This window comes from Rhizobium sp. CG4, assembly GCF_023701965.1.
In the GTDB taxonomy this organism is placed as follows: Bacteria; Pseudomonadota; Alphaproteobacteria; order Rhizobiales; family Rhizobiaceae; genus Agrobacterium.
This window is the reverse complement of sequence record NZ_JABAEG010000007.1, coordinates 199637-255151: the sequence shown is the minus strand read 5'-3', so window position 1 is coordinate 255151 and position 55515 is coordinate 199637. Positions and strand designations below refer to the sequence as shown.

The following is a 55515-nucleotide window of genomic DNA, read 5'->3' as shown; positions in this document are numbered from 1 at the left end:
GGAACTGGTCCGGGCGGCACAGATCGATGGTGCCAGTTTTTTCCAGATATTTTACCGCATCCTGCTGCCCTCATCGGGTCCGATCATCGTTGTTTCCGTCATTTGGCAGTTCACCAATATCTGGAACGACTTCCTGTTTGGTGCCACGTTCTCGGGTGCATCCACGACACCGATGACTGTTGCTCTTAACAATCTCGTTCAGTCTTCGACGGGCGTGAAGGAATACAACGTCCATTTTGCAGGCGCGATTCTCGCCGCTCTGCCCACCCTCATCGTCTACGTCGTCTCAGGACGATATTTCGTGCGCGGCCTGATGTCCGGCGCAGTGAAAGGATAATGCCACATGTCGTTCCTCAAGATCAGCAATCTGCGCAAGTCCTATGGCGCACTCGAAATCCTCAAGGACATCAATATAGAGATCGAGCAGGGAGGTTTCCTGGTTCTCGTCGGCCCGTCCGGTTGCGGTAAATCCACGTTGTTGAACACCATCGCCGGTCTTGAGCCGATCACCTCAGGTGATATCGCCATCGACGGCCGTTCGGTGTCGGACTTGCACCCATCCAAGCGCGACATCGCCATGGTTTTTCAGTCTTACGCACTTTATCCCAATATGACGGTTGCCGGTAACATCGCTTTCGGCATGGAGATTCGCGGCATCGCAAAGGATGAACGGGAAAAATCCATCAAGCAGGTGGCCGAGATGTTGCAGATTTCGCATCTGCTCGATCGTAAGCCCGGTCAGCTGTCTGGTGGGCAACGTCAGCGCGTTGCCATGGGGCGGGCACTCGTTCGCGACCCCAAACTCTTTCTGTTTGATGAACCTCTGTCGAACCTAGACGCAAAACTGCGTGTCGACATGAGAACGGAAATCAAACGACTGCATCAGCGCATGAAGACAACCATCGTCTATGTCACGCACGATCAGATCGAAGCTATGACACTTGCGACCAAGATCGCCGTGCTGAAAGACGGCGTGCTTCAGCAGTTTGGCTCACCCGCAGAAATCTACAACAACCCGGCCAACACTTTTGTCGCTGATTTCATGGGTTCGCCAGCCATGAACCTATTGAAGGCCAAGGTTACGGCCAATGGCTCGGGTCTTGCCGTTTCGCTTGCTCGCCATCAGGCTGAACCATTGGTGCTGGCGGTGCCGAATGCACCGGAAAGCCTTGCTGCATATCAGGGTAAGGACGTCATTTTTGGAATTCGCCCGGAGGCGCTGACCGATCCCGACGGTGCTGACCGAAATGCACGCACCGTTGCGGAAGGTGATTGCCTGATCGAGGTCGTGGAACCCGCTGGTGCCGATACATTTGCCGTGACCCATCTTGGTGGCAAGGAAATCGTCGCACGACTGCGCGCCGACGTCAGGATATCCGCCGGCCAAAACGCGCGTCTTGCCTTCAATCTGGACAAGGCAGTGTTTTTCGACCCTGCAAACCAGCTTCGCATCGCGTGAGAGTTAACGAGATCCTTGAAATGACACAGGCTCCTGACATCGTCATCATAGGCTCGGGTATTGGCGGCGCAACGATTGCGGCCGGGCTTGCTGGGTCTGGCGCGCGTATCACCATTCTCGAGCGTGGTGAACGCCTGCCCGACACGCCGGAGGCGCGCAGTTACCGCTCGATTTTCGTCGATGGCCATTTCAGGCCAAAGGAAACCTGGCGCGAAACAGACGGTACAGAATTCAATCCCGGCAACTTTTATTACGTCGGTGGCAATTCCAAACTTTTCGGTGCCGTTCTTCTGCGCTACCGCTCGCAAGATTTTACGGAGATGCAGCACCTCGGTGGTGTCTCGCCTGCCTGGCCATTTCCTTATGAAGAATTGGAGCCTTGGTACGGCAAGGCCGAGCATTTGTTCGAGGCCCGTGGCCGGTTGGGGGAAGACCCAACGGAACCGGTCCACTCTACACCCTATCCTCACGCTGCCGTGCCGGATGAACCGGTAATCGCGCGTGTTAGAGCGGAGTTGAAGGCACAGGGATTACACCCGGCAACATTGCCGCTTGGCGTTGATATCGACGCCTGGCTGGGTGGCGGACGCACACCCTGGGACGGCTTTCCCAACACGGGAAAGGGCAAGAAGGATGCTGAAACGGCATCCCTCGAGGTGGCGTTGAAAGACCCCAACATCGAACTCGTGACGTCCGCCCATGTCGATACGCTGGAAGCTGGACGGGACGGCCGGATTGAGGCGATCCACTACACGCATCGAGGTGAGCGAAAGCGCCTGGTGGCGAAACTTGTCATCCTGTCTGCCGGCGCAATCAACTCTGCAGCCATTCTTCTCCGCTCAGGGGAGGGCAAGGGCCTGGCAAATCGCTCCGATCAGGTCGGGCGAAACTTCATGAACCATAACTGCAGCGCGATGCTGGCTATCAATCCGTTCAAGCGCAATGACAGCATTTATCAAAAGACCTTGATGGTGAATGACTATTATCTGTCAGGGGGGCGCGATAACCTGCCGCTCGGCAATGTTCAACTGCTCGGCAAAATCAACAGCGACATCCTCAGGGCAAATGCGCCGCGTTATGCGCCGCGTTTTGCTCTCGACTTCATGGCTGGACACGCCGTGGATTGGTACATGATGACAGAGGATCTACCGAACCCGGAAAGCCGCATCATGGTCGACGGCAAAGGCATCATCATGCAGTGGCGGCGGTCGAACATGGAGGCGCTATCGGGCCTTGAAAACAAGATGCGAGAGCATTTCAAGGCGGCCGGATATCCTGTGGTCCTCTCGCAAGCCTTCGACAAACGCACCCCCTCCCATCAATGCGGCACGGTGTGCATGGGTCTTGACCCTGCAACATCGGTTCTTGATCCGTGGTGCCGTGCCTGGGATCACTCCAATCTTTACGTGGTCGATGGCGGATTTCTTCCAACATCGGCCGCCGTCAATCCTGCCTTGACGATTGCCGCTCAGGCACTGCGCGTCGCCGACCACCTGGTGAAGACAGGATTGAGTTCATGAATTTCGCAGCCGTTTGTCAGATCTCCGTCGCGCCCGTCGGATTCGGCCTCTTTATTTCAAGGAGCTAAATATGAGCTTTGATTACATCATCACAGGCGCCGGTCCGGCTGGCTGCGTGTTGGCAAATCGTCTGTCAGAGGATCCGGACGTTCGTGTTCTTTTGCTTGAAGCGGGCGGCGGGGATTGGAACCCTCTCTTCCATATGCCAGCGGGCTTTGCGAAGATGACGAAGGGCGTCGCCAGCTGGGGCTGGTCCACCGTGCCGCAGAAACACATGAAGGGGCGGGTACTTCGCTATACCCAGGCAAAGGTTATCGGTGGCGGGTCTTCCATCAATGCGCAGCTTTATGCGCGCGGCAATGCAGCCGACTATGACATGTGGGCCAATGAAGATGGCTGCAAAGGCTGGGATTACCGTTCTATCCTGCCTTATTTCAAGCGCGCCGAGGACAATCAGCGCTTCGCGGATGATTATCACTCCTATGGCGGCCCACTTGGCGTCTCCATGCCAGTTTCAGCGCTGCCGATTTGCGATGCCTATATCCGGGCGGGGCAAGAGCTCGGCATCCCCTACAACCATGACTTCAACGGTCGGCAACAGGCTGGTGTTGGCTTCTATCAGCTGACGCAGCGCGACAGGCGTCGTTCGTCGGCATCTCTTGCCTATCTGTCTCCGATCAAGGATCGTAAGAACCTGACAGTGCGCATAAATGCTCCCGTTTCGCGCATTGTGTTGGAAGGTAACCGTGCTGTCGGTGTCGAAATCATCGGTAAAAATGGTCCTCAAATCATCCGTGCGGAACGTGATGTCGTTATATCTTCAGGTGCAATCGGCTCCCCCAAACTTCTGTTGCAATCCGGGATCGGACCGGCTGACCATCTCAACTCCGTCGGTGTGAAGGTGCAGCACGATCTGCCGGGAGTTGGCGGAAACCTGCAGGATCATCTCGATCTTTTTGTTATCGCCGAATGCACCGGAGACCATACGTATGATGGTGTCGCAAAACTCCATCGAACGCTTTGGGCAGGTCTTCAGTATGTCCTCTTCAGGTCCGGGCCCGTCGCGTCTTCGCTTTTTGAGACGGGTGGTTTCTGGTATGCAGACCCGAATGCCCGCTCACCGGACGTCCAGTTTCATCTGGGGCTCGGCTCTGGCATTGAGGCGGGTGTTGAGCGCCTCAAGAATGCCGGCGTCACCCTCAACTCGGCCTATCTCCATCCGAGATCGCGCGGTACGATCCGTCTATCATCGTCAGATCCGTCAGCCGCGCCGCTCATCGATCCCAATTATTGGGCTGATCCTCACGACAGGAAAATGTCGTTGGAAGGCCTCAAGCTGGCGCGCGAAATCATGCAGCAGGCGGCTCTCAAGCCGTTTGTCCTTGCAGAGCGTTTGCCCGGTCCGAAAGTGATGAGTGACGATGAACTATTCGAATATGGCTGCGCTAATGCCAAAACAGATCATCACCCCGTCGGCACGTGCAAAATGGGGACAGGGCCTGAGGCTGTTGTTGGGCTCGATCTGCGAGTTCACGGGTTGGAGGGATTGCGGGTCTGCGATTCCTCGGTCATGCCACGAGTCCCGTCAAGCAATACCAATGCACCTACAATCATGGTCGGTGAAAAAGGGGCGGACATCATCCGAAATCTGCCCCCTCTGCCCTCTGCAGTCTTCTCTTACGAACGCAACGATGCACGACCAAGAGCGCGCGCCGATATTCGTTAACGGAAACACTTTTCCCAGCCCAAGATTGCTTTCATAGGAGTGCTCGTAATGACTGAAGTAAGAGTGGCTGTTCTCGGTGGCTCGGGCTGGATGGGCAAGGTACACACCATGGCCTACCAGACCTTTCCACACTTTATCGGCACGTCTGGCGGGACTGCTCGCGTCGTTGCAATCGTCGAGGCTAATCCGGCTGCTGAAGACGATCTTTCCCGCCGTGCCCCCGGTGCGAAGATACTGCGGCACTGGAAAGAGGCGATAAGTGATCCTGAGGTCGATCTCATCGATATCTGCCTGCCGGACAGCCTTCACTACGAGGTCGCAAAGGCAGCACTTCTTGCCGGCAAGCATGTCTATTGCGAAAAGCCTCTTGCGGATACCGCGGCAGAAGCCCGCGAGCTTGCCGACATCGCCAAGGAAAAGGGGCTGATTACCAGAGTGGGGCACGCCTTTCCGCGAAACCCCGTGCATGATCTCGCCAAGGAGATCATTGACGCTGGTGAGATCGGCGACATTAAGATGTTCAAGGGGTGTCAGCATATCGACATGTATGGAGATCCCTTGGCTCCATACATGTGGCGGGCTGACGGCAAGTTGGCTCCCACAGGCATTGTTGGGGACACCGGCTCGCATGTTTTCAGCTTCATGGAGTTTCTGGTTGGCCGCGTTACCGCGCTGGTCGCCGACAATTTGATCCTCACTCCCAAGCGTCCAGTTGTCGAAGGTCTTGGTTATGGTGAGAAGGTAGCTTTGACGGGTGACGAAAAATGGGCCGAGATTACCAATCCGGATGCAACCCATCTGATATGCCGTTTTCAGAACGGAGCGGCTGGTATCGTAGACTTCAGCCGTGTTGCCACAGGCCGCAAGTTCATGCAGACCTACGAGATTTATGGCACCAAGGGTAGCATCGTCTACAACTACGATGAGGTTAATCGCCTGCGGTTTTATTCAGGCGATGACAAAACAGGCCGCGCAGGATTTCGCGAAATTGACGTAGGTCCCGAGAATGCGACGTTCCGCGCCTTCCTACCGCTGCCGAACTTTGCGCTTGGTTACAACGAGAGCAAAATTATCGAAGCTTCAGAGGTCGTGAGAGCAATTACCACGAGAACACCGATGTGGCCGACGTTCGAAAACGGTCATCATATTTGCCAGATTGTCGATGCCTGCATGGAATCGTCCCGCACCAGGCGCTGGGTCGACATCCCGTTCGCCTGAATAGCCTCTAAGGACCAGTCCCATGACGATCAAAGTTCCTCAACATATTCTGGACGCGTTGACAGATGTAGAGATGCCCAAGCTTGCTCCAGAGGCATTGTCGGCAGAAAAAATCCGCATTGGTGGCGTTGAAATGCCCGTGTACCGGCCGGGATGTGTGGTCGTTGGATCCGGGGCGGCGGGGCTGCGCGCTGCTGTCGAACTCAGCCGCCGCGGCGTTGACGCGGTGATCATCAGTCAGAGTGCATGGGGCGGGACATCGGCCTGCTCTGGGTCTGACAAACAGACCTTGCATACGGCCAACACGGCTGATCAGGGAGACAATTTCAAAGCAATGGCGCGTGCCATCCGCGCTGGTGGCGCAATGGACGAGGATACCGCATATGTCGAGGCCGTTGGTTCTCCTCGAATGATGGCCTCACTGCAGTATCTCGGCTTGCCGTTGCCGCAGGATCCACTGGGAGGCACCCTACGCTATCAGACTGATCATGACGAGGTTGGTCGTGCGACAAGTTGTGGGCCGAGAACATCGCGATTGATGGTCAAGGTACTTGCCGAAGAGGCGCTAAGGCTTGAAATTCCATTCTATAACCAGACAACTGCTGTAAAACTTCTAAGCGACGGTCAGCCCGGCATGTCGCGTGTGACTGGCGTACTCGTTATGATGGCCGCCGCGCGCAGCGATGAAAATCCAATGGGGTGGGCCCTTTTCGTCTGCAACGTTGTGGTGCTTGCTGCAGGTGGCCCTGGGGAACTCTATCGCGATAGCGTTTACCCGAATGGGTGTTTTGGTTCGCTCGGCCTAGCATTGGAGGCAGGTATCCAGCTCGTCAATCTCACTGAAAGTCAGTTTGGAATTGGCACCCGCCGCGAAGGGTTTCCCTGGAATCTTTCGGGTACTTATGTGCAGGCAATGCCTCACATCTATTCGGTCGACGCAGACGGAAACGAGCGCCATTTCCTTGGCGACTATTATCGTACCACGCAAGAATTGGCATCCAATATCTTCCGGAAAGGGTACCAGTGGCCCTTCCACTCGACCCGAATGCTCGACTTCGGCTCCAGCCTCGTTGATTTGGCAATTTATCGCGAAAGCGCGGCAGGTCGCCGCGTATTCATGGATTTCAATCGTAATCCTCAGCAGGTTCCGGGAGATGTCCCATTCTCGCTGGAGCGGCTCGACCGTGATGCCAGCGAATATCTGTCCAACGCTGGTGCTGTTCAGGACATGCCGATTGACCGCCTTCGGCAAATGAACCCTCTGTCGATAGAATTGTATCGTCGCTACAAGGTCGACATCGCATCACGGCCGCTCGAGTTTGCTGTCAACAATCAGCATATGAACGGTGGTGTGATGGTCGATACCTGGGGTCGCAGCAATCTCGCCGGCTGCTATGCGGTCGGTGAGGCGGCAGGCACGCACGGTGTGACACGGCCAGGCGGCGCTGCCTTGAATTCCGGCCAGGTGTTCGGCACACGCGTCGCTGAACATATTTCAGCCAATGGGAAAGCGAAAGCCGTCGAAGACAAAAACGTGCCTGCGTCCGCTGCCGATGCCTTAGACCAGTTCGTTGGTTTGCTCCGACCAGACAGCCCGCTTACGGTCAGGCATATCCGCTCCGAAGTACAGACTAGGATGAGTGAGAAAGCGGGAATGATCTGCGACGCGGAAAGCGTTGCCGGCGCGCTACAGGATGCCAGACATCTTAATGCCCGTATTCGTTCGGAAGGAATTGGGTACGAACGAGCCGCAGAAGCGGGAAGGGCGCTACAGTGGGCGCAGATGGCAGCAGCGTCAGAAGCCGTCCTCACAGCGCTGCATTATTTTATCTCTGCTGGTGGTGGAAGTCGTGGCGCGCGAGCCATCTGTGATCAAGACGGCGAGGCACTGCCTCAGTCGCGATCTGGTGCTTTGGAAGAATTTCGCTTCCGCAAGGAAAGAGATGAGCACCGCGATGAACAGATCATCATCCAAAAGGTCGATCAGAGCATGGAAGTTCAGGTGCGGCTGAACAGGTCCTTTGATGAAAATGCAAAGTCCTTTTTTGAAAGGGACTGGCCAGCCTGGCTGACCGCCGAGGTCTATCATTTCGATGAGAATTGAGTAGATAACGGATACTCTGACCGTAAATCTCATCACCACCGAGAAGACTCTACACGCTCACCACAAAGCCGCAAACTGGGCCTGCTAGCGTCCACAAAACAACGAGGAACTGTACGGGCATCCGGTCTGTGTAAACGGGTCGCTCGTTTGAAGAGTTCGAGAGAAGTCATGAACAGTCACACTGTGAGCCTCATCGTAGCAGATCCCGCCGATCTCCCGGACTTTAAAAGGGAACTCCAGGAGGCGTTCGCCGTCGCGGTTATAGAAAAGTACGGGGAGCTCCCCGATGGTCCCATTCCTTCCGACGAGGACATCGACAATTCTATCAATGCTCCGAACGCGGTCGCCCTGCGGATTCTCTCAGACGGCAAGAAGGTTGGTGGCGCGGTTGTGACCATCGATGAGGAGACCCACCACAACACGCTCGACCTGTTTTTCCTTAAGGTCGGGGAGCATGGCAATGGTCTCGGTCACAAGGCTTGGCTTGCCATTGAAGCGCGCTATCGGGAGACCGCCACCTGGCGAACGCACACGCCATACTTTGAGAGGAGAAACATCCACTTCTATGTCAATAAGTGTGGCTTCAAGATCATCGCGTTCTTTCATTCAAAGCACCCCGATCCAAACCATCCCGGTCCTAACGATTTACCGGACGACGAAGGGTTTCTGTTCGAGAAGATGATGAGATAGCGGATGTTTGTTTTCACGGCTGGCTCTCGCGTGCAAAGCATGCGCTCACAGCTTCGTACGTTCTAAGGTCTTTACTGTTTGCGTTGGCTTCTTTAGGCAAGTCTAACGGTTTAGATGAGGCTTGATAAGCATGAATACGTCCGCGGGTGCCGACACGGCGTGGGTTCAAGAAATGCTAGGTGGACTTCCCACCGCCCACATCAGCGCTTTTGAGCAATGGCCAGCGGATTTGAGAACTACGTTTCGGACGATAGCGGCGTCCCCACACCAGATTATTTTGTTTTGGGGTAGGGAATATGTCGCTCTCTACAATGAAGCATACGCTCCATCCATTGGCCTGAAGCATCCAGATGCTTTCGGCCGTCCCGCGCGGGATTATTGGAGTGAGCTATGGGAAGATCTCAAGCCGCTCCTCGATCAGGTGATGGAGAGGGGCTTGCCTGTTTTTCTCAAGGATAGACCCTTTTATATCGAGCGTCATGGTCATCCGGAAACGGTAACCTTCGACATTGCTTACTCAGCCGTAACCATCGCCGATGGTTCGGTTGGGGGTGTATTATGTATCGTGAGCGAGACGACAGAGCGCACGAGAGGCGAACAGCAGCTTAGGGAAAGCGAAGCGCGTTTTCGCAATATGGCAGATCACGCACCGGTTATGATGTGGGTCGTCGATGAGGCGGGTGCATGCACTTACCTCAATACCAAATGGTACGATTTTACGGGGCAATCCCAGGAGCAAGCCGAAGGTTTCGGTTGGCTCGACGCCACGCATCCTGACGATAAGGAACTGGCGACCCGAACGTTCATGGAGGCGTTGGCTCGTCGGGAAGGCTTTCGACTCGAGTACCGTCTTCGCCGTCACGACGGCATTTACAGGTGGGCTATCGACGCGGCGGAACCCCGCTTTTCTGCGGATGGAACATTCCTTGGTTATATTGGCTCGGTCATCGATATTGATGAGCGACACGATATGGAACAAAAGCTCTGGGCAAGCGAGAGCGGCCTGAAAGCCCTGACCAACTCGATTGACCAAATGGTTTGGTCGACCCGGCCTGACGGTTTTCACGACTTCTACAACGAGCGTTGGTATGAGTTCACTGGCGTCGAGCGTGGTTCCACGGACGGCGTTGGGTGGAATGAGATTTTCCACCCGGATGATCGCGAAAGAGCATGGGCTGTATGGCGCGAATGTTTGCGAACTGGCGAGCCCTATCACATCGAGTATCGTTTGCGACATCATACCGGACATTATCGCTGGGTTATTGGTCGAGCAAACCCGGTCGTTGACGCCCAAGGTAAAATCACGCGCTGGTATGGCACTTGCACGGATGTTCACGAACTCAAAATTGCCGAGATACAGCGAACGGCGATTATCGAATTTAATGAGCACGTTGCAACGCTGCGTGATCCCGGCGATATCGTGAAAGCAGCACTGCAGACGATTGGAAGTCTGCTGAAAGTCAGTCGCGCAGGTTATGGGACAATCGATGAGGCCCGCGAGACAATATTAATCGAACACGACTGGACGAGTGGCCGCACTGGTAGCCTAAGCGGACTACGACGTTTTCGCGACTACGGCATGTTTGTTGACGACCTCAAGAAGGGTGAAATCGTTGTTATATCCGACGCCGAGGTCGATCCTCGAACACGGGAGCGCGCCGCAGCATTAGACGTGATTTCCGCGCGTGCAAGCGTCAATGTTCCGTTGAGGGAGCAAAGTGGGCTTGTCGCCGTCCTGTTCGTCAATAACTCGAAGGCAACAGCATGGCGCAACGAGGAGCTGACATTTTTAAAGGAGATGGCGCTGAGACTGCGCAATGCCGTGGAGCGCCGCCGCGCGGAGAACGACCTTTTACAGCTCACTGAGGGTCTTGAACAGAAAGTCATTCAGAGAACAGAAGAATTGCGGGCCTCAGAGGAGCGACTGCGTCACAGTCAAAAGCTTGAGACCATTGGTAAGCTAACGGGCGGGGTTGCACATGACTTCAACAATTTGCTGCAAGTTGTCTCGGGCAACCTCCAGCTTTTGCAAAAAGACCTCTCTGGAAACGAGAAAGCACAGCGTCGCCTGACAAATGCAATGGCTGGGGTCACTCGCGGTGCCAAATTGGCAAGTCAGCTGTTGGCGTTTGGGCGACGCCAGGCCCTTGATCCAAAGGTCATTAACATTGGGCGGTTCCTGCGCGACATGGACGACATGCTGCGGCGGTCGATTGGCGAGGCCGTCGAAATTGAGACAATTATAACTGGGGGGCTCTGGAACTGCCTTGCGGACCCGGCTCAAGTGGAAAATGCCGTTCTGAACCTGGCGATCAATGCGCGTGACGCGATGAATGGGCAGGGTAAGTTAACAATTGAGGTTGGAAACGCCTTTCTAGATGACGACTATGCAGCCAAGCATGACGAAGTCGAAGTCGGCCAATATGTTATGGTCTCGGTGACCGACACGGGCACGGGTATTCCGGCCGATATGATTGAACAGGTATTTGAACCATTTTTCTCCACGAAGCCGGAGGGCAAAGGAACAGGACTTGGCCTGTCCATGGTGTTTGGTTTCGTGAAGCAGTCAGGTGGCCACGTAAAAATATATTCTGAAGTGGGCCACGGAACGACTGTTCGCATGTATCTGCCGCGGGCGCTTGCGAGTGAAGATCGCGAAACTCCCATTGCCTTAGGGCCGATTATGGGAGGCTCGGAAACCATCCTGGTCGCTGAAGACGACGATGAGGTCCGTGCCACCGTGGTCGAGACGCTCAGTGACTTGGGATACAGTGTCTTGAAGGCGTCCAGTGCGGAAGCGGCACTAGTGATTGTCGAATCTGGAATTTTGATCGACGTTCTATTCACTGATGTTGTCATGCCTGGCGGCATGAAAAGCACCGAACTGGCAAAGCGGGCCAAAGAGCGTCAACCGGATATCGCCGTACTTTACACGTCCGGATACACTGAAAATTCGATCGTCCACGGCGGTAGACTTGATGCCGGCGTCGAACTTTTATCGAAACCGTACACCCGTGAAGCCCTGGCACGAAAGATGAGACACGTCCTTGGCAATCGAGCTCAACGTATACAAGTTCGGACACAGAAGACAACAGTTACCAAAGTTCCAGAACATCCCAACCCTACTCTCAACGTTCTATTGGTCGAAGACGACGCTTTGATACGCATGAACACGGCGGAGATGCTTACGGATTTAGGGCACAGTGTCTTGGAGGCGGGCTCAGCAAAAGAAGCACTCATGTTGGCCCAGAAAAGCTTCGATCTTCTTGTGACCGATATCGGCTTACCCGATTTATCCGGTTATGAGCTTGTTCGGGAGCTTGGAAACGCAGGTCGAGTCTTCAAAGTTATATTTGCGAGCGGTCAATCGCGCCAAATTGAAGAAACATTACCTGGCGCTTTCCTAGTGACAAAGCCTTACAGCCAAGAGGATTTGACCAACGCGATTAAGGAGATTTTCCGTCAGTGAAGCTCATTGTCGCGGAAGCAACTCGTCGCGCTTGATGGGCAGCAGGCCAACTGCAGAATGCCGCAATTCGTTGACGTCATCGCGCGTCAACGGTTCTGAGGCGCGGACAACCGCGACGACAAAGTCACGTGTCTAGCAGGACTTGCGGTCATGTCGGGTCTTCATTGATTTCTCAGTGATAAGACCACGGCGAGCAGACTGGTTCGTCCAATTCGCGTGCTAGTTGAAGCCGAAGATTTGATACCGCATTTCCCTTCAGTAGCGAGCCGATGCGCTGTTGTTTCGCGCCGTACCAGGTGTCTGGTATTGAACCGGCTTGGGTGCCACTGCGTTTGATTTTCGTTTCCACAAGATTGGGAGGTCTCAAGCCGGAACCGGCCTGCTTTCCGACTTACTCCGCCGACTCAGGGCCAAGGGCGCTGTGCCTTCATTGAAAACCAAGGCGTCACGAGCGCTGCGATGATCTACCACAGACGGCCCATCATCGATCATTTTTGCAAATTCGATGACGGACGCATAATGGGAGCAATGGTCGTTAACGGCGACGACCGCTTTTATTTCTTCGAGCTGGAGTGCGGTCAAGAAGTGTGATCCCCGCAACGCACTGGTCATAATCCGCTCAACGAATATGGGGGTCGCTGTTGCCCTTTTTACTCTGCGCCACCAGACTGTCAACGTCCGGCGCAAGGAGATCATGTCGTTCGGCAAAGGCCACAAAAACGGCTCGTGCGGTCTGGGCATCGATTTCCCCCTTGATCGCAGTCTTGCACGCTTTGAGCGCTAGCTCGCGCTCAAGATCCGCAGGGTTTCGCCAATCCAAGAGTATCTGGTAGGCATGCATGACCGATCTGACTTTTGTTGGCATGCCTAGACCCAAAAGAATGGTAACGGGTTCCTCGAACATATCGGGTTTCATCAGCTTTTCCTTTCCATCTGCCCCGATTGTGTCTGTATGAGAGATGAATGCGGGAAGCGTGGTCCGCTTCCCGCTTATGCTCAAGTTCTTACAAGCCGCGTCTTCATGTCGGGCGCCTTATGCGACCTGTCGTTCCGCTTCGATTTGTAGCGGGGCTGCCTGATTACCAGCCGGGCCGATCGTGATTTTGCGCGGTTTCAGGGCCTCGGGAATCTCTCGCCGCAATGCAATGCGTAGAAGTCCATTCACCAAAGAGGCTTCTTCTACCTTCACATGGTCGGCAAGTTCAAAACGGCGCTCAAACGGACGACCGGCAATGCCGCGATGGAGATATTCGCCGTCTCTGTCCTCGGCCCTTTGGCCTTTTACAACCAGTACGTTGCGCTCCTGCATGATGTCGAGATCGGCTTCGCCGAAGCCCGCGACCGCCATTTCGATACGGTAATCGTCGTCACTCGTTTTGACGATGTCATAAGGAGGCCAAGGGTCAACTGCCTGTAGACGCTGAGCGTTGGTCAACAGATTGAACACGTGGTCGAAACCGACGCTGGAGCGATAGAGAGGTGCAAAATCGAGTTCGGTTCTCATAGCCAAATCCTCCTTGAAGCGAGATGGAATGGGGACGCGGAAACTCGCGTCCCCGGTTCTGTCAGCCCCTGTCGGCGACTGACGAGAATGATCTAATTTTGGGAAAAACAGTTTCAAGATTTTCGTCAAAATTTTTTTCGTGGCGTTGAAGATGCCCGCATTCCGGCGAAGGGCCCGACATCGCGTAGCTTACACACGCTGGACGTTCAATGGACCCGGGCAAACGTGACATACTATCAAATTCACCGCGTCCGGTTGCGTACCGTTAAAGCCTGACTGGGAACAAGACGAGCCAGTCGACGTTTTCGAGGTCCCATAACAACAGGAGCCCTGAAAATGGTTACACTGGTTGGCAACGAAGGCAATATTGAAAAGCTCGTCAAAGACCTTCTCTATTTGGAGCATGATGCAATCGCCGCATACGATTCCTGCATCGAGCGGCTGGATGACAAAGCACTCAGTGCGAAAATTGCCGAGTTTAAACAGGACCACCTCCAGCATGTTTCCGTCTTGAACGACATGGCTCGAGAGCTCGGCATCGAAGCCCCGACCGAAGGCGACATGAAACAGATGCTTACGACAGGCAAGATCGCACTTGCAGACCTGATTGGCGACTCAGCTATCCTGAAAGCCATGAAGACGAATGAAGATGATACCGTGACTGCTTACGAGCGAGCATCGCGTCACGAGGATGCGGTTCCCCAGTCGAAGGCATTTTTCATGAAGGCTCACGAAGATGAGGCCCGACATCGTGCCTGGATGGAAACGACGGCCAGCGCCATGTGATGTGATCTTGAATATCCGTTTCGACATCCTCATCTAAGGATAACCTCCCGAACAAACTCAGCCTGCAGCGATCGACGGTCGCGCTTGTGCTGTTGACGGGATGGCGAGGGCGCTCCCCGTAAGCGGGTCGAGCGCCCTCATTTCTATCCCTTGCCAGGAGGGTGTACCAAAAGCTGGATTCTTTTATGCATCGATATGCAGAGAATGTTTTCGAAAGAAACGCTGTGGCATATTTCGTAGATGCTAACGTCATTGACCAAGTGCGTGAAATAGCGGAATTTCACTCGAAACAGACGATGTTTGCCAGCTTGTCCCATCTCAGCATCCCACGGATGTGCCAGAGTTGTGGGAAACCTATTACGAGAATGGCACGAGAGCCTCAATCCTGGCATTAAACATTGCCGCTTCCGGCAGCTCTGCTTTGCTGAACCGCATCCCCCTTTGGCCATAATGGACCACAACATCCATTGCCGTCCTTGTGCGCGAGATGAAAACTTTGGGTAGGCGCGATATTACAGCATGTGGCCTGTTTGGGGCGAGGGGCGTTTCTCCCGCATGCCTGCCAAAACAATAAAGCCCCGCCATCCGGCGGGGCCATTTTGGGTCAGGCGCTTGCCCGGATACTGGTATCTCCTATGCCTCGGGGGGCGGTCATTACCAGCGGCATGCCAGCCTCAAGGCATGCGGAAATAAAAGCCTCGCGGGCAACCTCGACTGGCGCGAACCAGGAGAGTGCTGCGCGACACTTGTCTACCGCTTTCTTATAGCGTTCGCCGCGCCGCAGGGGCCACTCATTTTCAAGATAGTCCAGCGCGTCATAGACACTTAGAAATGTTCTTTCGAGCCCGCACTGCAGACGGACACGAACAGGTGAACGAAATAACACGTCTTGGCTGTCCATTTCATACCTCCAATCTAAACAACCAGATCTAGAAGCGAAAATGATATTGGGATGGACGCGACATCGTTCAAGACTAGGGGAATATTTTTGGCGCCGATTAGGTCCTAACGAGCGAGCTATGCCTGCTCAATATCGTTTTCGGTAAAGTCTCGGTAAAGTCATTGACCTTTAGCCGCAGCGGCAAATGATATTCCGTTGCCAGCGCATACACAGAGCAATCGGACATGTTCGATCGGACCAGTTCAGTAAAAACTCTGGAAATGGCCTTCCGGTGACTGGGAGCCTTCCATGATCCGCTCACGTTTTAGCAGAGGCACATGATAATGCTCGACCCGGTTGTTCAAAGCCATCGGGATCGGAGTTCGAAGTGCGTCATGAACTGTCGCCGGGCTGCTCGATAAGAGCGCAACGTGTCAGTGATCATCCGCTTCCAGTACGATACCCTGCTTTTTTCAGTAGGTGCGTCACCGATGTCCTAGCAGCTTAAGTGGTGCGGCAGTTATGGACGATCTCGTCTAGCACATACCCATCTTGATCGCCGCCCCGCCATGGCCAGTGTTTCCGTCCAACAATTGTGATGACGATCTCGTCGAGTTGCCAAAGATCGTTACCACTGGGAGTTTTGCGCCGAAGGCGCATATAATACGGGTTCCCTCTACTCCTGTGCATGCCCATGTTACAATTGCAACCTGTGGTGCGGTGACTGTAACCAGTGAGCAATGCGGGGTCTGCAAACAGGGTCTCCTGATACGCAGGCATAATCTACACAGAGGTCAATCCGCATGAACATCAATGCTACGCCCAGAACCAGAACTCCTCTCAATGAGTGGTGGGAGGTCACCCCCGGAGAAAACTTTACAGTCCGTGCGTCCGTCGAGGACACGGGCGGTTTCTGCACCATCATCGAAATGACTGTCGAGCCACGTAACGCTGTGCCGGTTCACACTCATGCCAACGAGGAAGAACACTTCATCGTTCTAGAGGGCACGTTTCAGATGGTGAATGGTAACGAGAGCGTGACGCTAACACCTGGCGATTCCGTAACTGTAAAGAGGGGCACTCCCCACAGCTGGGCTAATCTCTCCGACGCGCTGGTGAGGGTTCTGATTATCTTCACTCCAGGCGAAATGGAGGAAACTTTCAGATTGATCGGTTTCAGTGACGGCGGCAATCTGGCCGAAATCGCGGAAATGGCCAAGAATGGCGGCTCGGTGATGGTTGGTCCTCCACCGTTTGAAAATGTCTATTCTGTCATGTCCCCCCGGCCGAAATTCTGAGTCCGGGAACTCTCTCGCTCAAGACCGCCCGCAAGCGCAGCGGTGCCACCACGCAGCAAGAACCGTCACAAGAGACCCAACGCCGTCTGGAGGATGAAACAGTGCTGCTGGTCGCCTCGAGTGGGGCTTACGTCGTGCAAGACGCATTCTCCGAGCCGGAGAAGCAACGTGAGGTAAAAGAGATGTCCGATACGTTTATGCCGAAGATCCAAGAGCTCGCGAAGTCTGCGAGAATGCTGTCGCTTGTTGGCGCCTCAATCAGACTGAGATCCGACGCTTCAGTCATGTCGGCAATTCGTGAGCAGATCGAACTTGGTGCGCGGATGGCCTTGGGTGACGGTTTGGATGAAGCCAATGAAGAGGAGGCATCCGTGGCCCTGACGATGGTCGAAATGGCGCTGAGCGAGGCTGGCGAACTTTTTCGCAATCCGGACCGAGGTTCGAACTGGGAAATTACGGATGCGGCGGCAATGCAGGCTATGGGTCGTTCGTCCAAAAGCGCCTTCATAAGGATGAAATCAATTGCCGAAATGTATCCAGCAATGCGTGAAACGTTTAGCGGCACATTTCTGGATGTTGGCACCGGGGTCGCAGGCATCGCCCTCGAGGCAGCCAGATCCTGCCCTGAAATCAAGGTTGAAGGGATCGACATCTGGGAGCCGGCACTGGAACTAGCCCGGAAAAACATCGCCGAAAGCGGTTACTCGGACCGCGTGAGTGCGCGCAATCTTGATGTCTGTGCATTAGACGAGCAGGACAGGTATTCGCTAGTCTGGTTGCCGACGATGTTTCTGAAACGTCCGATCGTCGAGGCAGCGTTTGACAGGATTGTACGCGCTTCGGTTCACAATGCCTATCTCGTCGCGGGGATATATACCCAGCCAGCAGATCCATTTCTGGCGCTCATGGCAAATCTAAGAACGCTCCGAAGCGGAGGTGAAATCACCGACCCTCTTGAAATCAAAACGATGATGGAAGCGCGAGGATATGTCGAAGTCGAATTGAGCGTGACGCCGATTGCAACCTTTGTTTTCGGACGGCTACCCTGACGCATTGCAGGGAGGTGTGGCAGCCTCGTGGCATCATCGGACACGGGGCATACCACGTGCGCCCGGTGTGCTAAGTAGATACTGATCTCCCTTCGAAGGAATACCTCAAGGAGTTGCCTGATGAAAGCTATCGTAGCGATCCGCCCTGGCGGTACCGAAGTGATGGAAATGGTCGACCTGCCAGAGCCTGTAGCAGGCCCTGGCCAAGTGGTCGTTGAGGTTGCGGCTGCCGGTGTCAATTTCTCGGACATCGGCGTGCGCCGCGGGATTATTGGGCACGATATCCAGTTCCCGCACACACTGGGCGTCGAGGGGGCAGGCCGTGTTATCGAGATCGGTGGGGGTACGTGTGATTTTGTGATTGGCCAACGTGTCGCCTAGGCCTATGGACCGGGCAGTTATGCCGAGCGCGTTGCAATCTCCGCCGACGCACTTGTCCCCGTGCCTGACGAAATAGACGATCAGCAAGCCGCAGCAATCATGATGCAGGGGCTGACCGCCAGCCACTTCGCCACCGATTTCTATCCTATCCAGCCTGGCGACATTGCGCTGGTTCATGCCGCAGCCGGCGGGCTCGGTCAGTTACTCACCCGGATTATCAAGCTGCGAGGGGGGACAGTCATCGGACGCGTCTCCAAGGCCTCCAAGGTCGATGCCGCACGTGCCGCCGGTGCGGACTATGTCGTTGTCGATGATGGAAGCAATTTCGCCGACGAAGTCATCCGTATCACTGGAGGAGAGGGCGTTCATGTCGTTTATGATGGATCGGGTCCAGCGACTTTTACGGGCTCGGTCGCAGCGCTGCGTAGATCCGGAACATTTTGTTGGTACGGTCCGGTTCTGGGTCGTCCAGCGCCCATTACCTCGCACATCAGGATTATATCCTGTGTGGGATCAGCACCATCGAGGCTCGACATTTCCAGCGTAAGCTGATCACCGAGTATGAAAATCAAATTTCTGGCAGCAGTCATGATGGCATTCTCTGCTAAAAGACATTCGCTCTTATTACGCATTGAAAGGTCTGATGGATCGCTGGAAGATATTTACACAAGCAACGGGCCTTTAGGGGACAGGGCACGACTTATCGTCTCATCCTCGATGTCTTGCCCACCAATGTCTCAATGCGTAAATCGAAGATTGCTCAACGTTAGGTGATTGTGGCAAAGCCAGCAAAGTCGTTCACATGGGTTGGCGAGCGTTGTAGAAAGAGCCTCGCCACCGCCCGTGTCACCCGCACTTCGGTTTCGATATCGGTTAAGCCGGAAATACCGATGCGGGGCAGATTGATCCAGTCTCCGCATTGCAGTTGGGCAGACATGAAGCGTACCTCACGAATGCCGTCACATGACATGCGAAGTCGCGCCAGATCTACCGGAGTCATTGAGGCCGTCGGAGTGCAAGGAAAGAACGGACCACTATCCCGACGGTCTTGATGACCCCGAATACACATTCGCCTCGTTGCCAGAATGGAAAACGCTCGCGATCCACTGCAAAAGTTGCGACCGGGTTGCGCCTGTCAACCGCTGGGAGATGGCCCGAAAACACGGAAAACAGTGTGTCATCACTATGTTGCTTCCCAAGCTACGATGCGAATGTGGCGTGAGAGGCAACAGCGAATGGCTGATTGGTAAAATGCCTCGTTGACGTAAAAGATAGCTAGGTCGCAGCGGGCCAGTCGTTGGCTGGTTCATCGACCAGGCTATCGTCGTCCGCGGGATCTGGATCCTGCTGGTAGGCTTTATGCAGATTTCCTATCTCTTCGCTGACCGCCTTGAGAACTTCCTTTTGGTCGACGCCATCCGTAACGAACCTGTCGACCAAATCTTCGAGTTTGAGCCGGAGTTCATCTCGCCATTGCGCTGTCATCTCTTTCTCCTTTTGATGGGCTTTTCTGCAAGTTTAATTCGGACAGGAGCATGATCACTCGTGTGGTCCCACCCGCGGACATGCTTGTCCACTTCTGCCGCCACTAACCGTTCGGCAAGATCGGGGCTGAGAAGGAAATGATCCAGACGGAGCCCGGCATTTCTGGCATAGGCATTCCGGAAGTAATCCCAGAAAGTGTAAATTGTTTCATCGGGATGAAGTTCACGGATGGCATCCGTCCATCCTTGAGCGATGAGCTCGCGAAATGCATCTCTGACCTCAATGCGGAAGAGTGCATCGTTCTTCCATCTTTCTGGCTTATATACGTCGAGCTCGGTCGGCATAACATTGTAGTCGCCGGCGAGAATGACGGGTACCTCGAGTTCGAGAAGCCCCGCCGCATAATTCCGCAAACGTTGAAACCAGCGGAGTTTGTATTCGAACTTCGGGCCAGGATATGGATTACCGTTCGGAAGATAGAGACCGCCGATTACGATGCCATCTACTATAGCCTCAATGTAGCGGCTCTGTTCATCCTCTGGTTCCCCAGGTAGCCCCTTACGGGTGAGTAATGGCATCTGTCCTCTAGCGAGTATCGCGACACCGTTCCACGATTTCTGACCATGCCAAACCGCGCCGTACCCAGCCTTTCCGATTGCGTCTTCGGGAAACCGGATGTCAGGTGCTTTCAGTTCCTGAAGTATGGCAATATCGGGCTGCGCCTCTTCGAGCCATTTCAGCAAAACCTCAAGGCGGCCGTTTACGCCATTGACATTGTAGGTCGCGACTATCACTTCGACTTGCGGTCGCCCTTGTCTCCTTCCCCCGGTTTTGCATCGTGTTTGGCGTCATGCCGCTTGTCTGCTGAGAGAGACCTGCCCACATCAACGGATTCTTTGAAGCGGCCGTCCTCATCTCGGCGGACGTAACGCTTGTCGGTTCCCGTATCAATCAGTTCGCGCTTGCTCATGGTATTCTCCTTCGTTAGCGATACCTCACTAACTCGCAACCTCATGAAAAAGATGCATCAACGGTGGATGGCGTCAGTCAATTGGAAGCGTAAAACGACAATAAGGTTTGGCGCCCGTTTGGAAAAAGGGCCGCCCATTGGCGACCCTGCACGAAATCCAAAACACGAGTGAAGGTGAGGGGCGGTCAGTGGTGCGTCTCCACGACACTGTCGTCATCATCAAAATTACCGTTACTGAGAGCATCATAGGAATTTACGCTTTCTCCACCGCCGCGAGTACCAAATGCAGTTAATTGCACCATCACGGCGCGAGCCCGCTCGACAACATTGATCTCGTCAAGATCGTTGTCACCAGCGACTTTGACGATCACTTCATCGCCATCATCTCCAATGAATTCGATCTTCCAGCCATCATTTGAGTGTTCAATGTGTGTTTCAGTCAAATGCATATCAGCCAGCCTTTCTTCCGCCGTTAAGCTCTTTGGCCAACGACTTCTTCAGTGCATCCATAATGTTGACGACGTTGTTAGGTTCCGCGGGGGCACTCCCTTTTCGACCGCCGTTCCTTGGTTTCAGTGATTTCTTTTTCGTCGCAATCAGTTGCAGCAGCGTTTCCTGAACAGGGTCGCTCACCATCTCACGCGACCACTTCTCGGTTTTTTGCTTGATGAGTTGCTGCATCAGTGGGATTAGTTCAGGGTCAGAATCGTCCTCGATATTCTCGAAGTATTCTTTCTCAGGCCTGACCTCATCACCGAAACGAAGAGTCCAGAGTACGATGCCATCGTCGCGAGGTTCCTGCACCACGGCTCGCTCACGGCGGCTCCTGACGGGTTTCGAAACACCAACGACTTAGTCAGATTTCATGGCATCGCGGATAACGGCGAATGCCTCGTTGCCAACTGAGCTTTCAGGCATCAGATAATGCGGTTTTTCGAGATAAACCCATTCGATGCTATCGGCTGGTACGAACTTCTCAACGTCGATGGTTTTCACCGTGTCGAGCTCGACAGCATCGAGATCATCGTCCGTAAGGATGACGTAGTCGTCTTCTCCCCGCGCGTAACCGCGAACATCGTCGCCCTCTTTCACCCACCTACCCGTCACGGAGTCGATGTACTGGGAAATGACACGGTTGCCGGTTTCGGAGTTTAAAGTGTGAAAGCGAACCTTGTCACTCTCCGACGTAGCCGGTGACACCGTAACAGGGCAGGTCACAAAGCGGAGTTTAAGATAACCGCGCCAATAAGGTCTAGGCATGATCAACCAGCCTTTCTGCGTGCCGAGGACGATGACGAACTTTTAGCGGCCCCTCGGGCTGCGGGTTTTCTAGCCGTTGTCCTGTTGGCGTTGGCCGCAGCGCGTTTCGGTTTCGCTTCACCACCTTTCGACATGACAGCACTTTGACGAAGCGCTTCCAGCAGGTCATTCGGTTTTGAAACCTCGACGGCCTTTCGCCTGGGAAGCGCCTTACAGGAGACCTTCGCTTCAACGAGTTCAGTGAGGGCAGCTTCGTAGCGATCATCGAATGTCGCCGGATCGAATGTGCCTTTCTTGGTTGAGATGATATGTCGGGCGAGATCAAACATTTCGGCCTCAAGCTTAATCTTCGGCATTTCCTCGAATGCTTTCTTCGAAGACTGAACCTGGTAGTCATAGTTCAATGTGGTGACGCCGCTGTGTAGAGCGCGATCCCACAACTCACTTCACCAACCTTCAAGAAGCCTTTCCACTGTGCTCGATGCGCGGCCACACGAGATACTCCGAGTGACGCTTGACAGCGAATCAACCGTCACGCACCCGTTTCGTTCCGATCGAGAACGAAACGGTCCTCCCTTGTTCCAAACAACTCGGGCGATCGTGGAAGCTCGCCTGGGGGAAAGGTCGTTGATGGTGGTTTGGCAATCTCGGAAAAGGTCTCCTGAAAGCAAACATGTAATGAAGCGTCGGCAATTTCGACCTGGCTCTTAGACGCGCTGATAGCTTCGGATGGCGGTTTCTCCCTCCAGCGGAACCAAGCATTTCGACAATGGACAGGGCAATATCCCCAAATTGAAACTTTCTGAACGAAGTTCAGAGTCAAACGTTCTTTAATCTGTCAGATAAAGGCGAGAATCCGCTGACGAATCGGCAAAGCTATTAGCAGCAGGATCACACACATGCGTCGCGCTTCTGTCATTGATTCAAGGATTTCTGGGAAGCTTGCAAGCGGAGCGATGCCCATCACTGCCACAGTCGTTGGGCTTGTTCTTTGCGTCGCAATATTCCTATCGGTTTGGATAGCCTCAGAAGACTCGGAGGCAGATCAGGCTTTCCGAGTAACCGTTGCATACCAGAACGGTGTCGCTGATCTGATGTCATCCATTCAAGACGCGGAGATAGGGCAACGAGGGTATCTTCTTACGGGTGATGAACTCTATTTAAATCCTTACAACGTCGCTATGGCGTCGTTGGACAACATCATCGACAAACTCGCAGAGGTAGATAGCACCCCTGTGCAGACATCAAATATCGCAGCGCTCCGAAGTCTCGTTGCGCAGAAGAAATCTGAGCTCCAGCAAAGCGTCGAGCTTCGTCGCTTGGACGAGGCAGCATCGATTGCACTCATGAGGTCCGGTCAGGGTAAAATCCTGATGGATGGCATACGGGCTGTCATCCTCCAAATGAAAGAAGATGGTGTCGCGCAGTTAGCCACGCGGCTGGAAGCGGTCGCTCTCGGAAAGAGGCGAATGCAAATCCTGCTCGTACTATTCGCAACTCTCGCAGGGGGCTTGAGTATCCTTGTGGTGCGCGCGACGGTCACGCGCGCAAAAGCGGCCGAGAAGACGAGAGATGAGCTTCTGGGGCACGCCGATCGACGCCTGATGGCCGTCATGGCGGCGGACTTGGTCGGCTACAGCAGAATGATGGAAATTGACGAAGCAGACACACTCAATCGGCTCAAGTCGGCCAGACACGGCATTGATGCGATCATTGAGGACTACAGTGGCGTCATCATCACGACTGCCGGAGACAGCATCGTAGCGGCTTTTTCGAGTGCCCTGTCAGCAATCGATTGCGCTATTGAAATCCAAAAGCATTTGGGAATTCAAAACATCGACAGATCAGAAAATGATCAGCTTCGGTTCAGAATCGGGATGAATGTTGGCGACGTGATTATCGACAATGGGGATATTTTTGGCGACACGGTGAACATAGCGGCGCGGTTGGAAAGCATTTCAGAGCCTGGTGGAATATGCGTTTCACGATCAGTGAGAGATCATGTCAGAAAGCACCGAAAGCTAAAGTTTGAGGATGCGGGATTTCAACGGGTAAAGAACATTTCCAAACCCATCAGCACCTTCAGAGTCTACGCTGAAGATTGATGTCCTTTTCCTTCCGTACAACCTTGCAAGGTCGGCCACTTTGTATAGTATCGAGTGCGAAGCCGGATAGGTGGGTCGCTCGTCTGCCGTTTCGTTGGCCATCGCGAGAAACCGGAAAAACCGCGATGTTCACCATCCCTGTCGCGTCCGGTTGACACGGCCCGCGCTCTGTAGGTGAACTCAATCAGTTGCAGTTTGTTCCGAAGTGATCGGTACCCAAGGGCCTGTGTTCGATTAAGGCCGTACGGTTACGATCTGAGCGTGCTTTGGTTTGCGAACCTGAGATGGTCCTTACCTCTGAGGGGAAGGTTCACCCTTGCGTGCGCAGACAGCCGAAAAACATAAGCTGCTGTTTCAGACAATTCTTGGGCTTTCCCCTATGGCATCTAACGCCTAATTTAGGAGCTTGGTAGAATGTACTCAAATGCATCAAAAGCCCGGTTGCTGACCAATCTTTCAAACGCTACGCGGCTCGAAATGCTCTCGCTCATGACTAAACGAGAAGTGTCTGTTGGTGAGCTTTGTTCAAAAATGACCATAAGCCAGTCTGCTGTATCCCAGCACCTGGCAAAACTGAGGTCGGACGGTTTGGTCAGCACACGCCGTAAATCTCAAATTGTCTACTACACCTGCACAAACGTAGGAGTGCACCGTGTTTTGAATTTGCTTGACGAAATTTTCAGTCCAGAATTTGCGGCTAAGAACATGTATGTATTTAAAGACACCACTACGAAAGTTGAAGCAAAACTCGACAGTCGGCACTTGGCTCGCGACCGATAACAGGCCAGTTTGCGATAATCAGTTCTTCGCGGATCTTGCCGCTGACCAGACGGCGTAAATCCTTGTGCGTTGGTAGCGGATTGAACAGATAAAGCCGTCTCGATGGCAAGTTGCGGATGCGCAGAACGACGCGATAGTCGAGTTTGGCACTGGTCCAGGAAACCAAACCCCCGCAGTAATCGGCGTATTGTGATCTGACCGCCCGCAAGAGTAACATGAGAGCCAAGGTGGGCTGAAGCAACGAACCGGGCAAGTTGCTGCACATCATCATCCCGACCTAGATCAACGGGTTTGCACCCCCTCTCGAAGGGACTACTGCGCGGTAAAGAAAGTAAGAAGCACCTTGCCCTTATCTCCAATAAGGCAAACAAAGCGGTCCGGCTTACCAGTCTGACCACCGCGAGCGATGTATGCATCGCCCATAATTACAGTCTTCACAGCAACGTCTTCAACTTTCGTGTCGGCCGCGCTAACTGCGAGCGTTTCCATATCGAAAACAAGGTCTGTTATCTCGGGCGCTCTCTGTTTGAGCGCAATGAGCCCTGTGGACTGGCAGGCTTGCACGGCAGCGTCATTGCTCGTCTGTGCGTAGCTTGTTAACGCGGTCATGCTGACGACGCTATAGACTGTGAGAGCTAGAATAATCTTCATAGTGATAACCCCAAACCACAAAACTGTATGTGGTCACAAGTCATTGGTCCGTTGTTGGTTCCCTAACCAATTGAACTTTACAGCGATACGCAAATTTGGAGAGCGGTGTAGTTGGGAAGCAATTAATACCGCCAGCCCTATCTCGCTTTATGCCTGCTCGATATCGGTTTTCGTAAAGTCATCACCTTTGAACAGCAGCGGCAAACGATATTCCTTTGCCATCGCGTAAACGAAGCAATCGCCCATGTTCAGCCGTGCAGGACTGGCGACAACCTTGCCATACTCTCTCGCCGCTGCGATCGACTTGACGTGGATCGACGCGTTCATGCTCATCTCTTTGACGTTGAGGGTTTCGAGCAAAGAGGCGACGTCGACCTGTGCGTCATCGATACACTGTTGGGGAATAGGCGACTGGGCGCCGACAGTCTTGGTCGCCTCGTTGCGAGCCAGGCTTATTACGGCTTCATAGACAGTCAGGGGTGAGCAGAAAATCTGACGTTTGCTGTCCTCCAACTTGGCGATGTAATATCCCGCGTCTTCTTCTTCGGCCAGAATAGCTACGATAGCGGATGCGTCCAGGTACATTAGATTTCCCACTGCTCATCTAAGAACGCCTTCATATCGAAAGGCTCTGATTTTGGATTAGGGCCAAGTCGGCTGCGTACCCGATCCTGAATTTCCTTGATCCTCTCTCTCAAAGGCACCGTTTCCTTTGCGCGATCAAGTTCATGCTGAAGCGCTCGGCGCACAGCCTCGGTTTTGTTCGGGGCCTTCGTGATTTTCATGACTTCGACGGCCAGATCGTTCACACTTTCATCTTTTATGTAGAGTTGGGCCATGCCAATCACTCCTGAATTTGTCGATAGGGATATATAGTGTAGGATATCCGTATATACAATAATGGATTGCGAAAGTAGGCCAATTTGCCGTTTTTTCAACGGCATAATCCTGCGTTTGTAGGTCGTTGGTCGTGAGGGACACAAGCGACACAGGCGCAGGAACGGACGAACAAAGCTCTTTCATCTTGTCGATCTGATCCCACAGCTTAAACTTTGCGTCCCGGCGGGACGTAGGAGGCGGGTTAGTCAATCGCCTTCATAATATTGCGGAGACTTTTCAAGCTCCTGCGCGATGAACACGACCGCGAACAGGGGAAACTTGACCGTCACGCGTCGTTCAAGGTTCTTACGACGCACCCTTCCTCTTGCTTCCTTGCTCCAGCGCCGAATAGGCCGCTGCGTCACCAGTTCCCACGTCACCGCATAACCACAACCCGGCGACCAAAGATCGAGGATTTCTTGAGGGCACTTTTCGCCCCGCGTAACGAGTGCCGCATGCAAAACACGTGGTCCCGGTGGCTGTGCATGGGGATTTCTCCAGGCCAGCGAGTAGCGGACCATTTCGGGTGTCGGACTAGATTTCATAGGTACGATCGCCATTTGGCAGATCACAGGCTATGTCGATGTGCATGTTCTTGACCTCAAAATCGGTATAGCGATCCGTAGCCACTTCGCCGCGACCCTAAAATCAGGGTGGCTGAAGACATCCTGCTCACCCTGATAACCTGCATGTTCGACCACAACATATTTCAAAGAAGGCTGAGGCCTCACAAAAGACTCCTATTTTCCCCGTTGGCGCTCCCTCTCAAATTTGATTGGGAATAGGTATGTATTCCCGGGCAAAGGGGGGAGGATGAAGCCAGCCCACTGGCGGATTGGTCCGGCGTCACAGGGGGCATGGAGGCAACAAAAAACGGAAGGTTCGGCCGAAGGGTGAAAGCCTTTTTTTGACGGAGTGACAGCGCACAGCGCGCTTGCCCCATGATCGCCGGAACGATCCGAATGCAGGGGGGAAACCAGACAAACAGGAGAATGTGCGCCGCGCGATTTATCGCATGCGGGCGCGCCCTACTTTCTTCAGTCGTGCCGACTGACTGCACCAGTGACTACTACATTTGATAATTGTTCGTGAGGAGTGGAAGTGGTCTGTTTGCTGAGTTGATACAAAACTCGAAGATCTTAAATTGCGACCGGATCTGCTGTGGGAACTGCACGCCAGTGGTTAAGCAAGCGCCGCGACATCACGAATGCTGAATGAAGGCTGTCACGATGGGACTATTATCATACCATTCAGAACAGAGAGAATATCATCATGCTGGCGAAGGCTATAAGCAGTATTATGTAAAACGGACGAAATAGATAGAAGCGCTGCCAATTCGTGAGGCCGAGAGCATTGATATAAACACGCTCATCAAGCTTAACATTGTCCGCGCCGCTATCGACGGAAAAGTCACCGCCGTTACTCTTATAAAATCGGTATTCCTTGATCTGCGCGACAATTTGGTGAGCCGCCAGAAGAATGACCGCCAAAAACGCTGCTGAAAAAATCAAGATCTCCAATAACATAACTAGATAACGCCTCTCTAATTCGCAGGGCAGGGATAAATAGTAGCCAGCGTCTCAATCACCAATGTCGATCCTCTCCCTTTAAGACGCTCTGGCGTGACGCTTCGAAGATGCGTGTATACGCGGTCTGTAAGCTCATGGGGGAGAACCGATCCTGCCCCACACCACCCCGTCCCGCTGGTGGCATCAGCCACCCCAGCTATATAAGCACTACCGCGCGCGCCTGACATGATACGATCAGCCTCACTGTGCAGAGCGCCATCATCGGACTTTCCTTCGAGCGCCTTGAGCAGTTCAGTTCCGCTGATTGCCCAGTCGCGGCCCTGGTCGTTGCCTGATTGTGCTGATGCAACATTGATCGCCAAACCTATCGACAGTATCGCCGCCGGAAAGGTTGTCCGGAATTGGTACGCTGCTGTCATCTTCCGCTCCGTTGATCTGGCTGCTCCGGCGTTACTTCGACGCAGGCGGTTATTCGACGTGAATGACCCAATGCACGCTGGAACGGGCAACATCAGATCGTGTATCGCTCATAGGCTTCGAGCAGGAATTTCTTGCCTTTCTCGGTCGAGCGCGACGCGTCGACGAATGCGGAAAACGAGCCGGCCTGATCCCGCATACTGTCGAGTTGGGCGATCATTTCCTTGCTCCCAAATACGACGTGAAAGCGCTCGCCAGCGGGCAGCCAGACAAAAAGCGGACTTGGTGAGAATTCCAGAATGACGTCCTCATGGAAAACTTGAAAAAGACTGTCCCATGCGCGAACCGGATCGATACTGGTGGTTTTCTCCGGCTGCTTGCCGAACTCGGCATGATAGATAAAGACAGACCCTCCAGAAATTCCAGCAATCCTCGCCAGGCCAAGGAACGCGGCCTTGTCGAGAACATCAGGCAATATCTGAGCTTTGAACCCAAAGGCCTGAAGGAATTCAGGACGTAGAAGCCGATTTTCATCAAGCGCGTTATCAAACAGTGTAGCCACTATACTTCACCATACATTTTTGACAGGGCTTGTCGCCCCCCGTCGGGGGTAGAATAGTGAAATTTTGCAACGATTCATAGGAGCAGGCCGTGCGCGATATGGCCCGCCTCTGCATCGTTGAATCTATTCGAATACTAGGCATCGGGGCGTGTACTGTAGGCGCATAGCCAAAGCGCAGGTCAGGGGATCTTATTCAACGAAAGGGTAGCGCATGAATGCAACGAACGAAGTCCAGCCGCGCAGTTAGAATTTCAGATCGTAGATCGCTTAACGCTGTTGGAAATCTACGTTTCAGGTTAGTAGAAATCGCAGCAGAAGCAAATTGATTTCGAACGCTTCGCCCTTCTGGTGGAGAAACCCGGGCTGGCGGGCATATGCACTTAAACCACTTTCATAGGTTTACGGCAGGATCTCTGGTAAAACGATGCGGCGCGAGAACCGTCCATCAGTAGATGTTCCGGTAATCTGTGCCGGTAACTTCACAGTCGGGGGAGCTGGTAAAACCATGATCCCGAGTACACATTTGCCTCGTTGCCAGAATGGAAAACGCTCGCGATCCACTGCAAGAGCTGCGACCGGGTTGCGCCTGTCAACCGCTGGGAGATGGCCCGAAAACACCGAAAACAGTGTGTCATCACGATGCTGCTTCCCAAGCTACGATGCGAATGTGGCGTGAGAGGCAACAGCGAATGGCTCGTTGGGAAGAACCCTCGATAGGTGATGGGGTAGGCTGGGCAGCGCGGTCCGGGGTCCTGGTCGGTCCCGAGGCAACAGGCACAGTGCGAAGAGAGGAGTGTGAAACAAAATGCATGTAGGATCAAGAACGACTGAAAAACTCCGAGGCTTGGGGATTAACACTGTCGCCCAACTTCGCGATATGCCGTTGCCTCTAGCTCGGCAGATCGGAACCGCTGTGCTTTAGCGCACTGTCGCGGAACTTCGCGGAATACCTTGCATGGAGCTTCAGGACGTCGAGCCGACCCGCAAGGGGATGGCTGTGACCCGTTCTGCAGGATCTCCGATGACATCTCTGGCTGTCCTTCAGCAGGCTATCACTGCACATGCAACAAGGGCGGCCGAAAAGCTGCGTAGTCATGGCCTCGTTGCTGCTCATATGACGGTTTTCTTCCACACAAACCCGCACAACGGATCCGCCCGGGATAGCTCATCCAGAACCGCCAAGTTATCCCCTCCGTCAAATACGACCATGGCGCTGGTGCAGACAGCCCTCCGTTGTACCGAAAAGGCATGGAAGGGAAACCAAGAGAACAACGGGTTTGCGTATACGAAGGCTGGCGTGATGCTCGATGACCTGGTGCCAGAGGAGCTGGCCCCGGTAGACCTGTTTGCACATGAGCAAGCCAAGTCCGTGAAATTGTCGGCCGCACTGGATGCCGTCAACGACAAGTGGGGCAAGAAGACACTAATTCTCGCAAGTGAAGGGTTCAGACGATCTTTCGAAACGAAGGCAAGTATGAGGTCGCCCAGATATACGACGCGGCTTGCTGATCTGCCGGTCGTGCGGGCTTAGTCGGTCATGGAAACCAGCCACACTTTCCGCGTTGAAGTATGGGACGATCCGCCCGACGCAGGCGGCTCGATCATCGAAATTATTTCATCATCATCAAGCTTTGCAGTCTCTATCGCTGCCTACAAGGCTGCGATCCGTGAGCGCCCCAGCAAATACTTAACTCATATGAATGGTCGAAACCGCATGACATGCGAACTCGCGCCTGATCCGCCAAGTCCATTGAAGCCGTCGAAGGGCACGGAAAGAACGGACCAATATCCCGACATTCTTGATGATCCTGAGTATACATTCGCCTCGTTGCCAGAATGGAAAACTCTCGCGATCTATTGCAAGAGCTGCGACCAGGTTGCGCCTGTCAACCGCTGGGAGATGGCGCGAAAGCACGGAAAACAATGCGTCATCACTATGTTGTTGCCCAAACTACGTTGCCAGTGCGGAGCTAAAGGAAACAGTGAATGGCGAATGGGAATGTTACCGCGATGATTTCCATCGCCGGATTTCTCCTGATTTGTGGCTTGCATCCGAACGGCCGACAATGAGGGTGCGGTCAATTCAACCGCACAACTCAGGAGACTACTTTGAAAACTCAACTCTTCTACGACTTCGCGCCCTACATCACAGCTGCCAGCACCTACCTTGTTGGGGTATTACTTCTAGGTGTCCATCCACTCTTAGCCATTCCTGTCGCCGTGGCTTGTGGTTACGCCTACAACTGGATTGATAATCGCTTGCCATAAGTTAATGCGGGGCAGGTGAAAGCCTACCCTTCACTTTTCCGGGGAATAGCCTTGGTCGTGTGACAGTAAATGAGGGCGAAAAAGTACGATGGCGCAGCGGATATTAAAAGCCGAGCTAATGACAACCTCAAGAAAGGCAAAGCCGTTGACCACCCCTATTGATGTTTGGAACCTCACAACCTTTGACGAAGAGCTTTTGGCGCTTCTACAAGCCCACGCCGAAGTGCTGCGTAACTATGAACTGACCAACCGTGAAAACTACGAGGATCAACAAGCGACCGACGGGTGGGTGCCCCTGAAAGACAATCCCTTTGCGTCTGACCGGATGCACATCCTCGAACAGATCATCATGCCAGTGATGGCGCAACGTACGATCCGCGCCTGGCACTACACGCGTCTGACGGACGCGGAAGTAGAGCTTCTCAAGGCGAATGGCATCTATATGTCAGACTTGGCTGGCATTCGCCGCAGGCTCGATGCGCAGGTAGCGGCAGGTACCATCAAAGCTGAGATAGCCGATGCGATTTATGAAAAAAGCCCCTTCTATGCGCAGGCGAATGCCCGTTCTGGCAAGTTCTGGATGGTGTCGCACCCCTTTGACATCAAAGATGGCGGGGTTGAGCTGCTGCTTCAACATTGGGGCGGTGAGGGGGTCTATTTCTGGCTGGAAGATAAAGCTCATATCGAGCTGGTGCAGGGTATCGGCCGCCCACGTATCATTGAGGTCGCAGTGCCGCTATCCGTCACGACAAGCGCCTATATGGCCGCCAAAGCCGTTGTTGCTACCTACGTTGCCTCGCTCGGTGCCAAGCCGGAATGGTCTGCTTTCGACCTGTACGCGACAAGTGCGCTCGGCGCCGACGCGGTGCTGGATGTCCATACGGAGGGCGATCCGAATTTCTCTGCTATGGCGCGCGGTTATCCGGCTGAATTTGTGAATCGGGACTAATTAGGGTCGGTTCAGGCTGAGGGCGAAATGACACTCTAAGCCTTCGCTCCGCTGTCCCAACTGAACCTTGTGATTAGTGCCGGAAAGCCTTGGTTTGCATGGCCTTGTTACCGTCCCAAACAGTCTTCAGTTCATCTGGGACAGCTCGTATTTGGCCGCTTCGCGCCGATACTGTTGAAAAAGGGCTGGCTCAACCCGTTTAAGCGGGAAAACTGCAGGAATGAAATTCCTGTATCTTGCTCGACCTCAGACGAAATTGGCTTAACCCGTCGCCAAAAAATGCCGCCGTCGCAAATCGATTTCAAAACGCTCCACCTCGGAATGAGGTCGAGGACTTTTTCAACAGTATCCGCCATTAGCAGCCATAGCGTCGTCGCAGCGAAACCGTATGGCAACCATCCCTGAGTGGAATGATAGGTAGGTCATCCTATGCGCAGTGAATTTACAAAATTGACCACGCTCACGATCAGAAGAACGCAAGCGTGGTCCTCATCCAAATTACTTACGGACGCGCCTTAACCGTATCTCGGACAACCGGGGCTGCCGAGAACGCGTTCGGCCAGCCTGCGTAGAAGGCGAGGTGCGTGACGACTTCACCCGCCTCTTCCGCCGTGAGGCCGTTATCCATCGCCCGATTGAGGTGGTAGGGTATCTGCATGCTTTGCCCCAGCGAAATCAGCGATGTGACAGTCACAAGGCTGCGGTCGCGTGGTTTAAGATCGGGTCGAAGCCATAGATCCAAGAACAGGGGGTTGGTCGTGAAATGCTCCAGCCCTGGAGAAGCTGACCCTGTCAGATTTTCGACAGCCTTGGTCCGCACAGCTTCCGTTTCAGGATTAACGGGGTTCAACTCGACCTTTGCGGCCGGAAGGCTGCTGATGTCGATGTTGCGGGCGGTAAACGCCTTGGCAATCTCTGGAGCAGCAGCCTGCGCGTTACCCCACCCCGCATAGAAAGCGAGATGGGTAAGAATTTCTGAAATCTCGGAAGGCTTGACGCCGTTGTCAAGCGCCAGCTCCACTTGGTCGGATAAGACGGTCGGCTGGTTGCGGGCAATCAAGGCGGCGACGGTCACAATGCTACGATCTCGTGGCGAAAGCTGCGGACGCTGCCACAGTTCTCCCTTAACGATGGCCTTGTCATAATTGTCGAGGGCCGGAGCCGTTGTTTGAAACATGGTAGTCTCCTGTGCGAGTGCCGGTGTGATGCCAAAGGCGATCAGTGCAAGAGCGGTTATGGTTTTCATGATGCCTCCCATCTCAGTTCGCGACGTACTGAGCGTCTGACACGTGCTCCAGCCAAGTGGCGAATGATGTTCCATCGGTAGGCGTAATGGCAACGTGCGTCATGGATGTTGAATCAGTCGCGCCGTGCCAATGGCGAACATTGGGTGGGATGAATACGACATCGCCTGGCCGAACTTCGCGTTTCGTGGCTCCGTCTTCCTGCACCCAACCAATTCCAGACGTGATGACGAGCGTCTGACCAGCAGGATGTGTGTGCCAGGCACTGCGGGCTCTTGGCGCGAACTCCACGTTTGCACCACCGGCATTGCTGAACTTGCTTGGGGAAAACAGCGTGGTTACCGCCGCGTGGCCGGTGAAGTTTTCTTTAGGGGCAATAGCGGTCTTTCTATCACCGCTGGGCGAGTGCTGTATATTTTGCGCGACCGCCGGGTTGACGATCAGCAGTGCGACCGAAACGGCAGTCGTGATGAGGGCTTTCATGATTTCCTCCTTCGCTTGCATCAAGATTGAGTTGGCGTTGCATGCCGAAACTTTGATTTTGAGGGAACGACATGCTGACGGACAAAGCTGCTAGCTGCGGGCTCACCCGGCTACGTATTGTCCGTTGGTCACTGGGTCGAGCCATGTCGCACTTTGGCCGTCCAAGGCCTCGGTGATAGCGATATGCGACATTGCGGTGGTCGCGGTGGCTCCGTGCCAGTGCTTTTCACCGGGCGGGCACCAGATCACGTCGCCGACGCGAATTTCCACCTTCTCCTCACCTTCTGACTGGGTCCAGCCACAACCTGAGACGACGATGAGCGTTTGCCCAAATGGATGCGTGTGCCAGTTGTTACGCGCACCTGGCTCGAACGTCACAAGCGCGGCGGAGGCGCGGGCCGGTTCAGTCGGTGTATAGAGCATCTCAACGCGAGCGGTGCCAATGAAGTATTCAGCCGGTCCTTTCTGGGATGGTCGGCTTCCTGCTGGAGATATGTTCATCTCGATCTTCCTTAATCGTTAGATTGCTGCCAACAATTTAGCATCTCGACAATTCCGCGATTAGGGGAGGTCAATGGCATGCAGCCATGAGCAATGCTCATCAATGCCGGTTGCTGATGGACTGACTTTTGGCTACGAGGGCTGGTTTGCCGGCCCTACGGGCGTCGTCCTGAAGCCTCGTACCAATTTCGTCGATCAGCCTCGGTTTGGCTTTTGGAACTATTCGCGCATTTCGCATTTAGTGATAAGGTTAAAAGAAATAGGGTCTGCCATGAGAGATTTTCATTAGTGCCTAAGGCCAGTATTGATGAATTGACCGCGTTTGTCGCGATCGCGCGCGAACACAGCTTCACTCGTGCTGCGGCAAAGCTGAACGTATCGCAATCCGCGCTCAGCCACGTCATGCGAGGTTTGGAGACAAAACTCGGCGTTCGACTGCTGATCCGCACAACCCGTAGCGTTGGCACGACGGAAGCGGGCGAGCGGCTACTGCTGGGTATCGCATCGAAGCTCGATGACATCGAAACGGAATTGAACGCGGTCGCAGAACTGCGAGAGAAGCCCGTGGGAACTATTCGACTTACTGCCACCGAAAACGCTGCGAGCTCTGTACTGATGCCCGCGCTTAGGAGCTTCGCCCAAGACTATCCCGAGATCCGGGTAGAGATCGCGACGGAGTATGGGCTGACTGACATAGCTGCCGAACGATTCGATGCAGGCGTTCGACCAGGTGATATCGTGTCGAAAGATATGATCGCTGTTCGGATCGGTCCTGATCACCGAATGGCTGTAGCAGGCTCTCCGTCCTATTTTGCGAACCGAAGCAAGGTGCGTACGCCACGGGACTTGACCGACCATAACTGCATCAATCTTCGAACTCCTACCCATGGAGGAGTGTATATCTGGGAGTTTCAGAAGGGACGAGATGAACTAAACATTCGGGTTGATGGTCAGTTCGTATTCACCACTAGCACCATGATCTTGGAGGCAGGGCTGTTGGGCCTCGGCCTCGTCTACATGATGGAGGGCCAGATCCAGCCTTACCTCGACACAGGCAGACTGGTCCGTGTCTTGGAGGATTGGTGCCCGCCTTTCCCCGGTTATCATCTTTATTACCCGAGCAGACGACAACCAACGGCCGCCTTTGCTCTTTTGGTCAAAACTTTGCGATACTCGGAGTAGCGGTGACATCTGCACGCAGTCTGCCTTGCGGGATCGGACCAACCGGGCAAAGCAGTTTTAATAGGACGGCCAGTTTGTTAACTGGCCGTCATTGTGGGTCTCGCTACTTGGCGCTTTTCGGAAAAGCCGGCAGCTTGGCGATATCATTGGCATCATGCTGCACAACTAGCGTAGCACGCAGTGCCTTGGCTATCCCGGTCAACCGATCCATCGACGCCAACGTTTTGGCACGATCGAAGTTAGAACCCGGTACGCCACGGTTGTCGAACTGTTCTTCGAAATGTGCTTCGTTGCCAGAATGGAAAACGCTCGCGATCCACTGCAAGAGCTGCGACCGGGTTGCGCCTGTCGACCGCTGGGAGATGGCCCGAAAACACGGAAAACAGTGTGTCATCACTATGTTGCTTCCCAAGCTACGATGCGAATGTGGCGTGAGAGGCAACAGCGAATGGCTCATTGGTAAAATGCCTCGTTGACGTATAAGATAGTTACGTCGCAGCGGGCCAGTCGTTGGCTGGTTCATTGACCATGCTATCGTCCTCAGCGGGATCTGGATCCTGCTGGTAGGCTTTCTGCAGATTTCCTATCTCTTCGCTGACCGCCCCGAGAACTTCCTTTTGGTCGACACCTTCCGTAACGAACCTGTCGACCAAATCTTCGAGTTTGAGCCGGAGTTCATCTCGCCATTGCGCTGTCATCTCTTTCTCCTTTTGACGGGCTTTTCTGCAAGTTCAATTCGGACTGGAGCATGATCACTCGTGTGGTCCCACCCGCGGACATGCTTGTCCACTTCTGCCTCCACTAACCGTTCGGCGAGATAGGGGCTGACCAGAATATGATCCAGACGGAGCCCAGCATTTCTTGCAAATGCGTTCGGAAAGTAATCCCAGAAGGTGTAAATTGTTTCATGGGGGTGAAGTTCACGGATGGCATCTGTCCATCCTTGAGCGACCAGCTTGCGATATGCATCCCTGACTTCTATCCGGAAGAGCGCATCGTTCTTCCAGCGGTCTGGCTTGTATACGTCGAGCTCGGTCGGCATAACGTTGTAGTCGCCAGCGAGAATAACGGGTACCTCAAGTTCAAGGAGCCCCGCTGCATAATCATGCAAGCGCTGAAACCAGCGCAGCTTGTAACCGAACTTCGGTCCAGGATATGGATTACCGTTCGGAAGATAGAGGCAGCCGATTACGATGCCATCCACTATAGCCTCAATATAGCGGCTCTGTTCATCCTCTGGTTCACCTGGGAGCCCTTTGCGTGTCAACAACGGCGTCTGTCCTCGAGCGAGTATCGGGACTCCGTTCCAAGATTTCTGACCATGCCAAACCGCGCCGTACCCAGCCCTTTCGATATCCCCCACGGGAAAGCGTGCATCAGGCGCTTTCAGTTCCTGAAGTATGGCTACATCGGGTTGAGCCTCTTCGAGCCATTTCAGCAAAACCTCAAGGCGGCCGTTTACGCCATTGACGTTATAGGTCGCGACTATCACTTCGACTTGCGATCGCCCTTGTCACCTTCACCAGGCTTTGCTTCGTGTTTCGCATCGTGGCGTTTATCTGCCGAAAGGGATTTACCGACATCGACAGATTCGCTGAATTGGCCCTTCTCGTCTCGACGGACGTAGCGTTTGTCAGTTCCAGTATCGATCAGTTCGCGCTTGCTCATGGCACTCTCCTCCGTTTGCGTGACCTAACGAATTCGCAACTTGTTGATTGACCCACTGAGGGTTGTGGAAAGCCCCCCCGGTGCACGGCCATTGAGTTGCCTATGGGCGAACCATATCGACAGGTGGTTCTAGATTGCAGCAAGACCGTGACGACGAGTTGTTGCAACCTGAATAGCGTGGCGCTGGAAACCTTAGACAGACGACGTTCTCAGGGCGATCAACCTGCCTTTCGGGATTTCAGCTCCTTTGCAACCGACTTCTTCAACGCGTCCATAATATTTACGACGTTACTCTTTTTCTCGTCATCATCCTTCGCAGATTTCGAAGCCTTAGCCTTTGTCGGCTTCTTGGCCTTTTTCTTATCCGCTATCAGCTTCAGCAAGCTCTCCTGGATCGGGTCCGACACCATCGTCGGCGACCAATCTTTCAGTCGCTTTTTGATGACAGTCTCCAGTGCTGATGAGCCTTCGGTATCCGACTTTTTCTCTATGCCTTTAAAATACTCGCTCTCCGATCGCACTTCATCACCGAAGCGAAGGGTCCACACCACGATACCCTCTCCACGCGGCTCCAGTAATACTGCCCGTTCACGGCGACCGAGGACCACGCGAGATATGCCGACGACATCCTCTGCTTCCATGGCTTGTCGGATGACCGAAAATGCCTCATCACCGATCTTTTCATTTGCCGTCAAGTAGAATGGGGTGTCCAGATAGACCCATTCGATACTTCCACGCGGCACGAATGTCTCAATGTCGATAGTGCGAACCGTCTCCAATTCAACGGTTTCAAGATCTTCATCCGTCAGAAGCACGTAATCGTTTTCGCCACGCTCAAAGCCTTTTGCCTCTTGGTCATCCGTCACTGGCTTGCCCGTGACGCTGTCGATGTACTGGGAAACCACCCGGTTGCCGGTGTCTCTGTTAAGTGTGTGGAAACGGACCTTTTCGGATTCGGATGTCGCCGGTGTCATAGCGACAGGGCACGTGACCAGCGAAAGTTTGAGATAGCCTCTCCAGTATGGGCGACGTGGTGCCATCGATCAGCTCGCTTTCTTCTGTGCCGGTTTAGCCCGTTCTTTGCTCGACTTGGAAGCCGTCGCTTTCTTTCGCCCGGACGCGTTGGCAGCTTTCGTTTTTTTTGTCGATGCCTTTGCTGAGCCCACACTCTCGCGTAAGGCCTTCAGCAGGTCGTTGGGACTGGATACCTTGATGGGCTTCGGCTTCGGGAGACTTTTCCCTTCGGCTTTTGCCTTTACCAGTGCGGCAAGGGCGTCCTCATAACGGTCATCGAACTTGGTCGGGTCGAACTCGCCCTTCTTCGTGCCGATGATGTGCTTAGCCAGATCGAGCATTTCACCTTCGATCTTCATCTTTTTCACATCGCTGAACGCTTCTTTTGAGGAACGGACTTCGTAATCAAAGTTGAGGGTGGTCGCAACGATGCCCTTACCGTGTGCCCTGATCAGGACAGTTCGCATCCGGCGGAAAAGGACGGTTCGAGCGATGGCAGTGGCGCTGGTCTTGCTCAAGGCGTCGCGCATGCTCGTGAAGGCGTCATGATCCGCATCGTCTACCGGCACAACGTAATAAGGTTTGTCAAAATAGACGTCATCGATCTTGTCGCAGGAGATGAAGGCTTCAGCCTCGAGCATCTTGTCTGAGTCCGGCACGACCGCTGCGACCTCATCAGGATCGATCATGACATAGTCGCCATTGCCCGTCTCAAAGCCCTTTACCTGTTGGTCACGTTCCACGACCTCCTCGGTTTCACTATCGATGAACTCTCGTTTCAGGCGGTTACCGGTGCTCTTGTTGATCATATGGAAGCTGATCCGTTCAGCGGTCGACGTTGCCGTATAGAGGCCAACGGCACAACTGACTTCACCAATTTTCAGGTGACCTTTCCACTGAGCGCGATGTGATGCCATCTTTGTCCCTCCACGCAGTCCTCCGTGAAACTGCGACGCCGCCCACTTAGTTCCGTTGCTGGCGAAACCACCAGGGCGCTCATGGCGTTTGTGCAGACGGGAAAAGGAGAATTACCGATGGCCGACAATCTCTCTAAATACCGGGCGAAGCGCGATTTCAAGCAGACGCAGGAACCGACCGGCGAGGCGCAGGTCAAGCCGTCCAATCGTCGGAGGTTCGTGATCCAGAAACATGACGCGACGCGGCTCCACTACGATCTTCGGCTGGAACTGGACGGAGTATTCAAGTCCTGGGCGGTTACAAGAGGGCCGTCTCTTGATCCGGGCGATAAACGACTCGCGGTTGAAGTTGAAGACCACCCTCTCGACTACGGCGACTTTGAAGGCACAATCCCGAAAGGCCAATATGGGGGCGGCACGGTGATGTTGTGGGATCGCGGCTACTGGGAGCCGGAAGGAAAAAAGACCCCGGAAGAGGCGCTGGCCAAAGGTGACTTCAAGTTCACGCTTGAGGGTGATCGTCTGCATGGCAGTTTTGTGCTCGTCCGCATGCGGCATGATCGCGACGGCGGCAAACGTACCAACTGGCTGCTGATCAAACACCATGACCAGTTCTCCGTCGAGGAAAATGGTGCCGCCGTGCTTGAGGAAAACGATACCTCGGTGGCGTCCGGCCGGACGATGGAGGCTATCGCGTCTGGCAAAGGCAAAAAGCCGAAGTCGTTCATGCTTGAAAGTGGAGCTGTGGAAGCCAACGCCGTCTGGGACAGCAATCATGGTCTTGCCGCCGACGAGCGCAAGGCGGGGACAAAGAAGACAGCCACCAAATCAGCGAAGAGGTCGGCTACCTCAAAAGCTGCGACTACACCTGACTTTATCGCGCCGCAGCTTTGCGAAACCCTGGCGCGGCCGCCGACCGCGAGCGGCTGGATACATGAGATCAAGTTCGATGGCTATCGCATCCAGATGCGCGTCGAAAACCGTGAGGTCACCCTGAAGACCCGCAAGGGATTGGACTGGACGAAGAAATGGTCAGCAATTGCTCAGTCCGCTTCCACGCTGCCGAGGTGCATCATCGATGGTGAGATTTGCGCCCTCGACGAAAACGGTGCACCTGACTTCGCCGCGCTGCAGGCGTCACTGTCGGAAGGCAAGACGGACGACCTCGTCTTTTTCGCTTTCGATCTGCTTTTCGTCGGAAGTGAAGACGTTCGGGAGCTGCCTCTGACCGAACGGAAGGAGAGACTGCTGACGCTACTATCGGACGCCGGAGACGATCCCAGAATTCGCTTCGTTGAGCATTTTGAAACCGGTGGCGATGCGGTGCTCAAGTCAGCCTGTCGTCTTTCCCTCGAAGGCATTGTCTCGAAGCAGGCAAACGCGCCCTATCAGTCAGGCCGGACAAAGACCTGGGCCAAGTCAAAGTGCCGTGCCGGTCATGAGGTTGTTATTGGCGCATATGCCACGACGAATGGCAAATTCCGCTCGCTTCTGGTCGGGGTTAATCGCGGCGAGAATTTCGTGTATGTCGGTCGTGTTGGTACGGGATATGGCGCGAAGGTGGTCCAGACACTCTTGCCAAAGCTGCAGGAAATGGAAACGTCAAAGTCGCCGTTCACCGGTATAGGTGCGCCCAAGAAGTCAGCTGATATCGTCTGGCTTAAACCAGAACTCGTGGCGGAGATAGAATTTGCAGGCTGGACGGGAGATCGCCAGGTTCGGCAGGCGGCTTTTAAGGGCCTGAGAGAAGACAAGCCGGCCGACGAGGTCGAGGCCGAAACACCGGCGTCTCCGGTCGAAAACGAACTGCCTGATCCTGAGGCCGCCAAGTCGCCGCCCAAACGCATGCGCAAGGGGGCGAAGGTAGAGGTGATGGGTGTGATGGTCTCGAGCCCGGACAAGCCGCTCTGGCCGGATGCTGGCGACAACGAGCCGGTGACCAAACTCGATCTGGCCCGATATCATGAGGCTGTTGGATCCTGGTTGATCGATCATATCAAGGGCAGACCCTGTTCGATCATCCGCACGCCCGACGGCATTAGTGGCGAACAGTTCTTCCAGCGCCATGCCATGCCGGGCACATCCAACCTGCTGGAACTCGTCACCGTCTTCGGCGACAAAAAGCCCTATCTACAGATCGACCGAGTCGAAGGACTGGCTGCCGTCGCCCAGATTGGTGGCGTCGAGCTACATCCCTGGAACTGCGAGCCCAACCAGCCGGAAGTGCCGGGTCGGTTGGTGTTCGACCTCGATCCAGGTCCGGATGTGGAATTTTCGGCAGTCGTCGAAGCGGCGCGGGAAATTCGCGATCGGTTGCAAGACCTAGGGCTCGTTAGCTTCTGCAAGACGACTGGCGGTAAAGGCCTTCATGTCGTCACCCCCTTGGCTGTGCCGAAGGGCAAGAAGCTGAGCTGGGATTTGGCGAAAGGTTTTGCTCATGACGTTTGCCAGGATATGGCCCGCGACAATCCGGATCTTTACCTGATCAAGATGGCCAAGAACCAACGGGAAGGTCGCATATTCCTGGATTATCTGCGCAACGACAGGATGGCGACAGCGGTCGCACCTTTATCGCCTCGCGCGCGCGCCGGCGCAACCGTATCGATGCCCCTGAACTGGAGCCAAGTGAAAACCGATTTGGATCCCAAGCGATTTACAATCCGCACCGTGCCTGACCTGCTGGAAAATAGTACCGCGTGGCAGGACTACTGCGATGAGCAGCGACCACTGGAACAAGCCATCATACGGTTGGCGAAATCTCGAAAGGTGTCAGCGTGAGAGTACGATGAACCAGATGGAGCGGTTTCAGCGGCTTCCACCTGTCGACTTGCAAGAGATGATCGGCTTGTGGGAGGGCAGGGGTATTCCATCCGGACACCCCTTAGACGGCGTGCTCGAGAATCTTGGCTGGTTTGGCAAACGGTTCTCGGCTGAGATGCGTGCCGATGCGCTGTTGTTTCGTGCAGGGCAAAAACGCTTGATACCCATAGACCCCGCGTGGGTACCGCTCCGTTTTGCACTTCGTGTCCACAGGCTCGGGAGAACACAAGTTTCAAGCCACCTATTTTCCTATCTGCTGCCTTGGATGCGAGCCAGAGGCTCCGTAGCGTCGTTAAAGTCGCAGCCATTTCAGGGGGTAATGAGCGCTGCGATGATCTACGACAGGCAGCCCATCGTCGATCATTTTCGCAAAATCGACGATGGAATTATAATGGGAGCAATGGTGGTCAACGGTGACGACCGCGTTTATTTCTTCGAACTGGAGCGCGTTGAACAGGTGTGATCCCTACAACGCACCTGCCATAAGCCGCTCAACGAATATGGGGGTCGCTGTTGCGCTTTTTATTTTGTGCCACCAGACTGCCAACATCCGGTGCGAGGAGATCGTGCCTCTCAGCAAATGCAATGAAAATGGATCGTGCGGTCTGCGCATCGATTTCCCATTTAATTGCAGCTTTACAAGCTTTGAGCGCTAGTTCGCGCGCAGGATCTCCAGCGTTTGGCCAATCCGAGAGAATCTGGTAGGCGTGCATGACCGATCTGACTTCTGTTGGTATGCCTAGACCCAAAAGAACGGTGACGGGTTCCTCGAACATATCGGGTTTCATCGGTTTCTCCTCTCCATCTGCCCCGATTGTGGTCTGTATGAAAGATGAAGGCGGGAAGCGTGGTCCGCTCCCCGCTTATGCTCAAGTTCGCACAAGCTACTTCTTCATGTCGGATGCCTTACGCGACCTGTCGTTCTGCTTCGATTTGTAGCGGAACTGCCTGATTGACCGCCGGGCCGATAGTAATTTTGCGCGGTTTCAGGGCCTCGGGAATCTCGCGTCGCAACGCAATGCGTAGAAGACCATTCACCAACGAGGCATCTTCCACCTTCACATGGTCGGCAAGTTCAAAACGGCGCTCAAACGGACGACCGGCAATGCCGCGATGGAGATATTCGCCGTCTCGGGCCTCGGCCTTCTGGCCTTTTACAACCAGTACGTTGCGCTCCTGCATGATGTCGAGATCGGATTCGTCGAAGCCCGCGACCGCCATTTCGATATGGTAGTCGTCGTCAGTCGTCTTGACGATGTCGTAAGGAGGCCAAGGGTCGACTGCCTGTAGACGCTGCGCGTTGGTCAAAAGATTGAACACGCGGTCGAAGCCGACGCTGGAGCGATAGAGAGGTGCAAAATCAAGTTCGGTTCTCATAGCCAAATCCTCCGTAAAGCGAGATGGAAGTGAGACGCGGAAACTCGCGTCCCCGGTTCTGTCAGCCCCTGTCGGCGGCTGACGAGACTGATTTAATTTTGGGAAAAACAGGTTTCAAGATTTTCGTCAAAATTTTTTTAGACCCGTTGAAGGCCCTCGTATGCGGTTGCGAGCGTCGGTCGGCAGCCAGTTGCCTTTCAGATCATGATTTCGCCGCCGGTAACAGGAATGATGGCCCCCGTCATGTAGCTTCCCAGCGCAGAGGCAAGCAGAACGTAAGCCCCGGCCAGTTCGGCTGGTTGCCCGGCTCGACCGATAAGGGTGTTCTCACCAAACTTGGCTGCTTTTTCAGCCGACATTGTTGAGGGAATGAGCGGCGTCCAGATGGGACCGGGAGCAACCGCGTTCACACGTATACCTTTTTCTGCCAGCATTTCGGCCAAACCTGCGGTGAAGTTAGAGATTGCGCCCTTGGTGGATGCATAGGCCAAAAGCTGCGGCGATGGCTGCCTCGACTGGATCGAGGTAGTGTTGATGATCGAACTGCCCGGCTTCATGTGAGGAGCAGCAGCCTTCGAAAGAAAGAAAGGCGCGTAGATGTTGGTTCGGAAAGTCTCATCCCACTCCTCACCCGTGATATCGGCAATGTCGGAGTAGGTTCGTTGAAATGCGGCGTTGTTCACAAGGATGTCGATGCCGCCGAGTTCGTCAACAGCGCGCTGCACAACGTCGTTGCAGTGTCCCTCAGATTTGATGTCTCCGGGAACGACAAGAACTTTGCGGCCTGCATCCTCCACCCACTTAGCGGTGTCGCGGGCATCCTCGTCCTCGTTGAGGTAAGAAATGACAATGTCGGCACCTTCTCGGGCGAAAGCGATTGCGACGGCCTTGCCAATCCCGGAGTCCGCTCCGGTAATGAGAGCGACTTTTCCTACAAGTTTGCCGTTACCTTTATAGGACTTCTCGCCATGATCTGGGACAGGCTGCATTATGGCAGTCTTACCAGGCGGCTCCTGCTGCTGTTCAGGATATGGTGGATTAGGGTATCGCGTGTCGTCCATCATCGCTCTCCTTTGGGCTTGGCGATTAAACCCTGGAGTGTGATCTGGGTTCCATACTCTTTCTGTTGGATTCAGCCGCCAACATATTAGCAAACCGTACCCTTCAGTCAATTTCGACCGAACCTGGCTCCTATCTAAGCCACTGCGTCCGGTCGCGTACCCTCCTGCCCTTCAGGGAACAACCTGAGGCAGTCGACGTTTTCGATGTCCCATACAATCGGAGAATTTGAAATGGTCACTATGGTTGGCAACGAAGGCAACATCGAAAAGCTCGTCAAAGACCTTCTTTATCTAGAGCATGACGCAATCGCCGCATACGATTCCTGCATCGCGCGGCTGGACGACAAAGCACTCAGTGCGAAAATCGCCGAGTTCAAGCAGGATCATCTTCAGCATGTTTCCGTCTTGAACGACATGGCTCGAGAGCTTGGCATCGAAGCCCCGACTGAAGGCGACATGAAACAGATGCTGACGACGGGCAAGATCGCACTTGCAGACCTCATGGGCGACTCAGCGATCCTGAAAGCCATGAAGACGAATGAAGATGATACCGTCACTGCTTATGAGCGAGCATCGCGTCACGAAGATGCCATCCCCCAGTCGAAAGCATTCTTCATGAAGGCCCATGAAGATGAGCTTCGCCATCGTGCCTGGATGGAATCGACGGCCAAGGCCATTTGATCTTGATAATCGTCGGGAGGACCCTCATCGAAGGATAACCTCCCGAACCAACCATAGACTGCAGCGACCGACAGTTGCGCGTCCCCTGTGGACGGGATGACGAGGGCGCTCCCCGTAAAAGGGTGAGCGCCTTTGCTTTATCGTCACTGGCCAACCACCTGCGATCCTTACTCTGACGCTCCACCTTCCGACACAAAACATGCCCTGTTTTTTTGACAATAGCTGGAACATATCAGGTAGCGCATTGTTACCGGCTTTTGGAGGAACGAATATGTCAGCAGTCAGTTGGAGCATACCAGTAGAACTAAGAATGCCTCACAGTGGCATGCAGACTGTGCATGGACCCTTTGCGGCCCTTATTTTACTCATGGATGAATGGCCTGTCAGGAGCGGTCCTGCCTACGTGTCGGCACGGAGCTCATGCAGGGCGGCTATTGATGGGCGTGAAGCGCCCGAAGAGACGCGAGAGCGGTTTGTTTTAGCTGCGCGTGAAGCGGGACTGCTCCCGTCAGAGATGCGCCGCGAGGGGAAGCTCCCATTCGCCACTGGGGGGAAGTTACATCAGTCGATCAATGCCAGTGCTGAGAGCCCACCGGTTGTGAATAGGCCCTAGGCATGACAGATGATCAGAAGAATATTATCTGTGCTCTTGGTGTAACAGATACCTTCGACGCTAGCGATGAGGTTGCGCGGCGAACTGCCTTCCTGACAGATTATGTGAAATCATCAGGTGCCAGAGCACTTGTTCTAGGTATTAGCGGCGGCGTGGATTCTCTCACTGCCGGGCTTTTATCGCAATTGGCCGCTCAGACGCTGCGATCCATCGGGCATGAGGCCCGCTTCATCGCGGTGAGACTTCCATATGGACGGCAAGTGGATGAAGAAGATGCTCAAAAATGCTTGTCAATCATCCAACCGGATGAAGCCGTTACAGTCAATATACAGCCCGCAGCTGATGCGATGCTGAGTGAAGTAAGACGCGATGCTGACAAGCTGGTTTCTGGGCCCCGTCTTCATTTCCACCTCGGTAATATCAAGGCAAGGCAGCGAATGATCGCTCAATACGCACTAGCAGCAGGTGCAAATGGACTGGTTGTTGGGACAGATCACGCCGCCGAAGCTTTAATGGGTTTCTTCACAAAGTTCGGTGATGGAGCTGCCGACATACTTCCTTTAGCGGGCTTGAATAAACGCCGGGTGCGAGCTATCGCGCGTTGTCTCGGTGCTCCAGACGATTTGATTTACAAAATCCCGACCGCAGATTTGGAAACTGATGCACCGCTGAAGCCCGATGAGGAAGTATATGGCGTCTCGTATGATGAGATTGACGACTTCCTCGAAGGTAAGCAGATCCGGCCTGAGGCGGTTCAAAAGATTTTGACGGCCTATCGCCGTTCTGGGCACAAACGCGCGTTGGCTGTCGCGCCTAACTGAGTTTCCGGATACATCGGGGTGTTGTCGGGAGATTTCGTAGGTAACATTCAGACAGAAGGCTTGCTTTACTCAACCTAGCGAGGAGGGCTCATGAGCAACTGGGTTCATTTATGCATCGATATGCAGAGAATGTTTTCAGACCAAACGCCTTGGCATGTTTCGTGGATGCCTCGGATCGTCGACGAGGTTCTTGAGGTCGCGCAATATCACCCCGAGCGCACGATATTTACCCGCTTTGTGCCGCCTCGGCATCCGTCCGATCTGCCCGGTATGTGGCAAACGTATTACGAAAAGTGGCACGAGATGACGCTCCCGGCCCTTGCACCGGGAATGATTGATTTGATACCTGAGCTAATGAGCCTCGTCCCTCCTGCGAGAGTGTTCGACAAAAGTACATACTCACCGTGGACTAGCGGACATCTGCATTCGCTACTGGACCAAGAAAAAGTGACCACGTTAGTTATCACCGGGGGCGAAACTGATATATGTGTGCTCGCGAGCGTCCTTGGCGCTGTTGACTTGGGCTATAAAGTTATCCTGCTTAGGGATGCCGTCTGCAGTGGCGCGGATGATACGCACGATGCGTCTCTCGAGCTTTTAGCTAGCCGATTTTCCGTCCAGGTCGAGGTTCTCACTACTGAGAAATTTCTGATGCAATCGTCAACCTTGTGATAATTGGTTGTGTTTCATTTGCGCCCCCGCGTCTGCCGTAACAGCTGCGAAAGCAGTCAGAGCTGTGGGGCAGCATCCCAATCACATTTCAAGAATTGGTTGCTATAGTCCACGTTTGGCAGAAAACTCTGGCTGTCGTTGTATCGAAAATCACTGCGGGCACATCTACAGATCGGCAAAAAGACGGTCGATATTATATTCTCCGGATCGAAATCTCTGCAAAATGACGTCCCGTTTTGGCAAGAGCCCTGATGGATCGCGCTTGTTTTTACGGCACCATATGATCAGCATATCAGTGAGCAATTCGATAGCATCAGCATCCAAAAGCGCGGTGAATCTGTCTAGATCAGACTTCATGCCGAAATCGCTCCTCGGTCCGGGCGCGCAGCGTTGCCTCACTGCGAGTTTACTGTGATCTCATTCTATCAGTTCCGTCATAGGACGATGGACTCACGCCTCGATCGAAAAAGAAACCCTGCCACTCCAGATCCTTCTCGCGCACGTAAAGGGTCATAGCAGCCTATTGATACTTCCAGTGTGACAGGCAGCACTTCGAACGACTGTAGGTTTGGAAACCTGCACCACAAGGACTTAACTCATGCCCTGACTAGGTTCGTTTGGCCTAAACCTGTTGTCTAATGTGCTAGCACGTCAGCCTCGAGCGCAGCCGCAATAAACTCCTCGCGAGCGACATGGGGCGAGCTGTTCCTTGCTGCGGCCAGTATGCACGCGTTTTTCGCTCGATCGTAGTGAAGTCCACGTCGACTAGGCCAGCGATGCTGAAGCATCTCAATCGCGCGCTCCGGTCCTTCCACCACCTCAGATGAACCATATCCAATCCGAACCAAAACCGGCTGCGGCCAGACCACACTGACAGACTCTGCTTGCTGCTTCATTGTCTCCTCCTACGTCGATCTCTCGTCGACCTAGCGGAAGATTAGCATACTGAGTTGAGGTTGAGCTAGCGTCATAATAATTAGGGAATAGAGCTACACGGTATAGGTGGCGGTATCACTTCGACTTACGATCACCCTTATCACCAGCAGGATTTGCATCGTGTTTAGCTGACGCTAGCCGTCTCTCAATAACTCGCGATCTGCTGAAAAGATGCATCAGCGGTTTGTTCTGGTTCCTGGTGAACGCTCGACCGGGTTCACTCATGTTTGCCGTATTCATAATTGATTTCGCTGCACCTTCCCGGGTGCTACCCATTGCACCAGCCTCAAAAACAAATATCTTAGGGGGGAACGGGGGATCCATTTCTCTGCCAGAAAATATTCCACTTCGCATTGCGGGGTATTTGAAGAATGGAAGATGATCGTGTCGGCGGGGAAGGCACAATAAAAAGTGGCCCGCACCTGATCAAAGTAGACGATAGAGAAGGGCAATCGGCGCATGAAGCAGCGGCGTTCCTTGCCGCAATTGTCGAATCGTCCGATGACGCCATCATTAGCAAATCCCTTCAAGGGATCATCACCACTTGGAACCTGAGCGCGGAACGTCTCTTTGGCTATACGGCAGCCGAAGCGGTTGGACGACCAATATCAATTCTTATTCCCGAGGATAGACTGGACGAAGAGCCCGCGATCCTGGCACGGATCAATGCGGGGGAGCGGGTCGATCATTTTGAGACGATCCGCCGTCGCAAGGACGGCACGCTCTTTGATATCTCCCTCACGATCTCCCCCATCCGGGGCTGTGATGGCAAGATCATTGGAGCCTCCAAAATTGCCCGCGATATCTCGGAGCGGAAACACGCGGCCGAACATCAGAATATGCTGCTTCGGGAAATGCATCATCGCGTCAAAAATCTTTTTGCTATTACCAGCAGCATCATAACGCTCGCCGCACGCTCGGCGCAGACACCTGCCGAACTCGCCAGCAACATGAAGACCCGCTTGGTTGCATTGTCGCGTGCCCACGAAATGACATTAACCAGCGTTAGCGGCGGCGAAACCTCCACTGAACAGCCCACCACGTTCTTTGCACTGCTGTCGAAACTCCTCTCACCTTTTGCAGACAAGGAAGACGGGAGATGGCGTCTTCACGGTGAAGACACGCCAATTACCGCCGACCGGGTGACAAGCCTTGCACTGCTTTTTCACGAGTATGCAACCAATTCAGTAAAGTACGGCGCTCTTTCCGTAAGAGAGGGGCGGCTGAATGTTACCTTGGTAAGACAGCCGAACGGTTTCGAAATAGAATGGCGGGAATCGATGGGAATAGGCGTGACTGTCGGACCAACTGACAACAGGGGCTTTGGGACAACCCTCGAGGCAATGTTGATCAGGACTCTGAATGCACAGGTTTCGAAGGATTGGCATGCAGATGGACTTGTAATTCGGCTCACGCTCTCCTGTGACGCGCGTGGCGTTTGATGAAGAAGTAGTCTGGCATCATTTTCCCTCTGCCGCCCCGAACCGTAGAGGCACCTGATGGTTCCTTGATTTTCGAATACTGGTGATTATTTTTTCTGCGAGATATCGAAATCGATGGCTGGCGAGGAACAAAGTGTCGAAACTCTACGGAAATGTTCTCCTGGACCAACTTCCGTCCCACGTGACTGAGGAACTGGCACCGAATCTGGAGCCGGTTCGCCTTGAGGCACTCCAATTGCTCGCTACTCCCTCTGAGACACCTCCCCATGTCTATTTCCCGCAGAGCGCCATTATCAGTGTGCTAGCGCCGCTCGCGACCGAAGACCATCAACTGGGACTGATCGGACGGGAAGGAGTGATCAACCACGTTTCCCCCTCGACACACGATCGGATGCCTTGGAAGAAGCAGGTTCAGGTAGAGGGGAGCGCCTGGCGCATCCGTGCAGAGAAGCTGGCCCTATCAGCCGAGCGTCATAACCGCCTGCAACTGATGCTTCTTCGCGCAGGCCAGGTTGAGCAGATCCAACTGGTATCGACGGGTTGGCCCGCTCCTCGCCGGGGCGTTGAAGCGCGCCTGGCAAGGTGGCTTCTTATGTATTTCGACAGGCTGGATTGCGAGGAACTTCGTGTAACTCATGACGCCTTGGCTGTTGTTCTGGGCGTCCGGCGACCAACCATAACAACCGCTTTACATATAATGGAAGGTGAAGGCGTGGTCGCCTGCAAGCGAAGCAGTATTGTTCTGCGAAACCGGCAGGATCTCATAAAGATTTCCGCTCCACTATACGGGCTGGCGGAAGCTGAATATCAGCGCCTTCTGGGCGTTGACTTTCGGCGGGTTGAGGCTCGCGAAACGATTTCTCCGGCTCCCGAGATTGTTGTGGCTGGCGCAAAATAAGAAGCCTGCGGAGGGCGCCGCCGGTTCGTCACTCAGTCCATCACGTTGTTATACTTCACTTCCCGCGAGGGCATGCTGCGGCGGCTGCCCGATACGAGGAGACGCGTAGCGGCAATCTCTTCGTTACGGACAAAGGCCGCGCCTCCTGCATTTTAGATGGCGGGAAGGCGTCGCCGCGTGGAACATTTTTGTAAATGCGACGTTACTTTGGCCTAACTATTTCCCTTCCGGAGGAGAATACAATGGCCGAGAAGACATTGGACGACCTTTTCCTTGATACGCTCAAGGACATCTATTTTGCCGAAAAGCAAATCCTCAAGGCATTGCCGAAAATGGCCCGCGCCGCCCAGTCGGAAGAAGGCAAGGCCGGCTTCCTGCAGCACCGGGATGAAACACAGGGCCAGATAGACCGCCTTGAGCAAATCTTCGAACTGCTCGGCAAAGCGGCGCGTGGCAAGACCTGCGAAGCCATCCAGGGCATCATCGCCGAAGGCGAAGAGATTATGGAGGAGTACAAGGGTTCGGTGGCTCTCGACGCGGGCCTGATTTCCTCGGCGCAAGCTGTTGAGCACTATGAGATTGCCCGTTACGGCACGCTTATCGCTTGGGCCAAGCAGCTCGGGCTCGCCGACGCAATCCCTCTCCTTCAGGCGAACCTTGCAGAAGAAGAGGCGACTGATAAGAAACTGACGCAGCTCGCCGAAGCCTCGGCAAATGCCAAGGGCAAGAAAGCTGCCTGATCAATCTACCGTCTCCCAAGAGGCCGCCCACACGGGGCGGCCTTTTCTCTATGTGCATCAACCCTCATGAGGAGAGACCGATGGTCAAGAAGTCCACACCGTCGAAAACAGAGGCACCTTCGTCCAAAACGTCAGTGTCCAGGGATGCTTCCACACTGAAACAACCGATGGGCAATACCGTAACGATCCATGACCAGCAGCTCCATCGCGGGGAAGGCGGGGAGCTCCACCAGTTTGCTGAGGACGGGCACGACGTGTTGACGACGGCCCAGGGTGGCCCAGTGGCTGACGATCAGAACACGCTGCGGGTAGGCGCCCGCGGACCGGCGCTCATAGATGACTTTCACTTTCGTGAGAAAATCTTCCACTTCGACCACGAGCGTATCCCGGAGCGGGTGGTACACGCGCGAGGCTACGGCGCCCATGGCTTCTTCGAAACCTATGAGTCGCTTGCGGCCTATACAAGGGCCGACCTTTTTCAACGGCCGGGGGAACGGACGCCGGCATTTGTGCGGTTTTCGACTGTCGCCGGCAACAAAGGCTCCGCCGATCTTGCGCGCGATGTACGCGGCTTCGCGGTTAAGTTTTATACGCAGGAGGGCAACTGGGATTTGGTCGGCAACAATATTCCAGTGTTCTTTATTCAGGACCCAATCAAGTTTCCAGATGTCGTCCACGCCGCAAAGCAGGAGCCGGACCGTGCGTTCCCGCAAGCGCAAACTGCCCATGATAATTTCTGGGACTTTATTTCGCTCACGCCAGAGAGCATGCACATGGTCATGTGGATCATGTCCGACCGCACTATTCCGCGCTCCTTCCGCTTCATGGAAGGATTTGGTGTACACACCTTCCGGTTCGTCAATGCCAAGGATGAGCCCACTTTCGTCAAGTTTCACTGGAAACCGAAGCTTGGGCTGCAGTCGGTCGCCTGGAATGAGGCGGTCAAAATCAATGGCGCCGATCCAGACTTCCATCGTCGCGACCTTTGGCAAGCCATCCAGTCCGGTAATTTCCCAGAATGGGAACTGTGCGTCCAACTGTTCGACCAGGCATTCGCCGACAGCTTCGACTTTGACATCCTGGATCCGACAAAGATCATTCCCGAGGAAATCTTGCCGGTCCAGCCGATCGGCCGACTTGTTCTTGATCGGATGCCGGACAACTTCTTTGCCGAAACCGAGCAGGTGGCGTTCATGACCCAGAACGTACCGCCAGGCATCGACTTCAGCAACGATCCGCTGCTGCAGGGGCGCAATTTCTCCTACCTTGATACGCAGTTGAAGCGACTTGGGGGACCAAATTTCACGCATCTTCCGATCAATGCGCCCAAGTGTCCGTTCCACAATTTCCAACAGGACGGCCACATGGCCATGCGCAATCCGGTTGGCCGAACGAACTATCAGCCAAATTCGCGTAACGAAGGACCGCGGGAATCTCCGGTGAAAGGCTACAGGCATTTCCCATCGGAAGAACAAGGCGCGAAAGTACGGCTTCGTCCGGAGAGTTTCGCCGATCATTACAGTCAGGCTCGCCAGTTCTATATTAGCCAGACCGCGCCCGAGCAGCGCCACATCGCCATGGCGCTAACCTTTGAGCTCAGCAAGGTGGAAGCGCAAGTCATTCGCGAACGCATGGTATCGCATCTGATAAACATCGACGAGACGCTCGCAACGACCGTTGCACAAAAGCTCGGTTTCCAGTCCATGCCCCAGCCGGCTGATGCGGCCATGCCGACACGCCAGGACCTTGACCCGTCGCCAGCGCTTAGCATCGTGGAACGCGGTCCTAAGCGTTTCGAAGGTCGCAAGCTTGGAATTCTGGTTACGGATGGTGTCGATGCCAAGCTTTTGAAAGGCCTGACTACGGCAATCACTAAAGAGAAAGCCGTTTTCGAGCTGATCGCTCCGAAAGTCGGTGGCGTGACGGCATCCGATGGTTCGTGGATCGAGGCGCACCACATGATCGACGGCGGACCGTCGGTCCTCTTCGATGCCGTGGCAATACTCACGTCGGCTGCCGCGATTGACGATCTGACAAAAGAGGCCACTGCCCGGGACTTTGTCGCCGACGCTTTCCAGCACTGCAAGTTCATCGGTTACGATCAATCGGCGCAGCCGCTGCTTGAAAAAGCGGGGATTGCAGGTGATCTCGATGAAGGCGTTCTGGCTTTGCCCGGAGAAGAGGGCTTGTCGGCTTTCGTTTCGGAACTTGGCAAGCTTCGTGTCTGGGGCCGCGAGCCGTCGGTGAAACTTGGTAAGGCTTCTCCGCCAATCAAGTAGTCTCGATGGGCGCGGTTATCCGCGCCCATCAATGCCGACGCGGCAACTGACGGACATACTACTGTCTCGTTGTCGTATCATCTCGGCAGTGTGCAGTTTTGGTTCAAATCGTTGCAGGACTGGCAGTCGGAGTCCCTATCAACGGCGGTTCTAGTTGTCCTGTCGATCTTTCTTCGTTTGAAGGAATCGCTGGAGTCAAACCAGTGGCGGGCACCTCACTCGGAAGCGGCGATATTGTTGTCCTGCCTCCGGGCATCAATGTGACCCATTCGCGTTAGTATGGCGGCGTATAAGCTTGGCGCAATGAGGGTTCACAATAGCTGGGTTTTGCAGGACCTTTGTTTCCCGGCGCACTGGAACGCACTAGGGCTGTAGGTAGTCATTGATAAGGCGTGTCAGAGCTTCTTCAGAATAAGGTTTTTGCAACCAGCCGATCGGCAAAGCCAAAGCAGCGCGTTCCTGTGTTTTGGCATCGGCGTGTGCCGAAGCGAAGATTGATCGGATGCCAAACGCAGTGAACAATTCGATTGCGGCCTCAACGCCGTCACTCCTGTCTGCAAGCCGGATATCCATTATGGCAAAGGTCGGCCTTTCCCTTTCGGCCATCGAAATCGCTTCTGTCGCTGTAATTGCAATGCCGGTAACTTCGAACCCCGCATCGATCAGCCGATTTTCGAGTTCGAGCGCGATAAGAAAGTCATCCTCAACGATCAAGATACGAGCTTGCATCTGGTCGGACGAACTTGAACTTCCTGAGGTCATAGTTTTATTCTTCTTGTCATTATGGTGCGGTAAAGCGAACCATGCAACGAGCCCCGGGCCCGGGAGCAACTGAGAATGACCCTCGCAGCTGCCGCACCAAACCCGACAAAAGGCAGATCCCAGAGGAGCGGCGACCGGTGTTTTCAATGCTGAAGCCGGGTCCCTCGTCGCGTACGGTAAGGACGAGCTCAGTTTCCTCGCGCTCCAAGGACACCCAGATAACGCACTTGCCTTCGTGGTCACATCCGTGTTTTGCCGCATTGGTCAGAAGTTCGTTCACCACCAGAGCAAGCGGCATAGTAATATCGTTGGGCAGTGCTTCAGCGGTGACCTCGACATGCAGATCTACGTCCTTTGAAAAGGCTTGAGTAGCGCTGTCGCACACGGCTTTTATAAAATCCGCGGCATTCACACTGCTGCGATCAGTCTCCGAATACAGACTTTGCTGAGCTGCTGCCATCGCGCCGACGCGCTGAGCTGCGTCCCCCAGTACACGTGTCGCTTCCACGCTTTTGCTTTCTCGGGCGGCCGAGCGGATCAGCCCATAGAGCATGGCCATATTATTTTTGACTCGATGATTGAGTTCGTCGAGGAAAACTTTCTGATTTGTTTCGGCGGATTTCCTGTCACTGATGTCCACAAGCATGTTGACTGCGCCCAAGAGCTCACCGTCCTCGTCCAACATCGGGGTCGGGAATGGCAGGAACGGCACCATCGTGCCATTTGGACGCTGGGCTATCGCCTCAACCCCGCGAACTGGGCGTTTCTCTCTTAGCGCGATTGCCATCGGGCATTCATTGTGGGGAAGGGGCTGCCCGTCGGCGGTGAACAAGCGAAAGGTAACGCACCATTCATCCTCACCGATCACTGGCTCCTTGCCTGAAAATTCGACTGCTGCCCGGTTGAAATATGTGATCTTGCCGTTTTTGTCGGTGGTGTAGACAGCGGCGGGGAGGGCTTCCATGAGCTGGTGCATCTCCTGCTCCTTGCGCACAAGCTGTCGTCTCATTTCTACAACTTCAGTAACATCAGTCGTGAAGCAACGCGTATTGCGGAATTTGCCATCTCGAAATTTAACGCTGGAGGTGATCTCCACGTGTTTTGATGGAACCATCCTTTGCCCGTAGCCTCGCTGGGAACCGTTTTAACTTTTCTCCAGCAGACAAGCGACGAAGTATCTCAGTGATCGTTTCAGCATCAGCGTGGAAGGTCGAGATTGGTCGGCCGATATACTCCTCAACAGAGTAGCCAAGTAAATCCAACTCCGCCTGATTTGCACGCAGGATTGTTCCGTCGGCGCCGACCAGATGGAGGGGCAGCGCACCGTTCTCAAAGAAATCTTCGTAATCACTCAAAGCAAATTCTTCAGCACCGGTGATGTGCTTATTCCGTTCCATCGGGTTCGTACTCATCATGCCTCTGTGGTCGGGTGATGTTCGTTGTTTAACATCGGATAGCGCGATGG

Annotated in this window: 59 protein-coding genes and 6 pseudogenes (1 of these 65 running past the window's edge); 32 read left to right on the top strand and 33 right to left on the bottom strand. The window is 54.2% G+C overall.

The window, feature by feature from the left end:
• The 9 genes from HGO37_RS19755 to HGO37_RS19715 all read left to right on the top strand — a co-directional run.
• Positions 1 to 337, top strand: the end of a protein-coding gene (locus HGO37_RS19755; protein ID WP_250984823.1) for a carbohydrate ABC transporter permease. Its footprint begins 545 nt before the window's first position; the window shows 337 of its 882 coding nt (coding positions 546-882); the start codon falls outside the window, past its left edge; its stop codon occupies positions 335 to 337.
• Between the two features lie 6 nt (positions 338 to 343).
• Positions 344 to 1459, top strand: a complete 1116-nt coding sequence (locus HGO37_RS19750; protein WP_250984822.1) for an ABC transporter ATP-binding protein — start codon at positions 344 to 346, stop codon at positions 1457 to 1459.
• A gap of 20 nt (positions 1460 to 1479) precedes the next feature.
• Entirely contained in the window at positions 1480 to 2979 is a 1500-nt protein-coding gene (locus tag HGO37_RS19745) for a GMC oxidoreductase (protein ID WP_250984821.1), read from the top strand.
• A 70-nt stretch (positions 2980 to 3049) separates the two neighbouring features.
• Positions 3050 to 4705, top strand: coding sequence for a GMC family oxidoreductase (locus HGO37_RS19740; RefSeq protein WP_250984820.1), 1656 nt, complete (start codon positions 3050 to 3052; stop codon positions 4703 to 4705).
• 48 nt (positions 4706 to 4753) lie between these two features.
• On the top strand, positions 4754 to 5923 hold the full coding sequence (locus HGO37_RS19735; protein WP_250984819.1) for a Gfo/Idh/MocA family protein: 1170 nt from the start codon (positions 4754 to 4756) through the stop codon (positions 5921 to 5923).
• 22 nt (positions 5924 to 5945) lie between these two features.
• On the top strand, positions 5946 to 8027 hold the full coding sequence (locus tag HGO37_RS19730) for an FAD-dependent oxidoreductase (RefSeq protein WP_250984818.1): 2082 nt from the start codon (positions 5946 to 5948) through the stop codon (positions 8025 to 8027).
• Positions 8028 to 8195: 168 nt separating this feature from the next.
• Entirely contained in the window at positions 8196 to 8717 is a 522-nt protein-coding gene (locus HGO37_RS19725) for a GNAT family N-acetyltransferase (RefSeq protein ID WP_250984817.1), read from the top strand.
• Between the two features lie 130 nt (positions 8718 to 8847).
• Positions 8848 to 12186: a PAS domain S-box protein gene (locus tag HGO37_RS19720; protein WP_250984816.1), complete on the top strand. Its 3339-nt coding sequence runs from the start codon at positions 8848 to 8850 to the stop codon at positions 12184 to 12186.
• 459 nt (positions 12187 to 12645) lie between these two features.
• The gene (locus HGO37_RS19715) at positions 12646 to 12777 is read left to right on the top strand and encodes a DUF4334 domain-containing protein (RefSeq protein ID WP_250984815.1); all 132 of its coding nucleotides are present in this window, start codon (positions 12646 to 12648) and stop codon (positions 12775 to 12777) included.
• A 28-nt stretch (positions 12778 to 12805) separates the two neighbouring features.
• Here HGO37_RS19715 and HGO37_RS19710 read toward each other — a convergent pair whose 3' ends face one another.
• On the bottom strand, positions 12806 to 13102 hold the full coding sequence (locus tag HGO37_RS19710) for a DUF982 domain-containing protein (protein WP_250984814.1): 297 nt from the start codon (positions 13100 to 13102) through the stop codon (positions 12806 to 12808).
• Positions 13103 to 13219: 117 nt separating this feature from the next.
• Positions 13220 to 13690, bottom strand: coding sequence for an Hsp20 family protein (locus HGO37_RS19705; protein WP_250984813.1), 471 nt, complete (start codon positions 13688 to 13690; stop codon positions 13220 to 13222).
• A 336-nt stretch (positions 13691 to 14026) separates the two neighbouring features.
• On the opposite strand from HGO37_RS19705, the gene HGO37_RS19700 reads away from it, so the two are divergent.
• Positions 14027 to 14476, top strand: coding sequence for a DUF892 family protein (locus tag HGO37_RS19700; protein ID WP_250984812.1), 450 nt, complete (start codon positions 14027 to 14029; stop codon positions 14474 to 14476).
• 604 nt (positions 14477 to 15080) lie between these two features.
• On the opposite strand, the gene HGO37_RS19695 is transcribed toward HGO37_RS19700, so the two are convergent.
• The gene (locus HGO37_RS19695; protein ID WP_250984811.1) at positions 15081 to 15377 is read right to left on the bottom strand and encodes a DUF982 domain-containing protein; all 297 of its coding nucleotides are present in this window, start codon (positions 15375 to 15377) and stop codon (positions 15081 to 15083) included.
• 782 nt (positions 15378 to 16159) lie between these two features.
• Here HGO37_RS19695 and HGO37_RS19685 point away from each other — a divergent pair.
• The 3 genes and pseudogenes from HGO37_RS19685 to HGO37_RS19675 form a co-directional block, all read left to right on the top strand.
• On the top strand, positions 16160 to 16654 hold the full coding sequence (locus HGO37_RS19685; RefSeq protein ID WP_250984810.1) for a cupin domain-containing protein: 495 nt from the start codon (positions 16160 to 16162) through the stop codon (positions 16652 to 16654).
• A 101-nt stretch (positions 16655 to 16755) separates the two neighbouring features.
• Positions 16756 to 17703 carry a methyltransferase domain-containing protein gene (locus HGO37_RS19680; RefSeq protein WP_250984809.1) on the top strand — a complete coding sequence of 316 codons (948 nt, stop codon included), beginning with the start codon at positions 16756 to 16758 and terminating at the stop codon, positions 17701 to 17703.
• A gap of 120 nt (positions 17704 to 17823) precedes the next feature.
• A pseudogene (locus tag HGO37_RS19675) lies at positions 17824 to 18564 on the top strand (zinc-binding dehydrogenase); the annotation flags it as partial.
• A gap of 286 nt (positions 18565 to 18850) precedes the next feature.
• Here the strand turns inward: HGO37_RS19675 and HGO37_RS19670 are convergent.
• The 7 genes and pseudogenes from HGO37_RS19670 to HGO37_RS19640 form a co-directional block, all read right to left on the bottom strand.
• A complete protein-coding gene (locus HGO37_RS19670; RefSeq protein ID WP_250984808.1) occupies positions 18851 to 19084 on the bottom strand; it encodes a hypothetical protein in 234 nt (77 codons plus the stop codon).
• Positions 19085 to 19359: 275 nt separating this feature from the next.
• Entirely contained in the window at positions 19360 to 19569 is a 210-nt protein-coding gene (locus HGO37_RS19665) for a hypothetical protein (protein ID WP_250984807.1), read from the bottom strand.
• On the bottom strand, positions 19566 to 20363 hold the full coding sequence (xth, locus tag HGO37_RS19660) for an exodeoxyribonuclease III (protein WP_250984806.1): 798 nt from the start codon (positions 20361 to 20363) through the stop codon (positions 19566 to 19568). Before xth (HGO37_RS19660) ends, HGO37_RS19665 begins: the two co-directional genes overlap by 4 nt.
• The gene (locus HGO37_RS19655; protein ID WP_250984805.1) at positions 20360 to 20539 is read right to left on the bottom strand and encodes a hypothetical protein; all 180 of its coding nucleotides are present in this window, start codon (positions 20537 to 20539) and stop codon (positions 20360 to 20362) included. Before HGO37_RS19655 ends, xth (HGO37_RS19660) begins: the two co-directional genes overlap by 4 nt.
• 185 nt (positions 20540 to 20724) lie before the next feature.
• Positions 20725 to 20988: a hypothetical protein gene (locus HGO37_RS19650; RefSeq protein WP_250984804.1), complete on the bottom strand. Its 264-nt coding sequence runs from the start codon at positions 20986 to 20988 to the stop codon at positions 20725 to 20727.
• A gap of 1 nt (position 20989) precedes the next feature.
• Positions 20990 to 21802 (bottom strand): annotated as a pseudogene (gene ku, locus HGO37_RS19645) (non-homologous end joining protein Ku).
• Positions 21802 to 22209: pseudogene (locus HGO37_RS19640) on the bottom strand (non-homologous end joining protein Ku); the annotation flags it as partial. The pseudogenes HGO37_RS19640 and ku (HGO37_RS19645), both read right to left, overlap by 1 nt.
• Before the next feature lie 489 nt (positions 22210 to 22698).
• On the opposite strand from HGO37_RS19640, the gene HGO37_RS19635 reads away from it, so the two are divergent.
• Positions 22699 to 23904 (top strand): CHASE3 domain-containing protein, encoded by a 1206-nt coding sequence (locus HGO37_RS19635; protein WP_250984803.1) that lies wholly within the window; start codon positions 22699 to 22701, stop codon positions 23902 to 23904.
• Positions 23905 to 24318: 414 nt separating this feature from the next.
• Positions 24319 to 24684 (top strand): ArsR/SmtB family transcription factor, encoded by a 366-nt coding sequence (locus HGO37_RS19630; RefSeq protein WP_250984802.1) that lies wholly within the window; start codon positions 24319 to 24321, stop codon positions 24682 to 24684.
• Positions 24685 to 24996: 312 nt separating this feature from the next.
• Here the strand turns inward: HGO37_RS19630 and HGO37_RS19620 are convergent, their stop codons facing one another.
• The 7 genes from HGO37_RS19620 to HGO37_RS19590 all read right to left on the bottom strand — a co-directional run bounded on the left by HGO37_RS19620 (position 24997) and on the right by HGO37_RS19590 (position 28722).
• Positions 24997 to 25335: a hypothetical protein gene (locus HGO37_RS19620; protein ID WP_250984801.1), complete on the bottom strand. Its 339-nt coding sequence runs from the start codon at positions 25333 to 25335 to the stop codon at positions 24997 to 24999.
• A 147-nt stretch (positions 25336 to 25482) separates the two neighbouring features.
• Positions 25483 to 25920, bottom strand: a complete 438-nt coding sequence (locus tag HGO37_RS19615) for a type II toxin-antitoxin system VapC family toxin (RefSeq protein WP_250984800.1) — start codon at positions 25918 to 25920, stop codon at positions 25483 to 25485.
• Positions 25920 to 26174: a type II toxin-antitoxin system VapB family antitoxin gene (locus tag HGO37_RS19610; protein WP_250984799.1), complete on the bottom strand. Its 255-nt coding sequence runs from the start codon at positions 26172 to 26174 to the stop codon at positions 25920 to 25922. The genes HGO37_RS19615 and HGO37_RS19610 overlap by 1 nt, the downstream gene beginning before the upstream one ends.
• 246 nt (positions 26175 to 26420) lie before the next feature.
• Positions 26421 to 26759 (bottom strand): theronine dehydrogenase, encoded by a 339-nt coding sequence (locus HGO37_RS19605; RefSeq protein ID WP_250984798.1) that lies wholly within the window; start codon positions 26757 to 26759, stop codon positions 26421 to 26423.
• A gap of 705 nt (positions 26760 to 27464) precedes the next feature.
• On the bottom strand, positions 27465 to 27740 hold the full coding sequence (locus HGO37_RS19600) for a hypothetical protein (RefSeq protein ID WP_250984797.1): 276 nt from the start codon (positions 27738 to 27740) through the stop codon (positions 27465 to 27467).
• Between the two features lie 17 nt (positions 27741 to 27757).
• Positions 27758 to 28162, bottom strand: a complete 405-nt coding sequence (locus HGO37_RS19595; protein ID WP_250984796.1) for a Rap1a/Tai family immunity protein — start codon at positions 28160 to 28162, stop codon at positions 27758 to 27760.
• A 92-nt stretch (positions 28163 to 28254) separates the two neighbouring features.
• Positions 28255 to 28722 (bottom strand): hypothetical protein, encoded by a 468-nt coding sequence (locus tag HGO37_RS19590; protein WP_250984795.1) that lies wholly within the window; start codon positions 28720 to 28722, stop codon positions 28255 to 28257.
• 322 nt (positions 28723 to 29044) lie between these two features.
• On the opposite strand from HGO37_RS19590, the pseudogene HGO37_RS19585 reads away from it, so the two are divergent.
• From HGO37_RS19585 to HGO37_RS19565, 5 genes and pseudogenes are all read left to right on the top strand, one after another.
• Positions 29045 to 29227 (top strand): annotated as a pseudogene (locus HGO37_RS19585) (tetraacyldisaccharide 4'-kinase); the annotation flags it as partial.
• A gap of 450 nt (positions 29228 to 29677) precedes the next feature.
• Positions 29678 to 30253, top strand: coding sequence for a DinB/UmuC family translesion DNA polymerase (locus tag HGO37_RS19580; RefSeq protein ID WP_250984794.1), 576 nt, complete (start codon positions 29678 to 29680; stop codon positions 30251 to 30253).
• A 6-nt stretch (positions 30254 to 30259) separates the two neighbouring features.
• On the top strand, positions 30260 to 30736 hold the full coding sequence (locus HGO37_RS19575) for a hypothetical protein (RefSeq protein ID WP_250984793.1): 477 nt from the start codon (positions 30260 to 30262) through the stop codon (positions 30734 to 30736).
• Between the two features lie 95 nt (positions 30737 to 30831).
• A complete protein-coding gene (locus HGO37_RS19570) occupies positions 30832 to 30990 on the top strand; it encodes a hypothetical protein (protein WP_250984792.1) in 159 nt (52 codons plus the stop codon).
• Between the two features lie 88 nt (positions 30991 to 31078).
• Entirely contained in the window at positions 31079 to 31939 is an 861-nt protein-coding gene (locus tag HGO37_RS19565; protein WP_250984791.1) for a hypothetical protein, read from the top strand.
• Positions 31940 to 32441: 502 nt separating this feature from the next.
• Here HGO37_RS19565 and HGO37_RS19560 read toward each other — a convergent pair.
• The 3 genes from HGO37_RS19560 to HGO37_RS19550 all read right to left on the bottom strand — a co-directional run bounded on the left by HGO37_RS19560 (position 32442) and on the right by HGO37_RS19550 (position 34167).
• Complete coding sequence (locus HGO37_RS19560) at positions 32442 to 33185, bottom strand: carboxymuconolactone decarboxylase family protein (protein ID WP_250984790.1); 744 nt, start codon at positions 33183 to 33185, stop codon at positions 32442 to 32444.
• Between the two features lie 13 nt (positions 33186 to 33198).
• The gene (locus tag HGO37_RS19555) at positions 33199 to 33666 is read right to left on the bottom strand and encodes a (R)-mandelonitrile lyase (protein ID WP_250984789.1); all 468 of its coding nucleotides are present in this window, start codon (positions 33664 to 33666) and stop codon (positions 33199 to 33201) included.
• A 102-nt stretch (positions 33667 to 33768) separates the two neighbouring features.
• Positions 33769 to 34167: a (R)-mandelonitrile lyase gene (locus HGO37_RS19550; protein WP_250984788.1), complete on the bottom strand. Its 399-nt coding sequence runs from the start codon at positions 34165 to 34167 to the stop codon at positions 33769 to 33771.
• A gap of 288 nt (positions 34168 to 34455) precedes the next feature.
• Here HGO37_RS19550 and HGO37_RS19545 point away from each other — a divergent pair, with 288 nt between their 5' ends.
• A complete protein-coding gene (locus tag HGO37_RS19545) occupies positions 34456 to 35349 on the top strand; it encodes a LysR family transcriptional regulator (protein ID WP_250984787.1) in 894 nt (297 codons plus the stop codon).
• Positions 35350 to 35452: 103 nt separating this feature from the next.
• Here HGO37_RS19545 and HGO37_RS19540 read toward each other — a convergent pair whose 3' ends face one another.
• The 6 genes from HGO37_RS19540 to ku (HGO37_RS19515) all read right to left on the bottom strand — a co-directional run bounded on the left by HGO37_RS19540 (position 35453) and on the right by ku (HGO37_RS19515) (position 38948).
• Positions 35453 to 35674, bottom strand: coding sequence for a hypothetical protein (locus tag HGO37_RS19540; protein ID WP_250984786.1), 222 nt, complete (start codon positions 35672 to 35674; stop codon positions 35453 to 35455).
• Between the two features lie 163 nt (positions 35675 to 35837).
• Positions 35838 to 36047 carry a hypothetical protein gene (locus tag HGO37_RS19535; protein ID WP_250984785.1) on the bottom strand — a complete coding sequence of 70 codons (210 nt, stop codon included), beginning with the start codon at positions 36045 to 36047 and terminating at the stop codon, positions 35838 to 35840.
• Positions 36044 to 36841, bottom strand: coding sequence for an exodeoxyribonuclease III (xth, locus tag HGO37_RS19530; protein ID WP_250984784.1), 798 nt, complete (start codon positions 36839 to 36841; stop codon positions 36044 to 36046). The genes HGO37_RS19535 and xth (HGO37_RS19530) overlap by 4 nt, the downstream gene beginning before the upstream one ends.
• The gene (locus HGO37_RS19525; protein ID WP_250984783.1) at positions 36838 to 37017 is read right to left on the bottom strand and encodes a hypothetical protein; all 180 of its coding nucleotides are present in this window, start codon (positions 37015 to 37017) and stop codon (positions 36838 to 36840) included. Before HGO37_RS19525 ends, xth (HGO37_RS19530) begins: the two co-directional genes overlap by 4 nt.
• A gap of 218 nt (positions 37018 to 37235) precedes the next feature.
• Entirely contained in the window at positions 37236 to 38057 is an 822-nt protein-coding gene (gene ku, locus HGO37_RS19520) for a non-homologous end joining protein Ku (RefSeq protein WP_250984782.1), read from the bottom strand.
• 3 nt (positions 38058 to 38060) lie between these two features.
• Entirely contained in the window at positions 38061 to 38948 is an 888-nt protein-coding gene (gene ku / locus HGO37_RS19515) for a non-homologous end joining protein Ku (protein ID WP_250984781.1), read from the bottom strand.
• A 117-nt stretch (positions 38949 to 39065) separates the two neighbouring features.
• Between ku (HGO37_RS19515) and ligD the strand changes: the two genes are divergently transcribed.
• Entirely contained in the window at positions 39066 to 41726 is a 2661-nt protein-coding gene (gene ligD, locus HGO37_RS19510; RefSeq protein ID WP_250984780.1) for a DNA ligase D, read from the top strand.
• Between the two features lie 7 nt (positions 41727 to 41733).
• Positions 41734 to 42231, top strand: a complete 498-nt coding sequence (locus HGO37_RS19505) for a DUF4334 domain-containing protein (protein ID WP_250984779.1) — start codon at positions 41734 to 41736, stop codon at positions 42229 to 42231.
• Positions 42232 to 42259: 28 nt separating this feature from the next.
• On the opposite strand, the gene HGO37_RS19500 is transcribed toward HGO37_RS19505, so the two are convergent.
• The 3 genes from HGO37_RS19500 to HGO37_RS19490 all read right to left on the bottom strand — a co-directional run bounded on the left by HGO37_RS19500 (position 42260) and on the right by HGO37_RS19490 (position 44209).
• A complete protein-coding gene (locus HGO37_RS19500) occupies positions 42260 to 42556 on the bottom strand; it encodes a DUF982 domain-containing protein (protein WP_250984778.1) in 297 nt (98 codons plus the stop codon).
• A 118-nt stretch (positions 42557 to 42674) separates the two neighbouring features.
• Positions 42675 to 43145 (bottom strand): Hsp20 family protein, encoded by a 471-nt coding sequence (locus tag HGO37_RS19495; RefSeq protein WP_250984777.1) that lies wholly within the window; start codon positions 43143 to 43145, stop codon positions 42675 to 42677.
• 197 nt (positions 43146 to 43342) lie between these two features.
• Positions 43343 to 44209, bottom strand: coding sequence for an SDR family oxidoreductase (locus tag HGO37_RS19490; protein ID WP_250984776.1), 867 nt, complete (start codon positions 44207 to 44209; stop codon positions 43343 to 43345).
• Positions 44210 to 44437: 228 nt separating this feature from the next.
• On the opposite strand from HGO37_RS19490, the gene HGO37_RS19485 reads away from it, so the two are divergent.
• The 4 genes from HGO37_RS19485 to HGO37_RS19470 all read left to right on the top strand — a co-directional run bounded on the left by HGO37_RS19485 (position 44438) and on the right by HGO37_RS19470 (position 46993).
• On the top strand, positions 44438 to 44887 hold the full coding sequence (locus HGO37_RS19485; RefSeq protein WP_250984775.1) for a DUF892 family protein: 450 nt from the start codon (positions 44438 to 44440) through the stop codon (positions 44885 to 44887).
• Between the two features lie 199 nt (positions 44888 to 45086).
• Complete coding sequence (locus HGO37_RS19480; RefSeq protein WP_352230586.1) at positions 45087 to 45500, top strand: DUF982 domain-containing protein; 414 nt, start codon at positions 45087 to 45089, stop codon at positions 45498 to 45500.
• 2 nt (positions 45501 to 45502) lie between these two features.
• Positions 45503 to 46321: an NAD(+) synthase gene (nadE, locus tag HGO37_RS19475; RefSeq protein WP_250984774.1), complete on the top strand. Its 819-nt coding sequence runs from the start codon at positions 45503 to 45505 to the stop codon at positions 46319 to 46321.
• A gap of 90 nt (positions 46322 to 46411) precedes the next feature.
• Complete coding sequence (locus tag HGO37_RS19470; RefSeq protein ID WP_250984773.1) at positions 46412 to 46993, top strand: cysteine hydrolase family protein; 582 nt, start codon at positions 46412 to 46414, stop codon at positions 46991 to 46993.
• 635 nt (positions 46994 to 47628) lie between these two features.
• On the opposite strand, the gene HGO37_RS19465 is transcribed toward HGO37_RS19470, so the two are convergent.
• A complete protein-coding gene (locus tag HGO37_RS19465; RefSeq protein WP_250984772.1) occupies positions 47629 to 47889 on the bottom strand; it encodes a DUF982 domain-containing protein in 261 nt (86 codons plus the stop codon).
• A 411-nt stretch (positions 47890 to 48300) separates the two neighbouring features.
• Here HGO37_RS19465 and HGO37_RS19460 point away from each other — a divergent pair, with 411 nt between their 5' ends.
• The 5 genes from HGO37_RS19460 (at position 48301) to HGO37_RS19440 (ending at position 53552) form a co-directional block, all read left to right on the top strand.
• Entirely contained in the window at positions 48301 to 49371 is a 1071-nt protein-coding gene (locus HGO37_RS19460; RefSeq protein ID WP_250984771.1) for a PAS domain S-box protein, read from the top strand.
• A 133-nt stretch (positions 49372 to 49504) separates the two neighbouring features.
• A complete protein-coding gene (locus HGO37_RS26545; RefSeq protein ID WP_250984770.1) occupies positions 49505 to 50269 on the top strand; it encodes a Crp/Fnr family transcriptional regulator in 765 nt (254 codons plus the stop codon).
• 242 nt (positions 50270 to 50511) lie between these two features.
• The gene (locus tag HGO37_RS19450; RefSeq protein ID WP_250984769.1) at positions 50512 to 51009 is read left to right on the top strand and encodes a YciE/YciF ferroxidase family protein; all 498 of its coding nucleotides are present in this window, start codon (positions 50512 to 50514) and stop codon (positions 51007 to 51009) included.
• A 167-nt stretch (positions 51010 to 51176) separates the two neighbouring features.
• On the top strand, positions 51177 to 53288 hold the full coding sequence (gene katE / locus HGO37_RS19445; RefSeq protein ID WP_250984768.1) for a catalase: 2112 nt from the start codon (positions 51177 to 51179) through the stop codon (positions 53286 to 53288).
• Between the two features lie 27 nt (positions 53289 to 53315).
• Entirely contained in the window at positions 53316 to 53552 is a 237-nt protein-coding gene (locus HGO37_RS19440; RefSeq protein ID WP_352230589.1) for a DUF6766 family protein, read from the top strand.
• 99 nt (positions 53553 to 53651) lie between these two features.
• On the opposite strand, the gene HGO37_RS19435 is transcribed toward HGO37_RS19440, so the two are convergent.
• The 3 genes and pseudogenes from HGO37_RS19435 to HGO37_RS19430 form a co-directional block, all read right to left on the bottom strand.
• Positions 53652 to 54050, bottom strand: coding sequence for a response regulator (locus HGO37_RS19435; protein ID WP_250984767.1), 399 nt, complete (start codon positions 54048 to 54050; stop codon positions 53652 to 53654).
• A gap of 19 nt (positions 54051 to 54069) precedes the next feature.
• Positions 54070 to 54315, bottom strand: a pseudogene (locus tag HGO37_RS26640) (ATP-binding protein); the annotation flags it as partial.
• Positions 54316 to 54462: 147 nt separating this feature from the next.
• Positions 54463 to 55447, bottom strand: a pseudogene (locus HGO37_RS19430) (PAS domain S-box protein); the annotation flags it as partial.
• Between the last annotated feature and the right edge of the window lie 68 nt (positions 55448 to 55515).

Excerpts from the sequence above, each read along its gene's own strand:
- HGO37_RS19605 (WP_250984798.1), bottom strand. The coding sequence starts at position 26,759 with ATGAAATCTAGTCCGACACCCGAAATGGTCCGCTACTCGCTGGCCTGG.
- HGO37_RS19575 (WP_250984793.1), top strand. The coding sequence starts at position 30,260 with ATGGAAACCAGCCACACTTTCCGCGTTGAAGTATGGGACGATCCGCCC.
- HGO37_RS19450 (WP_250984769.1), top strand. The coding sequence starts at position 50,512 with ATGGCCGAGAAGACATTGGACGACCTTTTCCTTGATACGCTCAAGGAC.
- HGO37_RS19610 (WP_250984799.1), bottom strand. The coding sequence starts at position 26,174 with ATGGCCCAACTCTACATAAAAGATGAAAGTGTGAACGATCTGGCCGTC.
- HGO37_RS19600 (WP_250984797.1), bottom strand. The coding sequence starts at position 27,740 with ATGTTATTGGAGATCTTGATTTTTTCAGCAGCGTTTTTGGCGGTCATT.
- HGO37_RS19470 (WP_250984773.1), top strand. The coding sequence starts at position 46,412 with ATGAGCAACTGGGTTCATTTATGCATCGATATGCAGAGAATGTTTTCA.
- HGO37_RS19745 (WP_250984821.1), top strand. The coding sequence starts at position 1,480 with ATGACACAGGCTCCTGACATCGTCATCATAGGCTCGGGTATTGGCGGC.
- HGO37_RS19480 (WP_352230586.1), top strand. The coding sequence starts at position 45,087 with ATGCCCTGTTTTTTTGACAATAGCTGGAACATATCAGGTAGCGCATTG.
- HGO37_RS19635 (WP_250984803.1), top strand. The coding sequence starts at position 22,699 with ATGCGTCGCGCTTCTGTCATTGATTCAAGGATTTCTGGGAAGCTTGCA.
- HGO37_RS19555 (WP_250984789.1), bottom strand. The coding sequence starts at position 33,666 with ATGAAAGCCCTCATCACGACTGCCGTTTCGGTCGCACTGCTGATCGTC.
- HGO37_RS19505 (WP_250984779.1), top strand. The coding sequence starts at position 41,734 with ATGAACCAGATGGAGCGGTTTCAGCGGCTTCCACCTGTCGACTTGCAA.
- HGO37_RS19720 (WP_250984816.1), top strand. The coding sequence starts at position 8,848 with ATGAATACGTCCGCGGGTGCCGACACGGCGTGGGTTCAAGAAATGCTA.
- HGO37_RS19535 (WP_250984785.1), bottom strand. The coding sequence starts at position 36,047 with ATGACAGCGCAATGGCGAGATGAACTCCGGCTCAAACTCGAAGATTTG.
- HGO37_RS19710 (WP_250984814.1), bottom strand. The coding sequence starts at position 13,102 with ATGAAACCCGATATGTTCGAGGAACCCGTTACCATTCTTTTGGGTCTA.
- ligD (WP_250984780.1), top strand. The coding sequence starts at position 39,066 with ATGGCCGACAATCTCTCTAAATACCGGGCGAAGCGCGATTTCAAGCAG.
- HGO37_RS19435 (WP_250984767.1), bottom strand. The coding sequence starts at position 54,050 with ATGACCTCAGGAAGTTCAAGTTCGTCCGACCAGATGCAAGCTCGTATC.
- HGO37_RS19620 (WP_250984801.1), bottom strand. The coding sequence starts at position 25,335 with ATGAAGATTATTCTAGCTCTCACAGTCTATAGCGTCGTCAGCATGACC.
- HGO37_RS19595 (WP_250984796.1), bottom strand. The coding sequence starts at position 28,162 with ATGACAGCAGCGTACCAATTCCGGACAACCTTTCCGGCGGCGATACTG.
- HGO37_RS19655 (WP_250984805.1), bottom strand. The coding sequence starts at position 20,539 with ATGAGCAAGCGCGAACTGATTGATACGGGAACCGACAAGCGTTACGTC.
- HGO37_RS19560 (WP_250984790.1), bottom strand. The coding sequence starts at position 33,185 with ATGAAAACCATAACCGCTCTTGCACTGATCGCCTTTGGCATCACACCG.
- HGO37_RS19730 (WP_250984818.1), top strand. The coding sequence starts at position 5,946 with ATGACGATCAAAGTTCCTCAACATATTCTGGACGCGTTGACAGATGTA.
- HGO37_RS19525 (WP_250984783.1), bottom strand. The coding sequence starts at position 37,017 with ATGAGCAAGCGCGAACTGATCGATACTGGAACTGACAAACGCTACGTC.
- HGO37_RS19725 (WP_250984817.1), top strand. The coding sequence starts at position 8,196 with ATGAACAGTCACACTGTGAGCCTCATCGTAGCAGATCCCGCCGATCTC.
- HGO37_RS19580 (WP_250984794.1), top strand. The coding sequence starts at position 29,678 with ATGGAGCTTCAGGACGTCGAGCCGACCCGCAAGGGGATGGCTGTGACC.
- katE (WP_250984768.1), top strand. The coding sequence starts at position 51,177 with ATGGGCAATACCGTAACGATCCATGACCAGCAGCTCCATCGCGGGGAA.
- HGO37_RS19650 (WP_250984804.1), bottom strand. The coding sequence starts at position 20,988 with ATGCATTTGACTGAAACACACATTGAACACTCAAATGATGGCTGGAAG.
- HGO37_RS19715 (WP_250984815.1), top strand. The coding sequence starts at position 12,646 with ATGATCTACCACAGACGGCCCATCATCGATCATTTTTGCAAATTCGAT.
- HGO37_RS19485 (WP_250984775.1), top strand. The coding sequence starts at position 44,438 with ATGGTCACTATGGTTGGCAACGAAGGCAACATCGAAAAGCTCGTCAAA.
- HGO37_RS19665 (WP_250984807.1), bottom strand. The coding sequence starts at position 19,569 with ATGACAGCGCAATGGCGAGATGAACTCCGGCTCAAACTCGAAGATTTG.
- HGO37_RS19630 (WP_250984802.1), top strand. The coding sequence starts at position 24,319 with ATGTACTCAAATGCATCAAAAGCCCGGTTGCTGACCAATCTTTCAAAC.
- HGO37_RS19465 (WP_250984772.1), bottom strand. The coding sequence starts at position 47,889 with ATGAAGCAGCAAGCAGAGTCTGTCAGTGTGGTCTGGCCGCAGCCGGTT.
- HGO37_RS19500 (WP_250984778.1), bottom strand. The coding sequence starts at position 42,556 with ATGAAACCCGATATGTTCGAGGAACCCGTCACCGTTCTTTTGGGTCTA.
- HGO37_RS19685 (WP_250984810.1), top strand. The coding sequence starts at position 16,160 with ATGAACATCAATGCTACGCCCAGAACCAGAACTCCTCTCAATGAGTGG.
- nadE (WP_250984774.1), top strand. The coding sequence starts at position 45,503 with ATGACAGATGATCAGAAGAATATTATCTGTGCTCTTGGTGTAACAGAT.
- HGO37_RS19490 (WP_250984776.1), bottom strand. The coding sequence starts at position 44,209 with ATGATGGACGACACGCGATACCCTAATCCACCATATCCTGAACAGCAG.
- HGO37_RS19700 (WP_250984812.1), top strand. The coding sequence starts at position 14,027 with ATGGTTACACTGGTTGGCAACGAAGGCAATATTGAAAAGCTCGTCAAA.
- HGO37_RS19740 (WP_250984820.1), top strand. The coding sequence starts at position 3,050 with ATGAGCTTTGATTACATCATCACAGGCGCCGGTCCGGCTGGCTGCGTG.
- HGO37_RS19550 (WP_250984788.1), bottom strand. The coding sequence starts at position 34,167 with ATGAACATATCTCCAGCAGGAAGCCGACCATCCCAGAAAGGACCGGCT.
- ku (WP_250984782.1), bottom strand. The coding sequence starts at position 38,057 with ATGGCACCACGTCGCCCATACTGGAGAGGCTATCTCAAACTTTCGCTG.
- HGO37_RS19460 (WP_250984771.1), top strand. The coding sequence starts at position 48,301 with ATGGAAGATGATCGTGTCGGCGGGGAAGGCACAATAAAAAGTGGCCCG.
- HGO37_RS19695 (WP_250984811.1), bottom strand. The coding sequence starts at position 15,377 with ATGGACAGCCAAGACGTGTTATTTCGTTCACCTGTTCGTGTCCGTCTG.
- HGO37_RS19670 (WP_250984808.1), bottom strand. The coding sequence starts at position 19,084 with ATGACTCCGGTAGATCTGGCGCGACTTCGCATGTCATGTGACGGCATT.
- ku (WP_250984781.1), bottom strand. The coding sequence starts at position 38,948 with ATGGCATCACATCGCGCTCAGTGGAAAGGTCACCTGAAAATTGGTGAA.
- HGO37_RS19565 (WP_250984791.1), top strand. The coding sequence starts at position 31,079 with ATGGCGCAGCGGATATTAAAAGCCGAGCTAATGACAACCTCAAGAAAG.
- HGO37_RS19495 (WP_250984777.1), bottom strand. The coding sequence starts at position 43,145 with ATGAGAACCGAACTTGATTTTGCACCTCTCTATCGCTCCAGCGTCGGC.
- HGO37_RS19750 (WP_250984822.1), top strand. The coding sequence starts at position 344 with ATGTCGTTCCTCAAGATCAGCAATCTGCGCAAGTCCTATGGCGCACTC.
- HGO37_RS19705 (WP_250984813.1), bottom strand. The coding sequence starts at position 13,690 with ATGAGAACCGAACTCGATTTTGCACCTCTCTATCGCTCCAGCGTCGGT.
- HGO37_RS19735 (WP_250984819.1), top strand. The coding sequence starts at position 4,754 with ATGACTGAAGTAAGAGTGGCTGTTCTCGGTGGCTCGGGCTGGATGGGC.
- HGO37_RS19615 (WP_250984800.1), bottom strand. The coding sequence starts at position 25,920 with ATGTACCTGGACGCATCCGCTATCGTAGCTATTCTGGCCGAAGAAGAA.